Source organism: Devosia sp. BK (assembly GCF_032907385.1).
GTDB lineage: Bacteria > Pseudomonadota > Alphaproteobacteria > Rhizobiales > Devosiaceae > Devosia.
This window is the reverse complement of the sequence record NZ_JAIMBX010000001.1, coordinates 1,938,372-1,992,778: the sequence shown is the minus strand read 5'-3', so window position 1 is coordinate 1,992,778 and position 54,407 is coordinate 1,938,372. Positions and strand designations below refer to the sequence as shown.

Below are 54,407 nucleotides of genomic sequence, written 5' to 3'. Positions count from 1 at the left end.
GCAACTCGACGTGTTCCCAGTTCACGAGATTGTCGAACCAGGCTTCGAGGTATTTCGGGCGGGCGTTGCGGTAGTCGATGTAATAGGAGTGTTCCCAGACGTCGACGCCGAGGATCGGCTTGCCGCCATAAACGAGCGGAGATTCGCCGTTTGCGGTCTTGGAAATTTCGAGCTTGCCGTTCTTGACGGCGATCCAGGCCCAGCCGGAGCCGAACTGGGTTGTGCCGGCCTGAATGAAATCGGCGCGGAGCTTGTCGAAGCCGCCGAGATCGGAATCGACCGCCGCCTGAAGCTTGCCGGGGAGCTTGTTGCCGCCGCCGTTGGGCTTCATCCAGTTCCAGAAGTGGACGTGGTTATAATGCTGGCCGGCATTGTTGAAGAGGCCGGCATTCTTGCCGAAGCTTTCCTTGACGATGTCTTCGAGCGGCAGGATTTCGAGACCCGAACCTTCAAGCAGCTTTTCGCCATTGGTGACGTAGGCCTGATGGTGCTTGTCGTGGTGGAATTCGAGCGTTTCGGCGGACATGTAGGGCCCGAGCGCATCGTAAGCATAGGGCAGGGGCGGCAGGGTGAACTTGGTGGACATGGATAGTCTCCGTTTCTGAAAAAGGATGACGCTGAAGCGAAACAGGAATTACGGATTGGTTATAGGCAGTCTCGATTGGCGCAACAATGACGGGGCGGGAACTAACAGTCCAATCCTACCGACTTTATCGCAAAGGCATAACACTCGGCGGTTTCCTTGAGGCGATCGAAGCGGCCGGAAGCGCCGCCATGGCCCGCGCCCATATTGGTCTTGAGATATAATGGCGCGGTGCCCGTCGCGGTTGCGCGCAGTTTTGCGACCCACTTGGCCGGTTCCCAATAGGTGACGCGCGGATCGGTAAGGCCGGCGAGGGCGAGGATCGGCGGATAGTTTTGAGCCGAGACGGCTTCATATGGCGCATACGCGGCGATGCGGGTGTAGTCCGTTTCCGACGTGATCGGATTGCCCCATTCGGGCCATTCGGGCGGGGTGAGCGGCAATGTGTCGTCGAGCATGGTGTTGAGCACGTCGACAAAGGGGACCTGGGCGATGACGCCGGCCCAGAGATCGGGGCGCATATTGGCGATGGCGCCCATCAGCATGCCGCCGGCAGAGCCGCCCTGGGCGACGATTTTGCCCTTTTGTGTGTAGCCGGCCTCGATCAGCGCTTCGGCGGCGGCGATGAAGTCGGAAAAAGTGTTGGTCTTGTGCTCGTGGCGGCCGTTTTTGTACCAGGCGTAGCCCTTGTCCATGCCGCCGCGGATGTGGGCGATAGCATAGACGAAGCCGCGATCGACGAGGGAGAGGACCGAGACGGAGAAGCTCGCGGGCATGGACATGCCATAGGCGCCGTAGCCGTAAAGGAGCGTTGGGTTGGTGCCGTCGAGCGGCGTGCTTTTTTTGTACAGGAGCGTGACGGGGACTTCGGCACCGTCTGCAGCCTTGGCGAAGATGCGGCGGGTTTCGTATTTCTCCGGGTCGTGGCCGGAGGGGACTTCCTGGGTCTTGAGTAGGGTCCGCGAGCCGGTCGCGAGGTCGACGTCATAGACCTGGTTGGGCGTCGTCGGCGAGGAATAGGAGAGGCGGAAGACGGTGGTGTCGAATTCGTAGCCGACCGACATGCCGAGCGAATAGGCTTCTTCTTCGAAGCGGACGACGTCTTCCTTACCGGAAGTGAGATCGCGCACGACGATGCGCGGCAGGCCGTCGCGGCGTTCGAGGCGGAGGAGATGGTTTTTGAGGACGATGGTGTCGAGGATAAGCGTGCCGGCTTCGTGCGGGACCAAGTCGGTCCAGTTTTCTGAACCAGGATTGTCGAGAGGGGCGGTGACGACTTTATAGTCTTCGGCGCCGTCGGCATTGGTGCGGATATAGAGGAGGCCATCGCGCTCTTCGACATCGTATTCGCGATCGGTGAGGCGGGGGGAGACGAGGCGCGGCTCGCCGCCAGTTTCGGCGTCGATCAGATAGACTTCGGAAGTCTGGTGATCGTGCGCGTCGATGATGATGAACTTGTCGTTTTGCGTCTTGCCGACGCCAACGAAGAAGCCGGGATCTTTTTCTTCGTAGATGATCGGGTCGGCGGATTGCTCCGTGCCGATCGTGTGGCGGCGGATGCGGTAGGGGCGGTGGTTGTCGTCATATTCGGTGTAGTAGATCGCCTTGGAATCGTTGCTCCAGACATAGGAGCCGGCGGTGTCGGCGATGGTTTCCGGGCTATCCGCGCCGGTTTCGAGATCGCGGATGACGATGTCATAATATTCCGAGCCGGCGCGGTCGGCTGCCCAAGCGAGATAGCGGTGCGAGGCGTCATGATCGGCGCCGGCAAAACCAAAATAGCCGTCACCGGCTTCGATGTTGCAATCGAGAAGCACGGTTTCCGGGCCGCCGTCGCGCGGGGTGCGGACGACCTGCGGGTACTGCTTGCCTTCGAGCATGCGCGAATTATAGGCCCAAGGGCCATCGGGCGATGGGATGCCGCTATCGTCTTCTTTGATGCGGCCGCGGATTTCCTTGTAGATATTGTCCTGCAGCTCAGCGGTTGGCTTGCCGAACTGGTCTTCGTAAAAAGAATTCTCGGCCTCGAGATAGGAGCGGATTTCCGGATCGAGTGCTTCCGGGATTTGCATGACCTCATGCCAATTGTCGGCGCGCAGCCACGCCCAGGGATCCTCGCGGGTCACGCCATGATGTGTATGGCTATGGGGCACGCGCTTGGCTTGGGGCGGGGTGGTCTTGGTCATGAAGTTATTCCGCTTTGGAGGCAGGAGTGGTGCCTAGGACATAGGCGGGGCGCGCGGGAATTGCCAGAGGCGCGAAAGCTGGGCGCAATCGTCGCAGCCAGTCCGATTTGGCTTGTTCCCGCTTCGTGAGTGGTTAAGCTTTGATTCACAAAATAAGAACCAAGAACCCTTTGGAGGGGCTGAGTGGGGCTGTCCCTGGATGCGAGCATCGCCCTTGTGGCGATAGCGCCCTTTGTTGCGGCGCTATTGGCGCCGTTCATCCATAGTCTGGCGGGACGCTATTCGGCCTGGATTCTGGCGCTGGTGCCGGCCGGCATTTTCATGCTGCTGATCCGGCTGGGCGAGACAGTTGTTGGTGGCGACACGCTGACGGCCGCGATCGACTGGGCGCCGGCTTATGGGCTGACGCTCGGCTTTTTCGTCGATGGGCTGAGCTTGGTTTTCGCACTCACCATTGCCGGGGTGGGCACGCTGATCCTCCTCTATGCCGGGGCATATCTCCGGGGGCATCCGCATCTCGGGCGCTTCTATGCGTATATTCTCGCTTTCATGGGCGCGATGCTGGGGCTGGTGCTAGCCGATTCCGTGCTGGCGCTGTTTTTGTTCTGGGAAGCGACGTCGGTCACCTCGTTCCTCCTGATCGGCTTCGATCATAGCCGGCAGGCAGCGCGGCGGGCGGCAATCCAGGCGCTGATGATCACCAATATCGGCGGCATGGCGCTGCTCGTCGGCGTGATTTTGCTCCAGCATGTCGGTGGAACGTGGCTTCTGAGCGAGTTGCGCGGCATGGGCGAGGTGGCGCGCGGGTCGGGCTTTTATGGCGTCTTGCTCGCCCTGTTCCTCCTCGCTGCCTTCACCAAATCGGCGCAGTTTCCGTTCCACTTCTGGCTGCCCAATGCCATGGAGGCGCCGACGCCGGTTTCCGCCTTTTTGCACTCGGCGACCATGGTCCAGGCTGGTGTTTACCTCCTGTTGCGCATGACGCCGGTTTTGGGCGGCACACCGGTCTGGACCGGATTATTGCTCGGTTTTGGCGGGGTGACGCTGATCTGGGGCGCGCTGGCGGCGTTGCGCGAGACTGATCTGAAACAAATGCTGGCGCAGACGACGATTGGTTCGCTGGGCCTACTCGTCGTGCTGATCGGGCTTGCGACCGAGGCGGCGATTGCGGGGGCCGTGCTCTATTTCATCGCTCATGCTTGCTACAAGGCGGGGCTCTTCATGGTCGCCGGCGCGGTGGATCATGGCGCGGGGACGCGCGAGATCAATGCGCTTGGCGGGTTGGCCGACAAGATGCCGGTGACCTTTATCGGCGCGGCGCTGGCGGTGCTCTCGATGCTCGGCCTGCCGCTGACCCTCGGATATTTCGCCAAGGAAGAAATGTATCTGGCGGTGACCGGCGGCGACTTCGGCATGCTGGCGGTCTTGCTGGTGCTTGTAATCGGCAATGCGCTGCTGGCGGGCGTGGGCTTGATCGTGATGATCCGGCCATTCCTCGGCGATGTCGTCGAGACGCCGAAGGCCGTGCATGAGGCGCCGATTGCCATGCTGGCGGGGCCGATCCTGCTTGGTGGCGTGGGTGTGGTGCTGGGACTATTGCCCGATTGGCTGGGCCATGACGTGTTGGCGCAAGCCGGCAGCGCGATATTGGGGCAGGGGATTGAGAGCCATCTGTCTCTCGCGCTCGACATCACGAGCCCGTTGCTCTGGCTCTCGGCGATCACATGGCTGGCTGCCATTTTGGTGTTCCAGAAAGGTCACGTCATCCGGGCTGTGCTGCGGCGGTTCAATGCCGTTCTGCCCTCGGCAGATCGGATGTTTGACCTTGTGATGTTCGGGCTCATTCGCTTTGCGGCAGCGGTGACGCGGGCGCTGCATCACGGCAGGCTCGAATATTATTTGGCATTGCTCTTCATGTGCCTGACGCTGGCGCTGTTCCTGCCCATGCTCATGCTAGGTGGGTTCGACTGGATGGTGCCGACGGCCGATCTCGGCGATTGGTCCAAGCGCCTGGTGCTGCCGGCGCTGGAACTGCACGAGTGGGGCGTTGTGCTGCTGGCGATGCTGGGGCTCATTGCGGTCTTGATCGCGCAGAGCCGGCTGGTCGCCATTCTTTCGCTTGGCATTCAGGGCACGGCGCTGGCGCTGATCTTCCTGCTCTTCGGCGCGCCGGATTTGGCCTTCACCCAGTTGATGGTCGAAATTCTTTCGGTCGTGATCCTGACGATCGTCATGACCAATCTCAAACTCGACGCGCGCGATCACCGGCCGTTCGAGGATTGGGCGCGGGACGGGACCATTGCCGTGGTCTGCGGGGCAGGGGTGAGCCTGCTGCTGATGCTGGTTTTGAGCGGCACGCTCGATGATCGATTGGCGGAATTCTTTACCCGGACGAGCGTGCCGATCGCGCATGGCGCCAATATCGTCAATGTCATCCTCGTCGATTATCGCGGCTTCGATACGCTGGGCGAGATTTCGGTGGTGATGGGCGCTGGTATCGCCATCCTGGCACTGTTGCGGCGCCGCAAGCCCGGGAGTGAAGCACGATGAATACGCTGCTTTTCCGGACGGCCGCGCCGCTCATCGTTGCGACCATGCTGGTCTTCTCAGTTTATATCTGCCTCCGAGGCCACAATGAGCCGGGCGGCGGCTTTATCGGCGGGTTGATCGCGGCATCGGCCATCGCCGTCTATGGCATGGCGGCGGGGGTGCCTGCAGTGCGGCGGGCGCTGAAACTCGATCCAATGGCGATTGCCGGGGCTGGCGTTTTGCTGGCCGGATTGTCAGGGCTTTTGAGCCTTTTAATCGAGGCGCCATTCCTCACCAGCATCTGGCTCTACCTCGATCTCGGGGAGACGGTGGTACCGCTGTCGACGCCGCTCTTTTTCGATATCGGCGTCTATCTGACGGTCTTCGGCACGCTTTCGGCAGTGGCGCTGGCGCTCGAAAGCGACAGCGAGGAGGACCTCTGATGGATTATGTTCTGGCTTTGCTGGTCGGGGTCTTCGTGTCGCTTGGGGTCTACCTGCTGCTCTCGCGCTCGGTGATCCGCATGATCCTTGGCATGACCATTCTCGGCAATGGCGTCAATTTGCTGATCTTTACCGCGGGCCGCGTCACGCGCGGGGTGGCGCCGATCGTGCCGGCCGGGCTCGATGCGCCTCTAGGGCCGATCGCCAATCCGCTGCCGCAGGCGCTGATCCTGACCGCCATCGTCATCGGCTTTTCAATGTTCGCCTTCCTGCTGGTGCTGGCCTATCGCGCCTATCAAAGCCTTGACGCCGACAATACCGACCGCATGCGGCTCGCCGAGCCCGACAATGCGCCGCAACCGCCGCTGAGCTACTGACATGGAAGACACGGCGCTATCGGGACTGCCGCCCGCCATGATCGAAACCGCAACGGCGCTTGCCGATTGGCTCATCGTGTTGCCGATCGTGCTGTCGCTGATGGGCGCGGCACTGCTGCTGGTGCTGCGCGGACAAAAAGGCTTGCCAGTCATCGTGGCCGCCTTGGTCGTTTCCGGAATTATCGCGGCCGATGTCGGGCTCTTGCTGCGGATTTTCGAAACCGGGCCGGTGAGCATGACCATGGGGCGCTGGTTGCCGCCCTTTGGCATTGCGCTGACGGCTGACCTCTTTGGCGCCGGTTTTGCGCTGGCGGCAGCGGTGGTGACACTGGCCGTGGTGCTTTATGCCGAAATGGGGCGCGATGCAGGGCAAAGTCGCGATGGTTTCCATGCCATGGTGCTGTTGCTGCTCGGCGGCGTCAGCGGCGCGTTTCTGACCGGGGATCTCTTCAATCTCTATGTCTGGTTCGAGGTGACGCTGATCGCCTCGTTCGGGCTGATCGTTCTGGGCGGAACGCCGCTGCAGATCGATGGAGCGGTCAAATATGGCTTCATCAATTTCCTGGCGACGACGCTTTTTCTTCTCGCGTTGGGGCTGACCTATGGCCTGCTCGGGACGCTCAATATGGCTGATATCATCCGCGTGGCGCCTGGCGCTGACCGCGCGGGGCTGACGGGGATTGCGGCGCTGTTGCTGCTGGCCTTCGGGATCAAGGCGGCGGCGTTTCCGCTCAATGCCTGGCTGCTGGCATCTTACCACACGCCGCGCCTCGCGGTTTCGGCGCTGTTTGCGGCGCTGCTGACCAAGGTGGGCGCCTATGCGCTGCTGCGGACGCTGATTGCGGTTCTGCCGCAGAGCCGGGAGCTGCTGGAACCGGTGCTGGTGATCCTGGCGGTCGCCACGCTGGTGATTGCGCCGCTCGGGGCGATTGCCGAAACCAATCTTCGGCGTGCGGCGGGATTTTTCGTCATTTCGGGGATCGGCGCCATTTTGGCTGGCATCGCCATGCCAAGCGCCGAAGGTGTGGCTGGGGCCGGGATCTACATCTTTCACGCCATGCTGTCGGTGGCAGCGCTTTATCTTATTATCGGGATCATCGAGGTGCGGACGGGCGCGCGCGACACGCGGGCCATGGGCGGGCTCTATGCGACGAGTGCGCCACTTTCGATCCTGTTTTTCGGGACGATTCTGGCGCTGGCCGGCGTGCCGCCATTCCTGGGCTTCTGGCCAAAACTGCTGCTGCTGCAAGCTGGGGTGGCCGAGGGCGGGATAGGCTGGGTGCTGGTCTCGGCGCTCGTGGTTAATGCCGTGCTGGTGTTGATCGCGGGCACGCGGATCTGGGCGCATATTTTTTGGCGGAACGGCCCCGAGGGCGTGGCGGGGGTGAATGACCCGCTGCCTTTGCCGCCGCTGACCGGGTCAGGGCGCCTGGCGATGGGGGCGACGGTGGCATTGACGCTGATCGTCTTTGCCATAGGTCTCTGGCCCAATCCAATGCTGACAGTGGGGCAGGCGGGGGCGGCGGACCTGATCGATACTACGCGCTATTTCCAGGCGGTCGGGTTGGCGGAGGTGACGCCATGAACAGTGCTTTTCTCGTCCTCATCCTGGCGCTGATCTGGGCCGGCATTTCTGGCAATTTTTCCGGGCTCAACCTGCTCTTTGGCGGTGTGATCGGCAGCGTCGCCATTTTCGTGTTGCGATCCTCGGTCAGAGATCGTGGCTCATTGCGCAAGGCGCGACAGCTTTTGGGGCTGGCGCTGCTGTTTCTCGTCGAGCTGCTGATGAGCGCGGTTCGGGTGGCCGGTTTGGTGCTGCGGCCCGATGTGAAATCGGCGATCCGGCCTGCGGTCGTTGCCGTGCCGCTGACGGTGAAGTCGGACGTCGAGATTACGCTCCTCGCCAATATGATTACCCTGACCCCGGGGACGCTGAGCATCGACATCGCCGAGGATCGCTCGGTGCTCTATGTGCATGTGCTGTCGATGACGAGCGAAGCGGCCGTGATCGCCGATATCAAGACCGGGTTCGAAGCGCGGATTGCGGAGATCTTCAAATGAGCGTCGCGCAATTTCTTGATTTGAGCAGTCTTATCGCGCTGGTTTTGCTGAGTGCAGCGCTGTTGCTGTCAATTGTGCGCATTGTTATCGGGCCGACCTTGGCCGATCGCGTCCTGGCGCTCGATCTGCTGACGGTGGTGGCCATGGGATTTATCGGCGCCGTAGCTATTCGCACCGGGCTGACGCTTTACTTGGACATTGCGCTCGCGCTCGCGCTTTTGGGCTTTCTCGCGACTGTGGCCTTTGCGCGATACATCATGCGGCGTGGTCTTAAAGAAGATCACGCAATGGAGGCGCAATCAAAGTGAGAGATATCGTGCTCTGCCTTGGAGGCGGTTTTTTGATTCTGGGGGCGATATTCACGCTCATCGCCGCACTCGGAGTCATTCGCCTGCCTGACCTCTACACGCGGATGCACGCCGCCTCCAAGGCAGGTGCCGTGGGCGGTGGGCTGGTTTTGCTGGCAGTCGGGCTGGTGAGCCTTGATGCCGCAGTGGCGCTCCGGGCTTTTATCGGTATTGTCTTTTTGCTGCTCACAACACCCTTGTCCGCGCATCTCCTTGCCAGAGCGAGTTATCTTGGCAATCAACCGCTTGGGGAAAGTAGCGTAGGGGTTGATCCTAAGACACGATTGGAACAAAATTCCCAAGCATGAATAAACCCGAGTGAATTCGGTTTATATTGCAGTTCAGAGTTGCGTGCTGCAGTAAACAGAATTAGGAATGCAACACGGTCGCCACTGCCCTGTTGCGATTCAATAAATTCGGAAGGTTACAACATGAACGACAACATCGCTCCGGCAGATGTGGGAGAGTTCGATCTGGTCGAACTAAGTGCCGACATCGTCTCGGCTTATGTCAGCCACAACGCCGTGAGCCCGACAGATCTGACCAAGTTGATCGCTGAAGTGCATGGTGCGCTGCGGTCCCTGCGCAGCAATGAAGTGCCTGTGCTTGTGGAAGATCTCAAGCCTGCCGTTCCGGTGCGCAAGTCGGTCGCTGCCGACTACATCATCTGCCTCGAAGACGGGAAGAAGTTCAAGTCGCTCAAGCGCCACCTGCGCACGCACTACAACCTCTCGCCCGAGGAATACCGTGAGAAGTGGGGCCTGCCGGCCGATTATCCCATGGTTGCGCCAAACTATTCGGCAACGCGTTCCAAGCTCGCCAAGGACAATGGCCTCGGCCGTAAGGCTGGCTGAACAATCTAGAGGTCACCTGCGTGAGGCCTTGCCGATATCGGCAAGACCTGCGCAAGACCAAGCAGTTGCGCTGAGCTCTCGATATTTGAGTTGAAGCGCAATTCGATCCAATCGACTTTTCTCTTAGTGGCCGCCCCCGGGTGGCCACTATGCGTTTACCCCTTCATTTCTCGCGATTTTTACCTTCTCGGGGCCAAGTTATCCCCGGGGTGGAAAACCTCTGTCAGGATATAGGAATATTGTCCTATGATGTCGGGGGATGTCTATGCGAATCGAAACTCATTCCGGTGAACCGCCACAACCGAACCCACGCCGCAAACGCGGCGATTTTGGGTTGGCCGATGTACTCGCTCTGATTTCACGGGAGAGAGATATTCCTATCCGGTTGCTGGTTCACGTTTCTCGTTGCCGGGCCGAGACGGCGCGGGCGCGGCAGGTGGCGATGTATCTGGCCCATGTGGTGAAGGGCGTCAGCCTGACGGCGATCGGGTCCGCTTTCGGCCGAGATAGGACTACAGTCTCCTATGCCTGTGGTTTGATCGAGGATATGCGCGACGATCCCGGCTTTGACGCCGAGCTCGACCGGCTTGAGGCGCTGCTCAATGAAACGCGGGAGCACTGAGATGGAAGGGCTTCCAGACGCCGTTTTGCGCCTCGCGAGTGGGCGCGGAGAGCAGGCGGCATTTCTTGATCGGCACCATATCGAGGCGGCATCGCGCCTCGCTCGCCTGTTCGAAAAGGCGCGACTGCGGCAGCGGGTGACCATGTCTTATGACCCGGCGCGGGTAGGTGGGCGTTCGGGGTCGGGATCGGCTGAGACGGACTTGTCCGTGTCGGCAGCCGATGCACGGCGAAAACTATCAGATCTGGCGCGAACGATGCCGGCCGAGTGCTGGTCGCTCCTGTTCGACATTTGCGGGCTTGATCTTGGCCTGCAGGAGATCGAGGCAAGCCGGGATTGGCCTCGACGCGGCGGCAAGCTTGTCCTGCGGATTGCGCTTTCAAGCCTTGCGAGCCAATTCGGGCTGGAGGCCAAGGCCGAGGGCCGCGACGCGACCCCGCAAAGGCATTGGCTGCCAGAGCGGCCGGAGATGTTTCCGCATGCGGGTTCTTAACGATGTAAGGTTCTGTAATGTTTGGTGAATGGTGCGCGTGGTAGATTGCCTTCATCAAGCAGGGCGGGAGCCATGTCCGCAAGAATCGTTGCCATCCAGTATCTGCGCGCCATTGCGGCTCTCATGGTGTTGGTTTCGCACGCCCTGCTTTACCCGCTGACGGTCGAGGACATCACCTATGGCCGGCTGGGCTGGCTGGGTGTGATCCTCTTTTTCGTCATTTCCGGTTTCATCATGGTCAGCGTCACTGAGGGCGGGCGCTTCGATGGCCGCGAATTCATGCAGCGGCGCATTCTCCGTGTCGTGCCGCTCTATTGGGCCTTCACCTTTGTTGCCGCGCTCATGGCGTTCGTCGCGCCGCAATTGTTCAAGACGACGGTGTTCAACGGCGAGCAACTGGCGCTCTCGCTGGCCTTCATCCCGTTTTACAACGCGGCAAGCCAAGGATTGCACCCGCTCTATAAACTCGGCTGGACGCTCAACTATGAGATGTTCTTTTATGCCTGCTTCGCGCTTCTCGCGGTTTTCACCGCGCGCGGGCGGGTCATGGGGTTGACCATCGCCTATATCGGGCTGGCGCTGATCGGGCTTTTTCTCGCGCCGCAGGCCGCCATTCCGCATTTTTACACGAGCTTCCTGCCGCTCGCTTTTGTCGCCGGCTGCTGGATCGGGCTGGGGCACCTCGAAGGGCGGCTGGCGGATATCCCGCTGCCTGTGATGGTGCTGGTGGGCGCGACCGGGTTGTTCGGGCTCTATGAAGGCTTTGGCTGGAACCGCGGCGTCGTCGAAGACGCGAGTGCCTTTGTCGGCCTATTGGCCTTTGCGGCGAGCACAGTCCTATTGGCCGTGCGCTATGAGGCGCGGCTGCCGCGTTTCCGCTGGCTCGAGCATTTGGGCAATGCGTCCTACTCGATCTACCTTGTCCATATCTTTGCCGTCGCCTTGATGGCAGGGATTGGACTCAAGCTGATCGGGCGGAGTTTTCCGGGAATCGTGCCGGTGGTGACGCTCCTTGCGATCGGCACCGGCATCTGGCTTGGGCTTTTGCTCTACCGCTATGTCGAGCGGCCGCTGATGCGCCGGCTTAACCGCAAGAAGCCCTAGACCAACCGTGCCTTCGCTTCGTTCCGGATGCGATTGACCATGGCGACGAGCCCATTGGAGCGCTGCGAGGTCAGGTGTTCGCGGAGGCCCAATTCGTCAAAGAGCGCGATGGCGTCGGTTTCGGCGATTTCTTTCATCGACCGGTCCGAATAGAGCGCGAGCAGCACGGCCACCAGTCCTTGCACGATCATCGCATCGCTTTCGCCCTTGAGGTGCAGCGCGCTGTCCTTGGGTTCGGCGACGAGCCACACTTGGGAAATGCAACCATTGACCTTGTTGGCATCGGTTCGTTCGCCTTCGTCGAGCTTGGGCAGAGCCTGGCCGAGTTCGATGAGATAGCGGTATCGATCTTCCCAATCGTCGAGAAACGAAAGGTTGTCGGCAATGTCCTGAAAGGCTTGGGGCTGGGTCATGGGCCACTATCTACAGCATGTCGCCTGAAAGTGGGTATCGGTTTCAGGAAAAAGACATGCGCAAAAACGCCTCAAAAGAAAAGGCCGCAAGCACGGGGTGCGTGCTTGCGGCAGGAGCCGATGGGTATTGGAGCGACGCTGCCGGGCGGGCAGCAGGCCCATCGGATTAACAGTGCGACACCAAACCTGGCGTCGTTGGAGCAGGGGTGCTCCATTTTCCCTATGCGCATCGGCCTCAAAGCAAGTCCGCCGCGCATTTTGATCTAAAACTCTATCCCGCGCGCTGAGGTCGGGGGCGGGGATAGGGAATCGGATCGGCCTCAGGCGCAACATGCATGGGTGTGACTGAGGGCGGGATAGGCGGGAGGGTGGCGGCAATGATCGCCTTGCCCCCGTAGCATTGCAGGCTATCGCACTCGATCGCCTGGATCTGTTGGGCCACGAACTGGCTACCGCGCGTCATGGCCTCATTGGCCACCGACTCGGCGGATGCACGCATATCGACGCCTGGCCGGATGACCAGGAAGGCGACAGTGAGCCAAAATGCGGAGCGCAATAGGAAAAACATGGCCGAAACTTTTCGAGCGACCCTATGCCGCCCTTCTATCTCGACCCTAACGAGCGCTTCCTAAGGCTGGTTTGGCCCAGTTCTTAAAATTTGAAACAAATGGTTATCGCAGTTTCGGAGGAGGACAACACCTTGTTTACGCTATCGGGCGAAACCCCTCTCGCGCGGCGCGGACTTAAACCTGTTTTAGGGCCTGAGGCGCGAGTGTGGGGCACACAAGATCTGATGGGTAATCAGACAGCAGGCCGGGATCACTGATCGCGGCGACGGTCCCAGGGGCCGGCAAGAGCGGCGTCTTAGTATGAGTAAAATGATGCGTAGCCTCGATATTTTTGGCATTGGCGGAAGGGATGGCGCACGCTTTGCTGCCTCCAGCCCGCGGCCTGACGTGTTGCGCCGCAAGACCATTGCCAACAATGCCCGCCTGATGATCGCCATTGCCGCGCTCGCCATGCCCTTTGCCATGTGGGCCCTGCTTGCCCATGCTGCGCTCGGCTTCGCGCTCGCCTGCCTCGTCTTAACTGGCGGCATGCTCTCGCTCTCGTTCTTTCATCGCGGCCACCACGATGAAGCCGCGCTCGCCCAGATCGGTACGGTCATGGGCGGCGGCGTGTTTTTGACGCTGATCGATTCGCGCTTTGCCGATCTTGGCCTCGCCGTCGTCCTCATGGGTCCGGTGCTGGCCGCGCTTCTGATGGGGCGGCAGGCGCGGATCTTGACCTGGCTCGGCGTTGCCGCGGCAATTCTGGTTGGCGGCGCATTCTCGTTCTTTGGATTTCCGCACGATATCACGCTCGCCAATGAGGCGACGCTCGCTGGTGGCGTGCTCTTTGCCCTGGCGATTGTCGTCGTCGCGCACACGACCCACCACATCAACGCCGGCTATGTCGTCCACGACAAGGCGCAGGTGAACGCCTATCGGCATCTGGTCGAGCATATGCAGGACACGGTCATCTGCTTTTCGCTCGAGGGAGACATTCTGTCGGCCTCGCGGTCGTCCGAGGAGCTTTTCGGCTGCCCGCGCTACCAATTGAGTTCTGCAACGCTTGGCGAGCGGCTCCATGTCATGGATCGCCCTGCCTACCTGACGGCCTATGCCGATGCCAATCAAGGCGGGAAGAACCGGACGATCGAGGTGCGCATGCGCCGCGACGATCCGCGGTCGGGCGCCTCGGCGCCGCAATTTATCTGGGTCGAAGTGCGCTTTGCGCCGATCAGCAGCGAAGCAACCAGCGAGCGCTATGAAGTGACGGCGCTGATGCGCGACGTGACGAAGCGCAAGGACGCGGAAGCCGCCATGGCCGAAGCGACCCGCTCAGCCGAGGAAGCCTCGCAGGCCAAGTCGCGCTTCCTCGCGACGATCGGGCACGAATTGCGCACGCCGCTCAACGCCGTCGTCGGCTTCTCTGAAATGATGACGACGGGCATTGGTGGCGAACTGTCGAACACGCATCGCGAATATGCCGGGCTTATTCACCAGAGCGGCAAGCACCTTCTCGACGTTGTTGGAATGCTGCTCGACATGTCGCGCATCGAGGCCGGTAAATTCGAAATCAGCACCGCGCGGTTCGCGGCGGCGGATATCGTACAGCCCTGCTTTGCCATGGTCGATTCCATGGCCAAGGGCCGCAAGATCACGCTTGATGCCGATATCGAAGCGGGCCTGCCGATGATCGTCGCCGACGAGCGCGCCTGCCGGCAGATCCTGATCAATCTCCTTTCCAATGCCATCAAGTTCAGCCACGAGGGTGACCGCGTGACGCTGGTGGTCAAGCGCCAGGGCACGGCGATCAGCTTTGCTGTGCGCGACCAGGGCATCGGCATGGCGCCAATGGCGCTCGAACGAATCGGCGAACCCTTCTTTCAGGCAGAGGATGGGCTCAACCGGCAATATGAAGGCACCGGCCTCGGACTCTCGATCGTCAAGGGTCTGGCCGAGCTCCACGGCGGCACTTTAAGGGCCATGTCGGAAATTGGAGCGGGGACAACCATGACCGTACTCCTGCCGATAAACGGTCCGGCAACAAAGATGGAAGAGACTGTCGCGGTTATACAATTGCATCGTGAGCCCGCGACGGCGCCCAACACTTCATGGCAAAACGAAAAAAGAAAAGCGCAATGACGGCTTCTACCCTGTCCCAGCTTCCGCTGATGGCCGGTAGCGTGCTCATGGCTCAACTGGGTCGTGGCGCGCGCTGGTCTTTCGAACACTATATGCGGGCGCCGCTCGCCTCGACGGCTATTTTTGCGCTCGTTTCGATGAGTGCCTTTGCCAGCAGCAATGCGCTCTATTTCCAGACGGGCGTGCATCCATCGCCCTTCTTTGCGACCTCGCTCGATGTGCCGCGTGCGGTCAAGGTGAGCCCGGTTGAAGCGCCGATGCCGGCGCCTGCCGCCATGCGCGAACAGGCCGAGGACGACGCCGCAGCCCTTGCGCCAGCCGCGGTTCCGGAGACGACCGGTAGCGTCGTGACCGCGCAGCCGCAGGTGATTCCCGACCAGCCGGTGGGCAATTCCGAAGTTTTTGCCGTGCAGAAAAAGCTCGCCGAACTCAAATTGTTCGAGGGCAAGGTCGACGGCTATTATGGTCCGATGACCGCCCGCGCCATCCGCGCTTTCGAGGAGCGCAACGGCTTTGAGCCGCAGGGCGCGCTGTCCTCGGCAATCGTGCAGTCGATCATCAATTCCGACGCGGCAGGCCGGGCGGCAGCGCCGCAGCCTGTCGTGCAGCCCCAGGCTGCAGTCGCGCCGCAACCGGTCGCAGCGCCACAGCCGGTAGCGGCTGCGCCGGTCGTTGCGCCAGCACCTGCGCCAGTTGCCGAGATTGCGCCGGCTCCCGCGCCGCAGCAGGATCGCGTGGTGGCGCGGCTTCCGGCGCTCTCGCCGGTCGAGACTGCCGTGGATACGGTTGGTACGGCCACAGCCAGCACGATCGATTCCATCGTCGCGGCTGTCGGTGGCGAACGCGGGACGTCGACGCCGGTAAGCAATCCACCCGTACCGACGGCAAGCGTGCCGAACCAGCCTATGCCGGCGCCAGTCCAGGTGCAGGCCGCTGCAGCCCAGCCGGTGGCGCAGATCCAGCCCGTGGCGCAGCCGGTTGCCATTACCCCGACCCAGCCACCGCGCGCCGCACGTCCGGCGACGGACGGCGATCTCGTGGCCGATATTCAGCGTGGATTGGCTAGTCTTGGCTTTTTCCGCGGCCAGATTGACGGCAATCCGGGGCCGGAAACAGCGCGGGCCATCCGCGAATTCGAGAATTTCCACCGCTACAAGATCACCGGCCAGGTCCAGCCCGATCTCGTCGATCTGCTGCGCAAGGCAGGCGCCACGATCTAGTGGCCGGGGCCTTGCGCAGCGATATCTGGTGCATGGCCTTTGTGCGGCGCCACAATGACCTCGGGAATATGTGCGTCGTCGCCAAGCGCGGCGACCCTATTGCCGGGCAGGTGTTTATCGAGGTCGATCATCTCGATGGCGCGCGCTCGCTCTACACGCCGGCGCCGGTGGTCAGCCGGGGAGATACCGCGGGGCTGGTGTTTCAGCGCCGATTCAATCACGTCGAGCCGAACATAGTGCGCCAACGCATTGCGCGGGAAGGCGATTTCGATCCCGATCTTTGGGTGCTGAGCGTGGATCTCAGGGGCGATGATCTCGGGATCGATGTGATCAAAGACCAAACGCCATAAATCGTTGAGTTCGAAACGAGATCCCCGCTTTCGCGGGGATGACGCTGTGGCTCTTAGCCGGCGCGGCGGGCGCCGAGGCGGGAGAGGGCGACCATGGCTTGTTCGACAACGGGGTTGTTCGAGCTTGCCGCAGGAGCGGCAGATGCAGCGGCCGGGGTGCGGCGGCTTGGCATGGCGACGGGGCGGTACTGGGGCTTGGAAAGATCGAGGAGGTTTACCTCGCCACGCCAGGCGCTCATCAGATAGGCCATGGATTCGGGCGAGACGGTCGCAAAGAGCGAGGCGAAATCGGCTAGGGCGCGCGAGCGCTCGTCGTCGTGGCTCGTCGCGTGGATCAGAACTTTCAGGCCATCATAGGCCGAAACGCCGAAGCCGCGGAGGACGACGAAGGTCGAGGCGCCGGTGACGTCATGGGCGATCTGGCCGCAGCGGACTTCATCGAGGCCGGTGATCTGGGCGAGGAGCTTAGTGACTTCCGGACGACGATTTTCCGAGAACAACTTCATCAGCGCCTTGGTCAGTTCCGGTGTTGCGACGGAGAGCTGTTCGATGGTGCGCTGGATCGGGGCGGCCGGGGTTTCGCGATTGGCGAAGGCCTGGATGACCTTGATGCGGTGGATATCGGAGAGATCGAAGAAGGCCGGCGCGAGGAGGGCTGCGTCGAAATCCTTACGGTTTCCAAGGGCTTCGGCGACAAGGTGATCCATCTGGGCCGAGCGGGCGAGCGCGCTGAGATAGGCGCCGCGCGGGCTGATATCGAGATTTTGCGAGAGCGCGCGATAGACCTTGCGCGAGTTCATCTGGAAGAGTTTGGCGAGCACCACATTGGAGAGGTTCTTGCGGGCGCCGATAATGGCCGCAGCGCCAACATCGTAGCGGGCGATGACATCGAGCATGGTGCGATCGGACAGCTCGGGCGCCTGGGTAAGGAAGGCGTTGAGATCATCGCCGATATTGTCGACGACCAATTGCTCGAGCGGCTCGGACAAAAGTTCGCTCCGGCCCAGGATTGCTGCGGCTTTCGCGCGGGCCTGGGGGCTCGCCGCCTGGAAGAGGCGGGTGGCCAGCGTTTCGAACTGTTCCATTTCGGGAGGGGTCGGACGGCCGCGGCGCGCATAGGCGTCGCAGGCGGCGATCAGGAGCGTATTGGTGCGGTCGACGCCGCCGGTCTCGATAAGAAGCTGGAAAGTTTCGTAAGGCTGAAAACCGAGCATTTTTAGCAGAACCATCGACTCTAATGCGCCCCCGGCGCGTTCTGATGCCTAATTTGCCTCCAATTCGTTAGCAGTCCGTTAACCTTGACGATCTCTTAATAGGAATAAGCGCAAAGGGCGTCATTGCGCCGGGAGAATCACTGAACTCGCTGCCTCCACTAGGGACGGGGGAGCGGCTCACATTGGAGGTCAGCTTGGGAAAGCTGCTGAAATTCGAAATGCGGGATCGACCCGCACGGTCGGGAATACGACAGCCCGGAGACGCACAGATTTTGATCTTCACCGGGGTACGTTATGAACGCGGGCCTACGCCGCCACCCACTGACCGGCTCGACCCGTCACGTCGCCGCCGCAAGCGCGGCTGATCGCGTGTCGACAGTTTTGCGTCTTGCCGGAACGGCGCTGCTCGCCGGGCTCGTCGTCGCCTGCGCGTCGCGCCCAGTCGGTGATTTTGGCCGCGCGCAACCGAGCGTGCTGCATGACAATGTTTTGCCTGCGGTAGGGACTTTTATGGCCCGCCAGCGCGAACCTGTGTCCAATTTCAACCAGACCGACCAGGAACGCGAAATGCACGATCGCACCTGGCGCTTTCTCGTTGCCGCACAGGCGGACGACTGGATGTTCGACACCCAGGCGGAAATGCAGCGTACGCGCATCGCCCGGCCCAAGGATTTCACCTTCACGACGGACCGCTATTATTCCTGGCTGAAGCGGACCTATTACCAATCCTCCCGCGTGCGCTATGCGACGCTGAATCGGCATGTGCTGGCCGATCTCGACACCATGCCGACGACATTTGCGAGCATCTGCGCGGTGATCGAAGTCGATCGCAACCGGGCGGTGGCGCTGGCTTCGCTGACCGATCTTGAGCCCGGCGCGGCCGAGGATGTCGCGGCGCGAAAGTATGAGAACGACTTCCATATCGAGTGGTTCGTGCGGGCGGTGAACTATCGCTACGAGAGCTATTCCTATGCGCTCGACAATCTTCTTGTCGAAACCCCGCATGAGCAATCGATCACCGTCGACGCTTCGCTCGAGCAACTGAGCTATTGGGCGGGGCGGGCGACACGGCATGATTTCTGCGGCGATCCTACGGGGCAGCATGCCCGCGGCAGTGTCACCATACCGTCACGCTTCCAGACGATGGTGCCCGATCTTGAAGTGATCGACCAAAAATAGCTGGAGCAGAGTGTTGAGTGCTGGACGGACCGGAAATGTCGCTGAGGTCTTTCTGGTCTTTCTCAAACTCGGGCTGACAAGTTTCGGCGGGCCGATTGCCCATCTCGGCTATTTTCGCGATGAATTCGTCAGCCGGCGCGGATGGTTCGACGATAAGGCCTATGCCGATCTCGTGGCGCTTTGCCAATTCTTGCCGGGACCGGCATCGAGCCAGGTCGGTTTTGCCATTGGGTTGATGCGGGCCGGCGGCCCGGGCGCGCTCGCGGCCTGGGCTGGATTCACCCTGCCATCGGCGCTGTTGATGCTGGCGATTGCGCTTGGGGCAGGGGCGCTAAGCGGCGATCTGGCGCAGGGCGTTTTGCATGGATTGAAGCTTGTTGCCGTAGCCGTCGTCGCGCAGGCGGTGCTGGGCATGGCGAAGAGCCTGTCGCCGGACAAGGTGCGGGCGGGGATCGCGGTGTTGGCCGTGGCGGCTATGGTGATTTTCGGCGGTGTCTGGGGGCAGGTCGGAGCGATCGTGCTCGGAGGCGTGCTGGGGCTTTGGCTTTGCCGGGGCGAGGCGCAGGCGGTCGGCGAGGAGCTCGCCGTGCCGGTGTCGCGCACGGTCGGCGTTGCGGCGCTACTGCTGTTTGCCGGACTGCTACTGGTTCTGCCGCTTGTGGCGGGCTTCGGACAAGGTCTTGCGGTGTTCGACGCGTTTTATCGCGCCGGTGCGCTGGTTTTTGGTGGGGGGCACGTCGTGCTGCCGCTGCTTGAAGCGGGAACGGTGAGACAGGGCTGGCTCGACCAGAACACTTTTCTTGCCGGCTATGGCGCTGCGCAGGCCATGCCCGGGCCGCTCTTTACGTTTGCATCTTATCTCGGCGCGGCGAGCGGAGTGCCGCCAAATGGAGCGATCGGGGCAGCGATTGCGCTCGTCGCGATCTTCTTGCCGGGGATGCTGATCGTGCTGGCGGCGCTGCCGTTCTGGCATGGGCTGCGCGGCAACGCCACGGCGCAAGCGGCAATGCGCGGGGCAAATGCCGCAGTGGTTGGGATTTTGGGTCTGGCGCTTTATAATCCGGTGTTTACGAGCGCGGTGCTGGGGCCGGTGGATTTTGTTCTGGCGCTGGCGGGCTTTGTGGCGCTCGTAAGCTGGAAAGTGCCGCCGCTGGCGGTGGTTGTGGCGCTGGCGGTTATTGGTGGGGTGATGGGGGTTGTGGGGTAGCTCCTCTTCACCTCTCCCTTTGGGGGAGAGGTCGGGTTGCGAAGCAAGCCGGGTGAGGGGGCCTTTGTACGCGTTCGGTGTATCAAGGCCCCCTCACCCGCCGCTGCGCGTCGACCTCTCCCCCGAGGGAGAGGTGGCCCTGCGGGCCTAGGGTACAGCGACAGCCTTCAGTCGTTCCGCGGCCTTAGGCGCGAACTCCCAGAGCATTTCGACGCTTTGCCATTTGGCGGCATTCACCTCGTCTAGCTGCGCGGTCAGCGGCTGATTTGGGTCGGCGAGGAAGAGGTATTGGAGGTCGTGGTGGATGTGGGGCGGCTCGTTGCGGGATTTTTTGCCGGGGACGTCGTGGCTGTCGATGATGAAGGGAAGGTCGCCGTTTTGATGCCAGGGGTGCAGTTTTAGGCCGGTGACGCCGGTTTCTTCCTCCGCTTCGCGTTGGGCGGAGAGATGGAAGAAGGGGCTTGGTTCGTAGTGGCCGCCGGGCTGGAGCCAGCGGCCGATGGTGATGTGGTCGATGACGAGGATCTGGGCGTGATCGGGCGAGAGCACGATGGCGCTGGTGGTGAGATGGCCCGGCATAGTTTCGCGGAGATCGAGGCGATGACCTTCGGCAATTTGCCAGCGGAGCAGCGACAGGTGCTCGGCGGGGGCGGCTACCTGGGCGAGATAGCGGGTGACGGTGGCGGCGAGGGTTTGCGCGAAGGATTCGGGTGACATGAAGAGGTTTTAGACCGTCTGGCGCGTGAACTGAAATCCTGTTCTGCGCCTCGGGCGTCAGATGGTCCACCCGGTCGAGCCGGGTCTTCATGATGGTGGGGGGGGGCTCGGCGGTGATGCGAGAAAGAAATCAGCCGCCGAAACCTGGGGGTGGTTCGGCCAGCGCGATGCGGTTGCCGTCGGGATCGAAGACTTGTGCGACCTTGCCGAAGGGGCCACTCGTGGCGTTGACGGCGGCGATGTCTAGGGCGGCAAGGCGGGCGATTTCGGTGTCGAGATCGGGGGTGACGATGGTCATGACCGAGTGGCCCGCATTGGTCTCGTCTTGCCATAGCTGGAGACCGGCGCCGCCGATATTGCGCCACTGCACCATACCGGGAATGGGCTTGTCGTCGACCGGGCGGCCGATCAGCTTTTCGTACCAGACGAGGGCGATATCGAGATCGGCGACGGACATGCCGGCATAGGCGCCCTGCACGTTGAAGACTTTTGACGACATGAAAACACTCCTCTGTTTTCTGCGCGACGAACGGCTACTTGCCGTTTCGACGCCGGCTTAGCCGCGGGGAGCAAAAAGGATGATTGCGGCGCCGGCAAGGGCGAGCACGCCGCCGGCAATATCCCAGATATCGGGTTGGCGAGATTCGACGGCCCAGAGCCAGATCAGCGACGCGATAATATAGACCCCGCCATAGGCGGCATAGGCGCGGCCGGCATGATCGCTGGGCGCGAGGGTGAGAAGCCAGGCGAAAGCGGCGAGAGCGAGCATGCCAGGGATGAGCCACCAGATGGGCTTGCCCAAACGGAAGACGGCCCAGAAGGCAAAGCAGCCAGCGATTTCAGCGAGCGCGGCCAGCGCATAAACGAGAAGGGCGGAGCCGAACGCGGGCATCAGCCGCGCGGGCCGCAGGAAATGGCGCCGAGGCGTTCGGCGAAACGCGCGCGCATAACCTGGTGCGGCGGGGAGAGGCGGACGAGAGCAAAAAGCTTGTCGCTGGGCGCTTCGACGACGAGGAGGCCCTCTTCGATATCGAGCTGCTGCTGGGCAAGGAGACGGGTCTGGGCGGCGTTGAAAATGCCGAGATCGACCGTCTGGCCGATACCGTCGCGATTGGTGGTCGAATAGATGACGATGCCGGCCTCGTTGAAAAGGGCGAGGGACCAGAAGGCATCGGGCAGGGTGCCGCGGAGATAGGCGGGGCCTTGGGAAAGGTCGAGCTGGCAGAGGCCATAGACGAGATCGGGATCGAGCCCCAGCGGATTGGGCTGGGCGGCTTCGACCGGCGGCAGGATGACCATACGGTTGCTGGCTTCGAAGGCTGAGACCCGCGACCAGGTGGTTTCTTCGGCCAGCATCGGCAGGGTCAGAATGACGACGATGTGGATGATGCCGCCGAGAAGGACGCCGCCGACGAGCCAGAGCAAGAACCGGATCATGCGCAATCTCCGCGCGTGATGGTGGGCATGGTGTCATTGCCCGAACCGAAGCCGGAAAAGGCGGTGGTGTCGTAAAGCGTCAGTTCGAGGCTGAAGGGGCCGGAGCCAGCGAGTTCCAGCCAATTGCCGGGGGATAGGGATTTGCCGACATGGATGGTCATGGCGCCGGAATTGTCGCGGGCGACCTGGCTCGAGCGCATCGCAAGATCGGTGCCGGGGGCGGCAAGGTTCTGGCCGGCGCTATCGACAGCAACGAGCGTCCAGAAGCTCGAGACCGGGACGTGGCCGGAAAGGGTATAGGTGCAGGAGAGGTCGAGCGGTTCGCCGGCGGTGTCGGTGGTGGCGAGGAATTGCAGGCCCTCGGCACGGCCAAGCTGGAGCGCGGCTTCGCGGGTGAGATGGCCGCGGGTATAGGGATTTGGGGCGTCGGAACCGAGATCAGGCCAGGACACCCAGGCGCCGATTTGCGCGGCGCCGAAGAGGCGGCCATCGGTCAGCGCGTAATAGGAGAGGCCAAAGCCGGTCACGAGGGCCACGGCGATGGAAAAGAGGAGAAGCAGGACAAACCGCACTTGAGTTCAGCTTCCTCGATATCTGGGCATGACGTGCTGAACCGGCAGCGCTGCGAACATGCCAAGGCTATAGCAACCAAGCGGCGGGGGCGAAAGCCATGGTGATGCCGCAGACGCAAAATAGCGATAGCCGGATCAGATGAATCAAGACGGGTGAGATGTTTATGCAGGGACGGATTTGGATCGCGCTTGGGCTTTTGGCAGTGGCGGTGAGCCCCGCAATGGCCAAGGACAAGACGACGATCGTGGGCGACCTATCCGGATGGATCGGAACATGGACCGGGGGACCTGAACAGGAGATCACCATCACGTCGGGCGCCAATGGCGGTTTGGCGGTCGAGGGCTATGCGACCTATGGCGCCGAGGATTCTGAAAGTGCCGCGATGGGCGCCATCAATGTGGGTGGATTTGCAGGCAACATTCCGGCCGACTGGATCGAGGACAACAATGTCACCATTGCCTCGACGGGCGACGAGATCATCCCGACAAGCGAAGCCGGGCAATATGATTGCTGGGTGGATATGACGCTGAATGGCGAGGTGCTCGAGGTCGACGACAATGGCCAATGCGGCGGGCTCAATGTGTCGTTTATCGGGACCTACAAGCGGCAGTAGAAGTGAGCGCGGCGGGGGACCGCCGCGCCGAAACTTACATGGCGTCGAGTTCGACGATCAGATCGTCATAGGCCTTGCAGGCGGCTTCGACATCGGTCGGTGGATTGGTCTGGAGACCGGTGAATTTCTGGCTGATTTCGGTGGCCTTGTCAGGATTGGCGGCAACCACTTCCTGCACCTTGGTCGAGAGCTCCATCGCTTTGGTCTGCAGCTCTTCGGGCGTGCAGGCGAAAGCGGTGGCGGTGCCGGCGAAAACGAAAGCAGCGGCGAGAATCGTTGTCTTCATAACTCATCCTTTGATCTGTTGATCGCGAATGGCGCCCGTGCCGGAAACCGGCCGGTGCATCGCAGTTTGACGCTCACGAAACGGTGAGCGCCGGCATCAGATGGGCAAAAGATGCGGTGAAAATAGGGCGGCGACAGGGGTTTAGTGTGGGGCAGCGCTGCCGGGCTCAGAGCCCGGCGCTGGGGGCGGGGGCGCTGGCCTGATCGGAAACCGGCGCCAGATCCTTGATGGCGATGTCAAGACGATCGGCGAGATCGAGGAGTTTGCGCGCGGCCGCCGGGGTCAGGTTGGGCGGCCGCTCGGCCGTTTCTTCCTCGGGGAGCGCGGCGGCATCGGCGACGATGGTCTGCTCGGGCACGAAATCGACGCCGAAGACCGGCTTGATCTCGATATTGGTGTGGGCATAGGCCATGAACTTCTGCCAAGCGACAGTCGGCAGGGTGCCGCCGGTGAGATTGTTGGTCGGGCGATAGTCATCGTTGCCGAACCAGACGGCGGCGACGTAATTGCCGGTGAAGCCGCAGAACCAGGCGTCGCGATAGGACGTGGTGGTGCCGGTTTTGCCCAGCGTCGGGACGCCTTCGATCTTGGCGCGCGAGCCGGTGCCGCTGGTGACGACGGCGCGCATCATCTGGTTCATATAGGCGACGGTTTGCTCGGAGAGGATGCGCTCGCGCGGGGCGTCGGGATCATATTCCCAGACGGGATCGCCGGTGAGCGTCGTCATCCGGGTGATGCCGAAGGCGGGGGTCTTGAGGCCGTCATTGGCAAAGACCGCATAGGACGAGGTCATGTCGAGGACGGAAACCGAGGCAACGCCAAGGGCGAGCGAACGGGTCACCGGATAATCGGCGCGGAGGCCCATGCGATGGCTGAGCGCGGCAATGGTGTCGCGGCCGGTCTTGATCGAGAGGGTGACGGGGACGGTGTTGATCGAAGCGGCAAAGGCTGATTGCAGGGAAATCTGGCCCTTGTAATTGCGGCCATAATTCTGCGGGCACCAATCGCCGATGCAGACCGGACGGTCCGAAATGGTGTCGGAGGGTTTGAGGCCCAATTGCTCGAAGGCTTCGGCATAGACGAAGGGCTTGAAGGAGGAGCCGGGCTGGCGCGTCGAGACGATGGCGCGGTTGAACTGGCTTTTGCCGTAGTCCGTGCCGCCGACCATGGCGCGGATGGCGCCCTGGGTGTCGGTGACGACCATGGCGGCCTGGGAGACCTTATATTGCTCGCCCTGTTCGCGGACGACCGAGGTCACGGCTTCCTCGGCATAGCGCTGGAGCGTCGTATCGATGGTCGTGCGGACGGTGAAATTATTGCCCTGCGCGCCGGTCTCGTCGATGATGCGCTTGGCTTCGTCAAAGGCCCAATCGAGGAAGTAATTGGGCGAATTGACGTCGGCGGTGCGCTCGATGGGCGAGGCGGGGTGGCGACGGGCGGCGGTTACCTGGCCTTCGGTCAGAAAGCCCGAGGCGACGAGATTGGAGAGGACGAGATTGGCGCGGCCGCGGGCAGCGGCGAGATCGACGTGTGGCGCATAGCGCGTCGGGGCCTTGAACATGCCGGCGAGCATGGCGGCTTCGGCGAGGTTGATGTCCTGCACGCGCTTGCCGAAGTAATATTCGGCCGCGGCAGTGACGCCGAAATTGCCGCCGCCCATATAGGCGCGGTCGAAATAGAGTTTTAAAATCTCGTCCTTGGAATAGTGCCATTCGAGCCAGATCGCGAGATAGGCTTCGATGATCTTGCGCTCAAAGGTGCGCTCGGAGGAGAGGAAGAGATTTTTGGCGAGCTGCTGGGTGAGCGAGGAGCCGCCCTGGGTGGAATTGTCGCCCTGGGCATTTGAGGCAAGGGCGCGCAGCGTGCCGACGATGTCGATGCCAAAGTGGTCGTAGAAACGGCGGTCTTCGGTCGCAAGGGTCGCCTTGATCAGATAATCGGGCATCTGGTCGAGCGCGACGCTATCGTCGGAGCGAATGCCGCGGCGGCCGATTTCGGTGCCGAAACGATCGAGGAACACGACAGAATAATCCTCGGCCTTGTTGAAGGCGCCGCGATCGATGATCGAAAAGGCGGGCATGGCGAGCGCCGTCATCAACACCGCGCCGATAGCGCCGAAGGTAAAAGCGTCCGAGAGGATTTCGACGATGAAGCGCTTGAAGCCCGTGACGTGAAACCGGCTCATGAAATCCTGGTAGCGGGTATAACCGCGGCCAAGGGCCTGCCAGAATTCGTAAAGCGAAGAGTCGAGCCAGGCATCGGCGGCCAACATGCCGCCGGCGCGTTTTGGACGTTTTTGCTTGCTATAGAAAGGATCCTGCACGCCCAACCCCTTGGATCACGTCGCTCGAATGTGACTTGAGCCGGGTGCCAATTCAATCGCATCGCTGGAATATGATTGCCTTGCGCCAAAGACAAGCGCAAACGGGCAACAGGATAAACGGAACGAACCCCGCATGGCCTTTTGGGAAGAAAAATCGCTGGCCGAAATGAGCCCGTCGGAGTGGGAAGCGCTCTGCGATGGCTGCGGCCGCTGTTGCCTGATCAAGCTCGAAGACGAGGATACCGGCACGCTGATCACCTCGGACGTGCGCTGCCAATTGCTCGATGGCGATACCTGCGGCTGCACCGACTACCCCAACCGGCAGAAGAAGGTGCCCGACTGCATCAAGCTGACGATCGAGAATGTGGTCGAGATCAAGTGGATCCCAACCACCTGCGCCTATCGCCGGCTTGCCGAAGGCAAGGGGCTGGCCTGGTGGCATCCGCTGGTTTCGGGCGATCCGCAAACGGTGGTCGATGTCGGGGTTTCGGTAAAGGGGCGGACGTTCTTGGAGACCGAAGTCGATCCCGATGAATGGGAAGAGCACGCGGTGGATTGGCCCGAATGGGAACCGCCGGAACATCTTTAGAGTCGAAATTGTCACGCGCCACCTATGTTTCGCGTTTCTTCGATATGTAAGCAAAGCTGCTACTTGCCAAATCAGTTAACTTGGTAACTTCTCATTAACCATGATGTGACCAGATCGGCGGCAATATCCGCGGTGGGGCAGGCATGATGAGCATGACCGAAAGTTTCCAGAAAGAATGGTTCTGGCAGCGTGTGCGGACGATCCTGGGGCGCCATGCGGCGTTGCGCGGGAGCGGCGGGGCTGAGGCGCTCGAGGCCATGCGCAAGCGCTATCCCGCTGGCCGGCCGATTGAAGAAGAATTGCAGCGCGCCTGGCTGATGGCGTCGGAGCGGCGCGTGTCGCTTTGCGTCGTTGCGGTTGAAATCGACTGCTATGTCGAATACCTCTCCGCCTATGGGCGCGATGCGGCCGAAGACTGCATGGAAACGTTGGAGCGGCTGATTGCTTCGCTCCTCGTGCGCGAGGACGATAGCTGCATGCGGCTCGGCCAGAGCGGCTTTGTGCTGGTGCTGCCCGATATGCCGATGCTGATGGGCCGCGAACTGGTGATGAAGATCAACCAGGCTGTGCGTCGGCAGGGTCTGATCAACAAGGAAAGCCACGCCGGAGCGGTGACGCTTGGGTCAGGGCTGGCGGTGGTCAATCCGGAACCGCCCTATGATCGCAATGTGCTCGATATTGCCAAGCAGGCGCTGCGCAAGGCGCAACGGCGCGGACTGGGTCGACTGGATATTGCGGATCTGCGCGGCGGCGAGAAGCGGGACGTGGCGGCTTAGGTTTTTGGGGGCGGACAGTAAGTAGCGCCGCTTTATTGATTCACCATCTTCTATTGCCGGAAGGCCCCCTCACCCGGCCTTTGGCCGACCTCTCCCCCTAAGGGAGAGGTGTCGCTCCGCGACTAAGGCAACCGCCCACCTTTCCCTCTGGGGAAGAGGTCGCCGCTTAGCATCACCAAATTCGCCTGGCGCATTCGGTTGGGGTGAGGGGGCCTTTCTTTGCATAAATGCCGCCTATGCGCCTTTCTCTCCCCCAGCGGTTGCCAAGCCAAGGCTCACCTCCTATAGAGCCCGTCCCCGCGCGGTTGCCGCGCTTTTCCCTTTTCGTGGACGGTTTGCGATGGCGCTGAGTTGTGGCCTCGATTTTGGCACTTCCAATTCGACGCTTGGGCGGATTGGGACGGATGGTCAGCCGGATCTGTTGGCGCTGGAGGGCGAGAGCCGGACGATCCCGAGCGTTTTGTTTTTCGGGTTCGAAGACGACCGGCTGCGGTTTGGGCGCGATGCGGTGGCCGAATATGTGAGCGGGGCCGATGGGCGGTTGATGCGTTCGCTCAAGAGCGTCTTGGGGACGACGCTCTTTAATGACACGACGCGGATCAAGGGGCGACGGCTCGGCTTTGGCGAGATTATCGGCAGCTTTGTTGGGGAACTGAAGCAGCGCGCCGAGGCAAAACTCGGCGATGAACTGACCCAGGTCGTGATGGGGCGGCCGGTGCATTTCGTCGATGACGACCCGGCGGCTGATGCGGCGGCGCAGGGTCAGCTCGAGGCGGCGGTGCGGGCGCAGGGTTTTGAAGAGATCGCCTTTCAGTTCGAGCCGATTGCGGCGGCGCTCGACTATGAGCGGCAGGTCAATGGCGAGCGGCTGGCGCTGATCGTCGACCTCGGTGGCGGCACCTCGGACTTTTCTGTGGTGCGGGTTTCGCCGGAACGCAGCGGGCTGGCGGACCGGAGCGGCGATATTCTGGCGACGGCGGGCGTGCATATTGGCGGGACCGATTTCGACCGGCTGCTGTCGATGGCCAAGGTGATGCCAGAGCTTGGGCTCGGCAGCGAAACGCGGGACGGCAAGCGATTTTTGCCCGTCGCTCCCTATGTGGAGCTTTCGACCTGGCACCGGATCAACCGGCTTTATGACGCACAGGCGCAGCGCGACCTGCGCTCGACCATGCGCGAGGCGAAGGACCCTGATCGGGTCGAGACTATGGTGATGCTGGTGGAAGATCGGTTGGGGCACCGGCTGATCGGGCGGGTGGAAGAGGCCAAGATTGATCTCTCCGATCGGGCCGAGACGCTGTTTGATTTTCCGGTGCGGGACCGGACGATCGAGACGACGATTACGGCGGCTGAATTGGGAGCCGCGCTGGCGGACTCGATTGGCAAGCTGGAAGCGACGATCGGAGAGACGCTGAAGCGGGCAGGGGTTGGGCGCGAGGCGGTGGATAGTCTGATCCTGACGGGTGGCTCGACGCTGGTGCCGGCGGTGGCCGGGCAATTGCAGGGTCTGTTTCCGGACGCCGATGTAGTGCGGACGGATGTGCTGGGGAGCGTGGGGCTAGGCTTGGCGATGGAGGCCAAGCGGGTTTTCGGGTGAGGGTGTTGTCTCCCACCCAACCTCCGCCTGAAGGGGGAGAAGTTGTTCGAGTTTGGGTTGTTTTGCCGATATGGACTGAGGCGCCCCCTCATCCGGCCCTTCGAGCCACCTTCTCCCCGAGGGGGAGAAGAATGGAGCGGTGCTTGCCTCAGCAATGCGCCTTCTTATTCCTCTCCCACTTGGGGAGAGGGTGGATCGGGCGCAGCACGAGACGGGTGAGGGGGCCCTGAGCCGGGTCTCCGTAAGGCGCATCCTATTCCGACCCCGCGCATTCCGAGAGGAAAGGGGGGCTCATGAGTTATATCCGGTTCAAGCTGCGCCAGTTGTTGCAGCGCATGTGGTTTTTGCCGGCGGCGTTTTCGGCGCTGGCGGTGCTGACCGTGATCATCGCCTATATCCTGGCGCGCTTTGCCCCGGACGAGCTGCCTTTCGTCATGCCGGCCAACGCCGTGCAGTCGATCTTGCAGATATTGGCATCGAGCCTTCTCACCGTCGCTGTGTTTGCGCTCTCGACCGTCGTCGGGGCGCTGTCGAGTGCCTCGAGCGCGACGACGCCGCGGGCGGTGCCGCTCGTTGCCGGCGATCTGCGGGCGCAGACCTCGATCTCGGTTTTTATCGGGGCATTTCTGTTTTCCATCGTCGGCATTATCGGGCTTTCGGCGGGGCTTTATAGCGAAGCCGGACGGCTTTTTCTGTTCGTCGTAACGCTCGGCGTGCTCGTCCTTGTCGTGGCGGCACTTATCCGCTGGATCGGTCAGATTTCGGCGATCGGGCGGGTGGGCAATACGATCGATGCAGTGGAAAAAGCGACGCACGATGCGCTCGCCGTGATGGCTGAGCATCCGCTGCTCGATGGGCGCCTATTGGACGGCGAGCCGCAGGGCGAACGGATCACCGCGCAGAAGCCCGGCTATGTGCAGCATTGCGACACGGTCGAACTGCAGCGGCTGGCGGAAGAGCACGACCTGACCCTGGCGGTGCTGGCCCGGCCGGGCGCTTATGCGACGCCGGTGCGGCCGGTGCTCGCGGTCGAGGGGACTTTTGGCGAAGACGTCGCGGAAGAACTGGCGGCCTGTTTCGTGATCGGCGACACGCGCAGCTATGATTCCGATCCGCGCTTCGGCTTTATCGTGCTTGGTGAAATCGCCGATAAAGCGATGTCCGCTGGGATCAACGATCCGGGTACGGCGATCGATGTCATCGACACGGTGACCCGGTTGCTGCTCGAATTCGAGGATGAAAAAGAGGACGCCAAGCATGACCGGGTGTTCGTGGCCCGGCTCGATCCTGCCGATGTGCTCGAGGATGTGTTCCGGCCTTTGGCGCGCGACGGGGCGCATATCGTCGAAGTCATGATCCGGCTGATGAAGTGCCTGGAAACGGTGGCGGCATGCAATCCGAGCTTTGCCGCAGCGGCGCAAGCGCTAGGAGAAGATGCTTTGGAGCGGGCTGGAGGGGCGATGAAATCGCCGCGCGATCTTGCGGCGCTGCGGCGGTCTTCAAGCTGGATCGCCTAAAAACTTATCCATCTTATCCACGCGTCACGGTGACCTGCTATTGTTTGGGTATGGTCGAAGAAGTGGGTGAAACGCGGCGGACGGATTGCCAGCCTTTGTTCGGGTTGGCGGGTTTGGCGACGGGGGCACAATCGAAGCGGCCCTTGATGAAGCGGTTGAAGAACTGGCCCTGACTGTCGGCTTCGCTGAAGGCTTCATAAAGGTGCTGCGGCACGCCGAAATATTTGTAGCGGCGGAAATCGGGGCCGAACCAGACCGACAGCTCCTGGCTGTCGGACTTGTAATGCATATGGCGGATGGCGGTGGACATCGCGGCTCTCCCGTTGGGGCCACAGAAATGAATCCAGCCCGATTCCACGGCGTTCCGCTTTGGCGGATTCACAATCGAGTCAATGACATGGATGACGTGCGCAAGCCCGACTGGGAGACCATTCGGGAAGAGTATGAAGGCCGGCTGTTTTTGCCGTCGGTGATCTGCCAGCGGCATGGGATTTCCGAGATGCAGCTGCGCTATCGGCGGCAGTTGGAAGGCTGGCTGAGTTCGCGGGCTCGGGTGCCCAAGCATGGCGACATCGTCGCGCGGATGCTCAGGGTTTTGGACAAGCAGGTGAGACAGTTGGAGAAGGCGGTGGACGAACCGATCGACAAACAGGTCAAGGCGCTGAGCGAAACGGTGAAAACGCTCGACACGCTGATCAAGCAGGGGGCGACCAAGCCCGATGTGGAACCGGCGAGCCGCAAGGACATGACGGCCATGCGGGCTAAACTCGTCAAGCAGTTGGAGCAGTTTAACAGACGATAGGGGCGGGGCGTGACCGAGACGGATGTTTGGGACAATGCACCTGTCCAGGGACCGCGCCTGACAGAGAAAGAACAGGTCGAACGGCTTGAAGACGTAGATGTCGAGACGATGCTCTTCAACTGGCAGAAATGGGCCTTTCCCAAGCAATTGCCGCCGGCGGGCGACTGGACGACGTGGCTGCTGATGGGCGGGCGCGGGTCGGGCAAGACGCGGGCTGGCGCGGAATGGGTGCGGACGCTGGCGCGGGAGAGGGTCTCTCCGATTGCGCTGGTGGGCGAAACGATGACCGAAGCGCTGAGCATCATGGTGCGCGGCGAAAGCGGCATTATCGCGGTGCACCCCGACGATGAGAGGCCGATCCTGCGCGGGGGCAATCGGCTGGTCTGGCCCAATGGGGTCGAGGCGTCGATCATGACGGCATCGGACCCGGAACGGTTTCGCGGACCGCAATTTGCCGCTGCCTGGTGCGACGAGGCGGGAAAATGGCCAAGGGCGGAAGAGGCGTTCGATCAACTGCAGTTCGGGCTGCGGCTGGGGGATCGGCCGCGGCAATTGGTGACGACGACGCCGCGGCCGACGCGGCTGATCAAGCGGCTGTTGGCTGATCCGCAGACGGTGACGGTGCGGATCACGACGGAAGAAAACAAGGCGCAGCTAGCGCCGACATTTCTGGACGCGGTGGTGGCGCGCTATCGCGGCACGGTGCTTGGGCGGCAAGAGCTTGAGGGCGAGCTGATCGAGGATCTGCCCGATGCGCTCTGGCAGCGCGGGATGTTTCGCGATGGCTGGGCGGTCGACGGCCGTATCGTCGTGGCGGTCGATCCGCCGGTGACGGGGACGGCGCGCTCGGATGCTTGCGGAATCGTGGTCGTGGGGCGGAGCGGCGAGGGCGCGGTGGTGCTCGAGGATGCGACGCTCAAGGGCGTGGCGCCGCTGACCTGGGCGAGGCGGGCCGTGGCGGCTTACGAGGCGCATGAGGCGGACGCGATCGTCGTCGAGGTGAACCAGGGCGGAGACCTGGTGAAGGGGCTGCTTACGCAGGTGAAGGCGACGGTGCCGGTGATCGAGGTGCGGGCGAGCCGGGGCAAGTGGGTGCGGGCGGAGCCGGTGGCGGCGCTTTATGCGCGAGGACTGGTCCAGCATGTGGCGGGGCTGACCGCGCTCGAGGATGAGCTTTGTGCTTTTGGGCCAGACGGCAAGGCGGATGGGCATTCGCCGGACCGGGTGGATGCGCTTGTGTGGGCGCTGACGGAATTGATGTTGAAGGGGCAGGGGCCGCGGGTGCGGGTGTTTTAGCGACCGATCCGCGCTTGCCATACCCCCACCCTTGATCCCTCCCCACAAGGGGGAGGGAGACGATGGAACCGAGGCATTGAGGCGAGCGCCTCCCTCCCCTTGATGGGGAGGGAACGAGGGTGGGGTGGAGCCCCCCACAATAATTGAGGACCAAAAAATGCCGAACTGGATGAACCGCCTTTTCGGCGGACGGATAAATACGCCCAGCGAAACCAAGAATTTTGCCGGGCATTCGGTGATGACGCTGAGCGCGCTGGGGCCGGCGCAGTGGAGTGGGCGGGGCTATGCGAGCCTCGTCAATCAGGGGTTTATGCGCAATCCGGTGGTCTATCGCTGCATCCGCCTGATTGCCGAGACGGCGAACCGGGTGCCGCTGGTGGTCAGAGTCGATGGCCAGGCGGTGAGCGAGCATCCGCTGGTGGCGCTGCTGCAAAGGCCGAATGGGCGGCAATCGGGCGCGGAAATGCTGGAGGCGGTTTATGCCTATCTGCAGACCGCGGGGAATGCCTATCTGCAGGCGGGGATCGTCGATGGCGGGGTGAAGGCGCTGTTCGTGCTGCGGCCCGATCGGATGCGGGTCGTCTCAGGTGGTGACGGTTGGCCGGTGGGCTATGACTATACGGCCGGCGGGCGCACGGTGCGGATTTCGCAGGAGACCATGCCGGTGCCGGGGGTGCTGCATATGACGCTCTTTCACCCCATGGATGACCATTATGGTATGGGGCCGCTCGAGGCGGCGCAGACGAGCCTCGATATTCACAACGCCTCGGCGCAGTGGAACAAGGCGCTGCTCGACAATGCGGCGCGGCCGAGCGGAGCGCTGGTCTATTCGGCGGGCGGTGGCTCGCTGACGGAAGAGCAGTTCCGGCGGCTCAAGGAAGAGCTTGAGGAGAACTTTTCGGGCGCGGCCAATGCGGGACGGCCCATGGTGCTCGATGGCGGGATCGACTGGAAGGCCATCGCTATGAGCCCGCGCGAGATGGATTTTATCGAAGCGCGGCATGCAGCGGCGCGGGATATTGCGCTCGCTTTCGGCGTGCCGCCCATGCTGCTCGGCATCCCTGGCGACAATACCTATGCCAATATGGCCGAGGCCAATCGGGCGCTCTGGCGACAAACGCTGGTGCCGCTGGTGGTGCGAGTGGCGCAGGAACTGAGCCTGTGGTTGGGGCCGGCATTCGATGGTGCGCAGGTCGTGCCGGATTTTGATGAGGTCGAGGCGCTGGCGGAGGACCGTGCGGCACTTTGGGCGAGGGTCGGCGGGGCGGGTTTTCTCAGTGACGCTGAGAAACGCGAGATGGTTGGTGTCTCGCCCACCTGACGGTGCTGACACGGGGACACATCATGGACGATCTGACGAGAACCATCGTCGAGCGCGGGGATCTTGCGCATTTGGCGCTGTTTTTGTGGGCGACGGGGGCGAGTTCGCTTCTGGTTTGGGCGCTGCGGGAGATGGCGGCGGGGAATAAGCGGTTCAATGATTTCGTGAGCGAGATTGCGAGCCTCAACAGGCTTTTTCGCAAGGGGGACGACTGACATGGCGGATAAGCAGGGGCGGGAGGCAGCGGTGCAGACGTTTCGGCAATTTGCCTGGAACCTGGCGGGGACGCTGGCGGACAAGGGGAAGCCAATGGCAAAACCGCCGGGCCGATCGGCTGCTCGGTCGCAGGGGCGGGCGGGGAGCAAGCGCTGATGGCAGGGCCAATTCCTGTCGATGCCGATGGGCGCTTTGCGGGATATGCGAGCGTCTTTGACCGGCTCGATAGCGGCGGCGATATTGTTTTGCCGGGGGCGTTTGCGAAAAGCCTCAAGGAACGCGCGGGGCGCATCCGGCTATTGTTTCAGCATGATCCCAAGGAACCGGTGGGCTTTTGGGAGGAGCTGCGCGAGGATGCGCACGGGCTGTTTGCGCGGGGGCGCCTGGTGCCTGGCGTGCCGCGGGCGGATGCGCTCAAGCGGTTGATCGAGGCCGAGGCGCTCGATGGACTTTCCATTGGCTTTCGCACCTTAAAAGCCAGCCGGCAGGCGGGCAACCGGCTGCTGCATGAGATCGATCTTTATGAGATTTCGATCGTGACCTTTCCGATGATGGAGGCAGCGCGGATCGCTGTTCCCATTTCGGCCGGCGCCGCCATTGCGGCCGCCACGAGGACTATCCGTAACCGATAGAAGGATGCCGACATGGATCGGATTGACGACGGCCTTGAAACCAAGGCCGGCGCGGGGACTGACGTTGCCGCGCTGTTTGGCGAATTTTCCTCTGCGTTCGAGGAATTCAAGCGCACCAATGACCAGCGTTTGAAAGAAATCGAAAAGCGCGGCACGGCGGACGGGCTGCTGGAAGGCAAGCTCGAAAAGCTCAATGCCGTGCTCGACGGGCAGAAAGCGGCGCTCGATCGCGCGACGGCGGAGCGTGGCCGCCCGGCGCTCGAGGGCAAGGGCGCGGTGCCCAATGGCGAATATAAGGAAGCCTTTTCGGCCTATGTGAAGCGCGGCGAGGAAAAGGCGCTGCAGGTCGGCGTCGGCGCCGATGGCGGCTATGTGGTGCCGAGCGAGGTCGAGGTGGAAATCACCCGGCTGATGACGGGCATTTCACCGATCCGCGCTATCGCAGGCGTGCGCCAGGTTTCGGCCTCGATCTATAAGCGCCCGATCACGGTGACCGGACCGCAGACGGGCTGGGTGGGCGAGGCGGCGAGCCGACCGACGACGTCGAGCCAGACGCTGGCGGAACTGACCTATCCGACGACCGAACTCTACGCCATGCCGGCGGCGACTACGGCTTTCCTCGACGATGCCGCGGTCGATGTCGGCCAGTGGATTGCCGACGAGGTGAACGCGGCTTTTGCGGCGCAGGAAACGACGGCTTTTGTGACCGGCAATGGCGTCAACAAGCCGACGGGGTTCCTCGCGGCGACGACGGTGGCGGAGACGAGCTGGAGCTGGGGTAATCTCGGCTATGTCGCGACGGGTGCGGCGGGTGCGCTGCCGACGAGCAATGCCAGCGATGTGCTGATCGATCTCGTCTATGCGCTCAAGGCCGGCTATCGCCAGAACGCGACCTGGGTGATGAACCGCAAGACGCAGGGGTCGCTGCGCAAGCTCAAGGATGCGGACGGCAATTATCTCTGGCAGCCGGCGGCGGCTGCGGATGGCCGTGCCAGCTTCATGGGCTTTCCGCTGGTGGAGGCGGAGGACATGCCGAACGTGGGGGCGAATTCGCTTTCGGTGGCCTTTGGTGACTTCCGGCGCGGGTATTTGATTGTGGATCGCCAGGGGGTGAACGTCTTGCGTGATCCTTATTCGAGCAAGCCTTATGTGCTGTTTTATACGACGAAGCGGGTTGGGGGCGGGATCGCGGATTATGACGCGATCAAGCTGCTCAAGTTTGGTGTCAGCTGACCCCCGCCTAGCCCCCCCTGGTGGGGGGAGGGACCTATCGAGTTAGAGATAACGGCGGAGAGCCACCCCACCCTTCCTCCCCCTATCAGGGGGAGGAAGGGTGGGGTGCCGCGGCGTTCCCAAACAAGGATTAAAAATATGACGTCCTATCTCCTGGCGGGGCCCGCTGAGGAGCCGGTTTCGCTTGTCGAGGCGAAGGGGTTTCTGAAAGTCGAGGATGGTGCGGAAGACGGGCTGATCACGACACTGATCGGGGCGGCGCGGCTGCATGTGGAGGGCATCACTGGCAAGGCGCTGTTGGCGCAGAGTTGGCGGGTGGTGCTCGACGATTGGCCGGAGAATGGTGTCGTCAAGCTGCCGGTGGCGCCGCTTATTGCGGTGACCGAGATTTTGGCGACCGATGGCAATGGTGCGAGCCATGAATTGCCGCTCGATCAGTTTCGGTCCGAGCCCGATCGCTTGATGGTACCGCGCGTCGTGGTTGGCATGCCGGCGCTGCAGGAGCGGCAGGGGATCGAAATCGATTATGTCGCGGGGTTTGGAACCGAACCGGACGAGGTGCCGGCGGATCTCAAACAGGCGATGCTGGGGCTGATCGCGCATTGGCATGAGCATCGCGATGCCGTCATCGTGGCGGGTTCGGGGGCGGTGGTCCCCACGGGGTTTGACCGGCTGGTGGCGGCGCATAAGCGGGTGCGTCTGTGAGTGAGGCGGTGCCGCCGATCGGGACGCTGACCGATCGGGTGCAGCTCAGGCGGCGCGAAAGCGTGGCGGAGCCGGAAGGCGGGCATGCGCGGATATTCGTGCCGTTGGGCAATGCCTGGGCGCGGGTGCGCAGTCTTTCCGGGCGTCAGGGCAGCAATGCCGATGGGCGCATGGTGGCGATTTCGCATGCGGTGGTTTTGCGGTTTCGGCCTGATCTCGGGCCGGGGGACCGGATCATCTATCGCGGGCGCAATCTCGATGTGGTCAGCGCGGCGGATCTTAATGGGCGACGAGCCTATTTGAGCTGTTCGTGCAGCGAAACGCAGGTGACGGGATGAGCCATCCGATCGTTTTGCTGCAGGGGGCGCTGGTGGCGGCGCTTGAGGCGGATGCTGCGCTGACCGCCCTGATTGGGGCGGGCGGGGTGTTCGATGCACCGCCGCAGAATAGGCCAGCGCCTTATGTGGTGATCGACCGGCACGATACGCGCCAGGCCGATGGCGACGGGACGCCGGGGCAGGAGCATCGGGTGATGGTGCATTGCTGGGCCGATCGGGCGAGCCGGAAGGCGGCGTTGGCGATTGCCGAGCGGGTGATGGCGGCGCGGGTTGGGCTGGCGCCGGTGGGGTTGGCCGTGACGCTGGCCGAGCATGTGCGGACCGAGACGGTGATCGATACGGCGACAGGACAGGCGCGGGCGGCGGTTTTGCTGCGGTTTTTGAGCGAGTGACGGCATCCCCCTCACCGACCTCCGCTTCGCTTCGGCCACCTCTCCTCGAGGGGGCGAGGAATAAGAGGTGAACGCCGGTCTGTTCTTCTCCCTCTCGGGAGAAGGTGGCACGGAAGCGCCGGATGAGGGGGACTTTGGTGGGAGACACAAGATGGCAGCGCAGAGCGGCAAGGATATGCTTTTAAAGCTCGACCAGACGGGGTCGGGAAGTTTTCTGACGGTGGCGGGGCTGCGGACGCGGAGCCTGGCGTTCAATGCGGCGAGTGTCGATACGACGGACCAGGAAAGCGCGGGGCGCTGGCGGGAATTGCTGGCGGGCGGCGGGGTCAAGCGGGCTTCGGTTTCGGGGGCCGGGGTGTTCAAGGACCAGGCTTCGGATGGGCTCATCCGGAGCCTTTTCTTTGGCGGCACGATCCGGAATTGGCAGCTTATTCTGCCGCATTTTGGGACGGTGCAGGGGCCGTTCCAGATCGTGGCGCTGGAATTTTCGGCTGACCATGCGGGGGAAGTGACGTTCGACCTGGCGCTAGAAAGTGCCGGGGAAGTGACGTTCGTGGCGGCTTAGACGCGCCCTCCACTCGCCCGACCTCGTGGTTCGAGGCTGCGCTTTGCTGCGCACCTCACCATGAGGTCTCCAAGAATTAGGAGCAAAAATTGCCAAACATTCATCGAGGAGAGATCGCTGCCGAGATCGGGGGCGAGACGCGGACGCTTTGCCTGACGCTGGGGGCGCTGGCGGAGCTGGAGGCGCGGTTGGGGGCGGGGGATCTCGCGGGACTGGCCGAGCGGTTTGCTGGCGGCAAGATTTCGGCGCGGGATTTGACGGCGATTATTGGGGCCGGATTGCGCGGGGGTGGCAATGCCATTTCCGACGATGACCTGGCGCAGATGAGCGTCGAGGGCGGGTTGCGCGGGGCGGCTGATATTGCGGTGCGATTGCTGCAGGCGACATTTGGGGAAGCGGCATGAGGCCGTTTCCCTGGAAGGACGCCATGCAGTTTGGCTTGGGCGTGTTGCGGCTGCCGCCCGAGGTTTTTTGGAAAATGAGCCCGCGTGAACTGGCGGCAGCCTGGGGCGCAGTGGTGGGCGAGCGGGCGGGGTCGATGGACCGGCCGGGGCTCGAAGCGCTGATGGAGAGGTTTCCAGATGGCCGGTGATCTTTTTTCGGACGATTTCAGGACCGAGTTGACCGATGTGTCGGTCGAGATCGAGCGCATCCACGTGCTGGCAAACGGGGTGGCGCGCTCGATCTCCTCGGGATTTCGCAGTGCGCTGACCGATGGAAAATCCCTGCAATCGGTGATCGCCGATATCGGCAAGGCGTTTTCGGACCTAGCACTGAAGGCGGCGTTCAAGCCGCTGGAGATGCTGGCGGGCAAGGCGTTGGAGGGGCTTTTCACGGGCCTCAATCCCGCGATCATTCCGCATGCCAAGGGCGGGGTGATTGCGGCGCCGACCTATTTTCCGATGGGTGGGGCAATCGGGCTGGCGGGCGAGGCGGGGCCGGAGGCGATCATGCCATTGGCGCGCGGGCCGGATGGTCGGCTCGGCGTCGCAGGCGGCGGTGGCGGGGTCAATGTGACGTTCAATGTGACGGCGAGCGATGCCCGAAGCTTTGCGGCGAGCGAGGCGGAGGTGAGCGCGATGCTGTTGAGGGCCGTCAGGCGGGGGTCGAGGGGAAGCTGAGCTTCTTCCTTCTCCCCTTGCGGGAGAAGGTGCCCCGAAGGGGGCACCGAATGCGCAGCTGCGAATTGCGGTTGGGATGAGGGGTATTTCTCAGCGCTATCAGTGCGCTCCTTTGCGGAGGAGAGAACCCCTCACTCTGGATTTTTGCTGAACGCAAAATTCCTGTCCCTCTCCCGCAAGGGGCGAGGGGAGGACCGAGACTGGGGAAGCAAAAGAATGGCATTTCATCATGTGCGGTTTCCGCTCGACATTGCGCTGGGGGCGCGGGGTGGGCCGGAGCGGAAGACGGATGTCGTCACCCTCGCGGGCGGAGGCGAGCAGCGCAATGGCCGGTGGGCGCATTCGCGGCGGAAGTACAATGCCGGTTATGGGGTGAAATCGCGGGCGGATATGCAGGCGGTGCTGGCGTTTTTCGAGGAAAGACGCGGTCGGCTGCATGGGTTTTTGTGGCGGGACGGGATGGATCATTCCTCGGGTGGCATGGTGCCGCTCCCGGGAGACCAGGCGCTCGGGATCGGCGATGGCGCGACGAAGAATTTTCAGCTGATCAAGACCTATGGGGCGAGCTTTGCGCCCTATGCGCGACCGATCCGCAAGCCGGTTTCGGGATCGGTAAGGGTAGCGGTGGCCGGGGTCGAGGCGGTGAGTGGCTGGAGCGTCGATGTGATGACTGGGATCGTCAGTTTTGCTGTGGCGCCGAGTGTGGGGGCGGCGGTGACGGCGGGGTTTCTCTTCGATGTGCCGGTGCGGTTCGATACCGATGGGCTCGATGTCGAATGGTCGGGGTTCGATGCGGCCGAGGCGCCCAATATTCCGCTGGTGGAGATTTTGCCATGAAGACAGTCAGCGCGGGTTTGGCGGCGCATCTGGCGCAGGGCGAGACGACGCTGGCGACGTGTTGGCGGGTGTTGCGATCCGATGGGGTCGTGCTCGGATTTACCGATCATGACCTGGAGCTGGTGGTCGAGGGGACGGCGTGCCGGCCGATGCATGGGCTTGAGGGCGGCGAGGTGCCGGTGCGGCTCGGGGCGCAGGTGGAGACGGGCGAGGTGCTGGGCATTCTCGATGATGCCGCCATTGCCGAGGACGATATACTGCTCGGGCGCTACGATGGCGCGCGGGTAGAGACCTGGCGGGTGAACTGGCAGGCGCCGGAGGAGCGACTGCTGCTGCGGGTCGATACGATCGGCGAGATCGTGCGTGAAGACGGGATTTTTCGTGCGGAACTGCGCTCGGCGGAAGCAGCGCTGAACAAGACCGGTGGGCGGCTCTATCAGGGGCTGTGCGACGCGGTGGTGGGGGATGCGCGCTGTGGCGTCGATCTCGATGCGCCGGGGCGCTGGGCGGTGGCGACGGTGGTTTCCGTGGTCGATGCGTTTCGGGTGGAAGTCAGTGGGCTTGGCAGCTTCGTCGAGGACTGGTTTGCCTTTGGCATGGGGCATTGGAGCTCGGGGAAGAAGAGCGGGCTGGCGGATGCTGTCTTGGCGCATCGCAAGAGTGGCGCTGGCGATCTTATCGGGTTTGGGCAGCGGGTGGGCGACTGGGTCGTGCCGGGCGACACGCTTAAGGTGACGGCGGGGTGTGACCGGCGCTTTGCCACGTGCCGGGACAAATTCGGCAATGGCGCGGGGTTTCGCGGCTTTCCGCATGTGCCGGGCAATGACTTCGTGCTGCGCTATCCACGCGAGGGCGACGCGCTCGATGGACGGGCGGTGGTGCGATGACCGGCGACGCGGTGGTTGCGGCAGCGCGGGCCTGGCTCGGCACGCCCTATCGGCATCGTGCTTCAACGCTAGGCGCAGGGTGCGATTGCCTGGGGCTGCTCCGCGGGGTCTGGCGGGCGCTTTATGGCAAGGAGCCGGTGGTGGTTCCTGCCTATCGAGCGAGTGCGCGAGATCCGGAGCATGCTGGGGCGCTGCGGGAAGCGGCGGAGCGGTTTTTGCTGCCGGCGGAGGGGGCGGTTGAGGCGGGGCAGGTGGTGCTGTTTCGGCTCAATGGGCTCGACGAGGCGCGGCATTGCGGGATTTTAGTGAGTGCCGATCGGTTCATCCATGCGCAGGAAAAGCTCGGCGTGGTCGAGGCGAATTTGACCCCGGGCTGGGCGAGGCGGGTGAGCGGCAGGTTCGTGTTTCCTTAGGTTCGGCCGATCCCACTTTCCAACCACATGCTCCTCTGCGGAGGAGAGAATACCCCTCACCCTGATTTTCTGCTGAACGCAGAAAATCTGTCCCTCTCCCTCAAGGGGCGAGGGAGGATCGTGGCTCTTAGGCAATGGTGAAACATGGCGACTTTGGCTTTATCCCTGGCGGGGCAGTTTGCCGGGGCGCTGGTGGGCGGGCCGATCGGGGCGACGATCGGGCGGGCGCTGGGGGCGCTGGCGGGGAGTGCTGTCGATGGGATGCTGTTTGGCGAAAAGCCGCAGCAGCGCGCCTTTGACGTCCGCATTGGCGGATCGGCGGAGGGCGTGCCGATCCCGCGGCTCTATGGCTGGGGGCGGCTGGCCGGAAATATCATCTGGGCGCGGGAGCTGGAGCGGCTCGGGGGTGAGACGTCGGGCGCCAAGGGGTTTGGGCAGGAGGAAGACGACGAAATCGGCGCGAGCTTTGCCATCGGCTTTTGCGAAGGGACTGCGGCGCGGCTGGGGCGGATTTGGGCGGATGGGCAATTGCTCGATACGCGCGGGCTCAATTTCCGCTTTTATGCGGGGAGCGAGGACCAGGCGCCCGATAGCCTGATCGAAGCGACGCAGGGGACGGGACAGGCGCCGGCGTACCGCGGGCTTTGCTACATCGTGTTCGAAAACCTGCCGCTCTCGCGCTTCGGCAATCGCATTCCGCAGATTTCGGTGGAGCTGTGCCGGCCGGTGGGCGAGCTGGAGCCGGCGATAAGGGCGATCACGGTGATCCCCGGCGCGACCGAGTTTGGTTATGACCCGGTGCCGCGCTTTCGCGTGTTGGGACGGGGGACGGGCGAGGCCGAGAACGCGCATGTTTTGCCTGGTGTCAGCGACTGGACGGTGTCGATCGACGAGTTGCAGGAGCTTTGCCCGAACCTCAAGCATGTGTCGCTGGTGGTGGCCTGGTTTGGGGACGATCTGCGCTGTGGATCATGTGCCATCGGGCCGCGGGTCGAGTCGGCGGAGCGTGTGGTCGAGGGGGTCGAATGGAGCGTCGCGGGGTTTTCGCGCGGGGATGTGCCGGTCGTGTCGAGCCATGCGGGCGGACCGGCTTATGGTGGGACGCCATCGGATGCGGCCGTGCGCGCGGCGATTGCCGACCTTCGGGCGCGCGGGCTTTCGGTGACGCTCTATCCCATGGTGATGATGGATGTGCCGGCGGGCAATGGTCTGCCCGATCCTTATGGCGGGACGATGCAGGCGAGTTATCCTTGGCGCGGGCGGATCACCTGTTTTCCGGCGGCTGGACGGGCGGGGTCTCCCGATGGGACGGTAACGGCTGCGGCGCAGGTGGCAGCATTCGTGCCGGGTTATCGCGCCATGGTGCTGCACTATGCGGGCCTAGCGGCGGAGGCCGGGGCCGAGGCGTTTATCATCGGCTCGGAAATGCGCGGGCTGACGACGGTGCGCGGGGCGGGAAATAGTTTTCCGTTCGTTTCGGCGCTGGTGGCTTTGGCGGACGATGTGCGGGCGCTGGTCGGGCTCGGGGTGAAGCTGACTTATGCGGCGGATTGGAGCGAATATGCCGGAGTGCAGGGCGGGGGCGAGAAGTTTTTTCACCTCGATCCGCTCTGGGCATCGGCTGCCATCGATGCGGTCGGGATCGACTATTACATGCCGGCGGCTGACTGGCGCGAGGGCGAGGGGCATCTCGATGCCGCGGCGGGGGGCATCCATGATCTTGGTTATCTCGGCGGCAATATCGCCGGGGGCGAAGGGTTCGATTGGTTCTATGCGAGCGACACCGATCGGCTGAACCAGGTGCGGACGCCGATTGCGGATGGCGCATATGGCGAGCCGTGGATCTGGCGGTTCAAGGATCTGGTCAGCTTTTGGAGCCAGCAGCATTTCAACCGGCCGGGCGGGGTGCGAGCGGCTGTGCCGACGGCCTGGGTGCCGGGGGCGAAGCCGATCTGGCTCATGGAATTGGGCTGCGCGGCGGTCGACAAGGGCGCGAACCAGCCCAATATTTTTGGCGACGCCAAGAGCGCCGAGGGTGGGCGGCCATACTTCTCCAATGGGGCGCCCGATGCGCTGATGCAGCGGCAATATCTGCGGGCGCACTACCGGCATTGGAGTGATCCCGCGAAAAATCCGGCGGGCATGGTCGATGTCGAGCGGATTTATTGCTGGACCTGGGACGCGCGGCCTTACCCGGCTTTTCCGGCCTTGACCGATTTCTGGGCGGATGGCGCGAACCATCTGACGGGGCATTGGCTGACCGGGCGGCTTGGGGGCATGGCGACGGACGAATTGGCTGCGGCGATCGCGCGGGATCATGGGGTGACGCTGGTTTCGGGGGCAGCGCAGCCGATGGTGACGGGCGTGATGTTGGCATCGCCGGGGACGGCGCGAGAGGCGCTGGAGCCGCTGCTGGAGATTACGGGGCAGCGGCTGCTGGCGCGGCAGGGTGTGCTGACGGCCGTCTCGGCGCGTGGATCGGCGGCGGTGACGTTCGATCACGAGGCGCTGGCGGAGGGCGAGGGGCCGATCTTGGCGCGCCGTCGGGCGGCGGCCGAAGAGCGGCCGGCACGATTGGCGCTAAGTCATATCGATCGTGACCGGGATTATCTGGTGGCGACGGCGACGTCTATCCGGCCGGGGACGGGGCCGTTGGTCAGCGAGAGCCTCTCCATGGTGCTCGATGGGGCAGGGGCAAGGCTGGCGGCGGAACGGTTGCTCGATGATCGAGCGGCGTCGCTTGATACGGTCGAACTGGCCCTGCCGCCGAGCCTCCTTGCCGTGGAGCCGGGGGATCGGGTGGCCGTGGAGGGGCTCGCCGAGGGACCGTTCGAGATCACAGAAATCCGCGACGGGCTTGTACGGCGGGTAACGGCGCGGGCGGTGGCGGCTGGAGTGGCGACGGCGGCGGGGCTGACGCGGCCACCGGCGCCAGCCCCAGTGGCTGGTTTGACGGCAACACCGGTGATTGCGCTGGCGCATTTGCCGCCGGATGCGGGTGATCTTACGCGCAGCCGCCTGGCGGTGGGCGCGTTTGCGCGGCCCTGGCCGGGAATGGTGCGGCTGGTGGATGCGGCGACGGGGGCGGCACTGACGCAAGTGGAGCGGCCGGCGACGCTGGGCGAGGTGGTAGAGGCGATTGGGGCTGGGCCGCGGGCGGTTTGGGACAGGGGCAATGTGCTGACCATCCGGCTTTATGGCGGGCATCTTGCCGATGGGGCCGAGCCAGCGGTCTTGGCGGGTGGCAATCGGATTGCGGTCGAGACGGATGCGGGGGCTTGGGAGGTGATCGGCTTTACCGCGGCTGAACTCATCGAGGCGGGGGTCTATCGGCTGTCCAAACTTTTGCGTGGGCTGATCGGGACGGATGCGGCGGTGGGGCCGGTTTCCTCGGGTCGTCGCGTCATGGTGCTGGATGGTCGCGTTAGTGCTGTGCCGGTGGAGCCGGGCTGGCTGGGCGAAGTGCGGGATGTTCGGGCTTATGCCGGCAGCGCCGATCTTGTGGGGCAGGTGGTTTCGGCCGTGACCCCGGTGGCGGCGGCCTTACCCTTGGCGCCGGTGCATCTGCGGGTCAGGCGGCTGAGTGACGGGGCCATCGCCTTCAGTTGGATCAGAAGAAGCCGGGCCGATGATGATGCCTGGGGCATGGCGGAGCCGGGGCTCGATGTGGTGCCGGAGCACTATCGGCTGTCGATTTTTGATGGGCCTACAGTCAAGCGCGTCATCGATACCGGGACCGCGCAGGCGAGCTATAGCCTCGCCGAGCAGGTGGCCGACTTTGGCGGTGCGGCGACGGGCTTTGTCTACACGGTGGCGCAGGTGAGCCCGGCTTTGGGAGCGGGGCAGGCACGGGAGCAGGGCTATGGCGGATGAGCGGTTTGAGCGGTGCCTCAAGGAGGTGCTGAAGCACGAGGGGGACTTTAGCGACCATCCGAGCGATCCTGGCGGCGCGACGAATATGGGGATCACGCGCAAGACACTGGCGCGGTGGCGAAAAATTTCGCCCTGGACCGACTTGCCGAAAAGCGCGGTGAAGGCGCTGAGCCGGGCCGAGGCGGCGCAGATTTATCGGGCGCAATTTTGGAACCCGTGTAGGGCCGGGGCGATGCCGGCGGGGGTGGACCTCGCGGTGTTCGATTTTGCGGTCAATTCCGGGCCGGACCGGGCGGTGCGGGTCTTGCAGGTGGCGCTCGGCGTGGCGGCGGATGGCGAAGTCGGGCCGAAGACGCTCGCGGCGCTTGGTGCGGCTGACAGTAGGGCGCTGATCAACGCGGTTTGCGACCGGCGGCTCACCTTCCTGCGCGGGCTCGCGACTTTTCCGGCTTTCGGCCGCGGCTGGACCAGCCGTGTGGCCGCCGTGCGCGCGGCTGCGCTGGGCGCCGTCGAAAATTCCACTTCCATGCAAAGGAGACTGCCGATGGGTGTTTTCTCGGGCTATCGCACTTATATCGTCGCGGCGTTCATGCTGCTGGCGGGGTTGGCGCAGGTGCTGGGCGTGGATTTGCCATCGCTCGATGGCGGCGCAGCAGGCAATCTCATTCTCGAAGCGCTGGCTATCATCTTTCTGCGCAAGGGATTGAAGACGGGCGCGGTTTGACGGAGCTTCTGCCTCGAATGATGCCGAGCGATTTCAGTGTGGTTGGGACTGGAATACCTCCAGTCCCAGTTCGGTAAACTGGTGCTATGACAATGTCGGCGTTCCGGAGCGGATGATGAGGTTACTCCTCCTCCCCACCGTCGCCGTCATCCGCGCCATCATCTTCGCCGCCATCATCGGCTTCGTCACCGTCGTCCGCGGCGCCATCATCCGCATCAGCGTCGTCTGACGCCGCTTCCTCGGATTCGTCAGAGGCCTCGTCTTCCTGGCTGTCCTCTTCGAGTTCCGACGAGAACTCTTCTGAGGTCACCGTTTCCTCAATGGTGGTTTCGGACTCTTCGTGAGTTTCAACGATCTCTTCGGAGTATTCGACGGTATATTCCTCGTAGCTGAAGCCCTCGTAACTCCAGGACGTCCAATTGGACACGGCCGCAACATCGAGCGCTGCCTCGTAGAGTTCGAGTGTGATGATCACGTCTGACGAGGACAAGACACCGGCGCGATAATAGTCGACGCTGAAATCTGAAACCTGCTGGGTGAGCCAGAAATAAACCACCTCATCGAGTTCGATCGGCGTGGCAATGTCCTTGCCCTTGACCTGATGGATGATGTCACCCGGTTCGACGCCGTTCTGAGCGGCAACACCGTCATGCGCAACCGCGAGGACCAGGACGCCGCTGTCGGCTGCATTGAGCGCGAAAGCGCTTCGAACGCTCTCGTCGATCGGCAGAACGACGGCATCGAACGCTCGAGATACATATGGCGCGGGCAGGTTGGCCTGCGCCAGCACCACTGGCACGGTCGCGGCAAGTGGAAGAATGGACAGGTGGGCTGCAGCTCCCAGAAGGAGCATGGACCGGATCGGCTTCGACATTATTGTTTCCCCAACGTCAGCTGATGTGACGGAACGGAGGCTAAAGCACCCCTATTACGTGCGTGTCGGGAATTTAAGTGGTGGGGCTAAAATTGATCATTTCAATTCGGTTCCACAGAGCATATTCTCAGGGCCAGAAGACTGTCTGGTGAACTCGGGCGGGGCAGATAATCATGGCGATCGCTATCTTTGGAAGTCGCCGAATAAACCCACCGTTTCAGTGACCACATGGCATGACGGAACAAAATCGGGACAATCAGCTTTGGGATATGACCTGCCTTATTCATGTCCCATTCAGCTAGGTGCCGCTAGTTTCACGCCATGAACACGAAAGCCCCAAAACCATCCGCCGCTGCCGCCGTTGCACTGGCTCTTGCCTTGGCCCTTTCGGGTACGGGAGCGAGCCAGGCACAGGCTTGTCTTGACCGGCAACAGATTCAGGAAGCCGTCACCTCGGGGCAGATCATGTCCCTCGATGCCGTGCTGGCGGCGAATGGCGTCGATGGCAGCGCCGAAATTCTCAACGTCCAGGTTTGCGATCAGGGCGGACAACTGGTCTATATCATCGGTGTGTTGACGGCGGATGGTCAGGCGCAGAACCTGACACTGAGCGCACAATAGGTTTCTGACCGATTGTGCCTTGGTGCGGGAATGGTGGTAGTGGTCACCAGCGGATTTCTCTGAGCGTCGGGGGCAGGCGATGCGTATTCTTGTTGTCGAAGACGATACCAATCTCAACAGGCAGCTCAAGGAAGCCCTGACCGAAGCAGGCTATGTCGTCGACGTGGCATTCGACGGGGAAGAGGGACATTTCCTTGGCGAAACCGAACCCTATGATGCGGTGGTGCTCGATATCGGCCTGCCACAGATGGATGGGCTTTCGGTGCTCGAAGAATGGCGCCGTGCTGGCAAGACCACGCCGGTATTGCTGCTGACGGCGCGCGATCGCTGGAGCGACAAGGTCCAGGGGATCGACGCCGGGGCCGACGACTATGTCGCCAAGCCCTTCCACATGGAAGAAGTTCTGGCACGGTTGCGGGCGCTGGTGCGCCGCGCGGCAGGTCATGCCAGCAACGAAATCACCGCCGGGCCGGTGCGGCTCGATGCGCGTTCGGGCCGGGTGACGGTCAATGGACAGGCTGTGAAGCTGACGAGCCACGAGTTGCGGCTTTTGAGCTACCTGATGCATCACAAGGGCAAGGTCGTCTCGCGCACGGAACTGACCGAGCACCTCTACGACCAGGATTTCGACCGCGACAGCAACACGATCGAAGTGTTCGTGGGGCGCCTGCGCAAGAAACTGCCCGAAGAGTGCATCCAGACGGTGCGCGGACTCGGCTATCAGATCGTCGGGGACTAGGCGGGCTTGTCCAACGAGACCGGACAACCGGCGGCTTCGCCCGATAACGCGCCGCACTGGCTGCGCAAGGGATCGATTGCCGCTTCGCTTTTTTGGCTGACGGCCGGCTGGCTCGTGATCGCGCTGGTCGCGACCGGTTTTTTGCTGACCGACCTTTATTCGCGGACGCTCGATACGACGCTATCCCAGACGCTCGATTTTCACGTCGAGAGCCTCACAGGGATTTTGCTCGAGGCCGGTGATCCGCGCGACCCAGGAATCACACTTGCGGATCCGCGTTTCGATCGTCCGCGCTCGGGCTGGTACTGGATTATTCGCGATGGTAGCGGGCGGCTGGTCAATCTGTCGACGTCGGTTGTGGGTATCGATCTGCCTGGGCTGAGCGGGAATCTCGATGCGCTCGGCCGGCGCACTGGCGTGCTGTCCGATGCCTTCGGAACGCAATTGCGCGTCGTCGAGCGCAGTGTTTCGATGGGTGACCAGACCTATCGGATCGAGGTCGCCGGCAATCTCACTGAAATTCTTGGGCTGGTCGGCGATTTCCGCGGGCAGACATTCATTGTGCTTGGCGCGGTGGGGGCGATGCTCGCCATCATGAGCGTGATCGTGGCGCGCTTTGCCATGCGGCCCGTGGGGCGGCTCAGTGCGGCAATCGAAAGCGTCCGCGAGGGCGAAACGACGGAGATTACAGGACGCTATCCCACCGAGATCGCGCCGTTGGCCGAGGAGGTCAACGAACTCCTGCGCTCCAATGCCCAGATCATCGAGCGCGCGCGCAATCAGGTGGGCAATCTCGCCCATGGGTTGAAGACGCCGATCGCCGTGTTGCGCAATGAGGCCGGGACGCAAAATGGCGCCTTGGCCGATGCCGTAGCGGCCGAGACCGAAAAGATGAGCACAATGGTCTCGACCTATCTCGAACGCGCGCGGCTCGCGGCGCGGACATCAGTCGTCGGCAAGAAAGCCGATGCGGGCATGATCCTGTCGCGGCTGGCGCGGGTGATGGGGAAAATCCATCGCGACGTGGATGTTCATTTCGAGCAATCCGAGGCGGGACTTCCCTGGTTTAGGGGCGATGAAGCCGATCTTGAGGAAATGGCGGGCAATCTGCTCGACAACGCCTGCAAGTGGTCGAGGGGGCAGGTGGACGTTTCGCTTTCGGGCGAGCGCAATGCCAAGGGCAGCCAGCTTTTGATTCGGATCGAGGACAATGGCCCCGGTCTGACTGATGATGACGCCCGCAAAGTGTTGCGCCGCGGTGTCAGGCTCGACGAGAAAACGCCCGGAAGCGGGCTGGGGCTGGATATCGTCAAGGAACTGGTTGATGTCTATGGCGGAAGTCTTGAGCTCAAACGTTCGGCGCTAGGCGGACTATTGGTCGAACTGCGCCTTCCCGCTGCACGGGCGGTGGGCATTGGGCGCCCATCCGCCGCCTGACGCACTTTCGCCGCAATGGCTCAACAAGTACCGATCGAACGCTGATAAGGTCCATAACGATGAATCGCTTTGCCCTGTTTGCCATGCCTATCCTTGCTCTGGCGCTTGCCGGTTGCTCCAGCACTGGAACAAGCCAAGTGGCGCAGGCTCCGGTCGTGGCTACTGCTCCAATGCCGGTCGTGACGCAGCCGATGATGCCGAGCACGGCCCAGACGACGCAGCAGGCTCGCCTGACCACCAGCGTTTCCACCGGTTTTGTCGATAGCGCAGCGCTCGCCGTGATGACGGCAAAGGATTCGGCTGAAGCCAATAGCGCGCAATTCTACGCGCTCCAGTTTGGCCGTCCCGGCGCGCCGCGCCAGTGGGCTGGCGACAAGGGCACGACCGGCTCGGTTTCGGTTGGGCCTTACGTCCGCGTCAACAATCTCGATTGCCGCGATTTCACGCACACGGTTAAGGCCAATGGCCAGGACTACGTGAAAAAGGGCACCGCTTGCCGCGAGCAGACCGGCAATTGGAATGTGGTTCAGGGCGCCGCATAAACTCAAGTCAATCCATGCCTGACATGGATTGTTTACCTGCGCTCGGTACGCTGTCGGTCAAATTTCTTTTTGACTGACAGCCCCATGACACAGCTCGCCAACCGCGTGGATACCGTTGCGCCGGCTTCTGCCCAGCCGAGCGCGGCACCAAAGCCCAAAGGCCCTTTCTGTGGTCTGATCGATTCCGTTCTCGTGCATGACCCAGTGCTCGAGACATTTCAGGGATCGGTGAATGCTCATGCTGCCCAGGCCATCTGGACCTGGGTAACGCGTGACATCTGCAATGATATTTTTCCGGCTGACCGCATCGCCAGCGGTGTTTTGACGCCCGCCGAGGTGGAAGCCGCTCTGCCCGAAATGCTCGGGCGGATGAAGGCCGCGCTCGCTCAGGGCCTCGCTGATGTGGAAGGCGCGCGACGCCTTTCCGCCCAGCTTGGCGGCGACGACACGCGCCAGCATTTGCCCACGGTGATGTTGGCTCTGCGCAATCGGGCGCTCCTCGGCAAAGCCCAGGCCTTCGGCAAGGCGACCAATTCAATCTCCGACGAAAATGCTCTGGCTGCAGCCATCAAGGCCATGCCGCTGCAGGAGCCTGCGCTTGCGGCGCTGGTTTTCCACGCTGCGCTTGGTCAGGCGGGTAACCCCACGATCCTCGTTCTCGCGGCCATCAAGCTTTCGGGTCCGGCCACGGAAGTCTCCGTGCGGCGTGCGGGTCTTGGCCCACTCCTCGATGCCTATATTGCTCATGCGCAGAATCAGTTGCGCTTCTTCGAGGGAAATGGGCCATTCGCCGATGTGGATCTGATCTGCCGGGCGCTCGAACGTTTCCACAAGCTCGTTCGCTCCTTGACGGGATATATCGAGTTTTCGCGCGGCAGCCAGGCGACGGCAACGCTTTCAGCCATAACCAAATATGTTTCGGACCGGCTGGAGCCGCGGCTCAAAGAGGTTGTGACCGACCTCAACCAGGCCATGCGCCGGCGCGAGAATGCCGATCGGCTCGATACCGAAAAGCTCTTTGCGGCTGTTGGCGGGATTTTCCTCCTCGCAACCGTGCGGGATTGCCGGGATTCTTTGGCGCTCAATTCGGTGTTCGAGCAGGCCTGGAACCAGTCAGGCCAGGCATTGGAAATCCACATTCAGCGCACGATGGATACCTATCGGCAGGACCCGGAAGACACCAATACGATCGCGCGTCTCGATGCGGTGATCCAGATGGCGCAGGTGCGATTTTCGGCGGAATATGCCGAGACGCTGAAGCGCGCGCGGCACGCTGCGGAAAAGCGCAGCTAAGCCTTTACCTCGGCCGGGAACGCCTGGCCGAGATCCCGCACGACGAGCCTTACGCCCGGCTGCGCATGGGCTGCGGCCAAGAGCGCTTCGATCCTCTCATTTTGCATTCTGAGGACGACACCCACCGCGTGCTGCGGGTTGGTCGTATCGTGATCGAGGAAGATGAGTGCACCGCTGTCGGTTCGGCGCGCCTCGGGCTGATCGAGCTGCACCACTATGGCGTCGGTGCCAAACCGTCCCTGAAGGTAATCTGGGACAGACTTAGTCTCGGATGGCGCGGAAATGTCTGCCGCATCTTGGTGCGAGAGAGGGATCAGGGCGACCCGCTCCTGCGCGACGACACCGGCAGATTCAGGAGGGATCAGGCCAAGAGCGACGCCCGAGGAAATTGCAGAAATCGAAAGCGGCTGCGGCCATTCGGCGAGAAGGCCCGAAGTGCTTCCTTGCCTGTCGGTGATTTTGGACAACCAATGCTGCGGCTGGGGGGTAGGGCGAACGACTAGACTGGCTTCGGCATCGAGATAGGCAGGGTTCGCGTCTGGCGCTTCAAGAGCGCACATCTGCCGATCGGGCGTCTCGTAAAGGGCGGATATGACGGGGTCGTCGACACCGGGACCAGCCCGGCCGAGCAGATGATTGATCGCGGCAACGCCGCTGGTGACGCAGCCCTGGCGCGTGAGGTAGCCCGCGGCGGCGCCAGCGAGAGCGATTGTGTCGAGCGTGCCGATGGGTTCGAGCCGCTCCGCATTGGCGTTCCAGCGGCTATGCCCGCCAGCCATGTGCCACAGCGTAAGATCGGGCTGCCAGCCGCCGCTGAGGATGAGCCTGTCGACACGAACGGCATCTCCATGCGCCAGATCGATGGCAAGCTGCCCGTCGGCTGTGGCGATGCTCTTTGGTACCGTGCCAGGAAACAAGCGGAACCCATAAGCCTTCGAAAATTCGATATAGCGCGAACTGGCCTGATCGCGCCCATCGGTAATGCGATCGAGTGCGATGCCGGTTTCGGCAAGCAGCGTGGCAAGGCGGTAGGCGGGATTGGCCGAGGTTGCGACCATCACCGAATGACCTGACCAGATGCCGTAGCGCTGAGCGAGCTCATAGGCTTCCTGCGCGCCGATGACGCCGGGCCGTCGATTGCCGGGAATGACGGGGAGGCGCTCGATGGAGCCCGTGGCGAGAATGATGTAGCGGGCGGGTAGGTCGAGCACTTTGCCGGTGACGAGACCGCCGCTGATATCGATCTGATGCACGCGGACAAGACCCGGCACGATCGCGAAGGCTTCGCTATGGGTGCGAACGGTGATTGCGGCGTGGGATTTGATTTCGGTGACCAGTAGCGCGACGTGGTCCTCAGGCGTTGCATCGCCATCTTGAGTGCCGAACAGACCGGAATGGCCACCAAGCATCGGGCTCTCTTCCACAAGCGTGACCGAGAGGCCGGCACGAGCGGCAGTTAAAGCCGCGCTCATCCCGGCGACGCCGCCACCAATGAGGAGCACATCGACGCCGGGTTCAGTACGACCGACGAGACTGCGCCACGGGCGGACGAGGCTCCTGTTATGATCGTCCAGCGTCAGGCCCAGCGTGCGGCCACCTTGGAACAGGCGGGTGATGAGGCCTGATTTCTTGCCGGGAGCGACGAAGACGTAATCGGCGCCGCCCCGCGCAGGTACACGATCCATCGGCAAGGCGAGCTCTGGCGTGGCGGCAGCTCCGGCATAGGCAATTGCCGGGGCTGCGCCGTGGCGCAATCCAATCGGCTGACCGTGATGGGTCCCGATGGTGTCGATGCCCGAAGCGAGAAGCGCGGTCAGCACCGTGTCGCCTTCGAACGCCGAGACCATGCGACCCTGGATACGGAACTCGATGGGCCGGGTGCGATCAATTTGCGAGCCAGCGAGGCCCTTGGCGGTGTTTGCGGGTAGCCGGCTGATTTGCGGTCTCATGCGGCATGATCCGGCAAGCGGAAAAGGAACTCGGCGACGGCGCGGCGGTCGGTGCCTGAGCTCCTTGCGGCGCACCAAGCAGCTTCTTCGTCGCTCGCGGTATTCGTCAGGTAGCGGGCAAAGAGAGGCGCGAGGAACGCGCCGGTCGTGCCAAGGCCGGCAAGGATCACTGGTCCCGTGTCCAAATCGCCGATGATTGGTGCACCGTCAAGCGAGACAAGCGCGTCGAAGCCGGACTGTCCGATTTGTTGGGTGACGCCACGGTCCGACAGTGTTTGCGCGAGCTGTGCCGAAAATTGCGAGAGTGTGCCGGGGCCCGTCGCGGCGACACTGCCGCCATCGAGTTGGATGAGTGTCAGACCGGTATCGAGATTGAGCATCACCTCGCTGCCGAGGCGATGCTTGGCGGAAATGAGAATGCTTGCATGGGGCCGGGTCTGGAGCTCGTCCGGCCACTGCGCGGTGGGCAGATGTCGCATGATGGCGGCTTCGTCGCTCAGGATCGATCGCGCGGCCCGGATCGTGTTCTCGCCGTCCGCCAGTTCGGTCACGCCATCAGCGTGTAGAGCGGCAAATTCCGGGCTGAAACGCCTGACGCCTAGACCCGTGAGCCATTTTTCTGAGCGCGGCAACAGCGTTTGTCGGTCGATTGTCAGCACGTCGCCGAACCGGAACGCACTTCGGTTCGGACCAAGCTTCGAACTGGCAACCCGATCGGCCATCAGCCCGTTGGCGCGGGCCATGTGCGCAATGTGGCCAAGAGCTTCCTGGCCTTCTACGTGATCAGCGTAGAGCAGAGGATCGAGCCGGCGCAAGACACGACGTCCAGCGATCCGCGTCAGCAGCTTCTGCGTTTCGGGAACAAGTTTGCCCAAAATCGCCCAGGTTTCTGGCCGGGTGATCGGCGCGATCGAGAGATCGAGGTGACGCGTCAACCGATAGCGGGCTTCGGGCTCTGCGATCTGCACCACGGTTTTTCCATGCCGCTCGGCAAGGAGGCCCGCGACGAGGCAAGCCAGCGGACTGGCGCCGAAAACAGCGAACTCGACCAAGATGTCAGGCATGCGGCCTGCCTGCGGCGCGCTGACCCTGTGGCAATGAGTCCGGTGCTAACACGTGGGTTTTAGTGGCATTTGCTGCCAATCGGCCTATAGAAGGCGCGGCCTTTCTCAAGGCCGGAAGCAAGCGTCCGGAGCCCATGATTTTCTGGTTGATCGCCATAGCTGTAACCGCAATTGCCTGCGCCGCGTTGTTGTACGCGGGGCGCGGTCGCCCGGTCAACGCAGCGGTGGACGAA

Annotated in this window: 61 protein-coding genes (2 of these 61 cut by a window edge); 45 read left to right on the top strand and 16 right to left on the bottom strand. The window is 62.7% G+C overall.

The window, feature by feature from the left end:
* Both DevBK_RS09670 and DevBK_RS09665 read right to left on the bottom strand, forming a co-directional pair.
* Positions 1-586, bottom strand: partial view of a superoxide dismutase gene (locus tag DevBK_RS09670; protein WP_061907939.1) — the 5' portion only. It extends 23 nt beyond the left edge of the window; the window shows 586 of its 609 coding nt (coding positions 1-586); its start codon is at positions 584-586; its stop codon lies beyond the left edge, outside the window.
* 101 nt (positions 587-687) lie between these two features.
* Positions 688-2,769 carry a S9 family peptidase gene (locus tag DevBK_RS09665; RefSeq protein ID WP_317185271.1) on the bottom strand — a complete coding sequence of 694 codons (2,082 nt, stop codon included), beginning with the start codon at positions 2,767-2,769 and terminating at the stop codon, positions 688-690.
* 183 nt (positions 2,770-2,952) lie between these two features.
* Here DevBK_RS09665 and mbhE point away from each other — a divergent pair, with 183 nt between their 5' ends.
* From mbhE to DevBK_RS09610, 11 genes are all read left to right on the top strand, one after another.
* Positions 2,953-5,319: a hydrogen gas-evolving membrane-bound hydrogenase subunit E gene (mbhE, locus tag DevBK_RS09660; RefSeq protein WP_317185270.1), complete on the top strand. Its 2,367-nt coding sequence runs from the start codon at positions 2,953-2,955 to the stop codon at positions 5,317-5,319.
* Positions 5,316-5,741, top strand: coding sequence for an MnhB domain-containing protein (locus DevBK_RS09655; RefSeq protein WP_317185269.1), 426 nt, complete (start codon positions 5,316-5,318; stop codon positions 5,739-5,741). Before mbhE ends, DevBK_RS09655 begins: the two co-directional genes overlap by 4 nt.
* Positions 5,741-6,118: a Na+/H+ antiporter subunit C gene (locus tag DevBK_RS09650; protein WP_317185268.1), complete on the top strand. Its 378-nt coding sequence runs from the start codon at positions 5,741-5,743 to the stop codon at positions 6,116-6,118. Before DevBK_RS09655 ends, DevBK_RS09650 begins: the two co-directional genes overlap by 1 nt.
* Position 6,119: 1 nt before the next feature.
* Positions 6,120-7,703, top strand: a complete 1,584-nt coding sequence (locus DevBK_RS09645) for a proton-conducting transporter membrane subunit (RefSeq protein WP_317185267.1) — start codon at positions 6,120-6,122, stop codon at positions 7,701-7,703.
* The gene (locus tag DevBK_RS09640) at positions 7,700-8,179 is read left to right on the top strand and encodes a Na+/H+ antiporter subunit E (protein ID WP_317185266.1); all 480 of its coding nucleotides are present in this window, start codon (positions 7,700-7,702) and stop codon (positions 8,177-8,179) included. The genes DevBK_RS09645 and DevBK_RS09640 overlap by 4 nt, the downstream gene beginning before the upstream one ends.
* A complete protein-coding gene (locus tag DevBK_RS09635) occupies positions 8,176-8,487 on the top strand; it encodes a cation:proton antiporter (RefSeq protein ID WP_062630794.1) in 312 nt (103 codons plus the stop codon). Before DevBK_RS09640 ends, DevBK_RS09635 begins: the two co-directional genes overlap by 4 nt.
* On the top strand, positions 8,484-8,834 hold the full coding sequence (mnhG, locus tag DevBK_RS09630; protein WP_317185265.1) for a monovalent cation/H(+) antiporter subunit G: 351 nt from the start codon (positions 8,484-8,486) through the stop codon (positions 8,832-8,834). Before DevBK_RS09635 ends, mnhG begins: the two co-directional genes overlap by 4 nt.
* A gap of 123 nt (positions 8,835-8,957) precedes the next feature.
* Complete coding sequence (locus tag DevBK_RS09625) at positions 8,958-9,380, top strand: MucR family transcriptional regulator (protein WP_061907947.1); 423 nt, start codon at positions 8,958-8,960, stop codon at positions 9,378-9,380.
* Between the two features lie 265 nt (positions 9,381-9,645).
* The gene (locus DevBK_RS09620; RefSeq protein WP_317185264.1) at positions 9,646-10,002 is read left to right on the top strand and encodes a helix-turn-helix domain-containing protein; all 357 of its coding nucleotides are present in this window, start codon (positions 9,646-9,648) and stop codon (positions 10,000-10,002) included.
* Between the two features lies 1 nt (position 10,003).
* A complete protein-coding gene (locus DevBK_RS09615; RefSeq protein ID WP_061907949.1) occupies positions 10,004-10,495 on the top strand; it encodes a DUF6456 domain-containing protein in 492 nt (163 codons plus the stop codon).
* A 72-nt stretch (positions 10,496-10,567) separates the two neighbouring features.
* Entirely contained in the window at positions 10,568-11,599 is a 1,032-nt protein-coding gene (locus DevBK_RS09610; RefSeq protein ID WP_062630797.1) for an acyltransferase family protein, read from the top strand.
* Here DevBK_RS09610 and DevBK_RS09605 read toward each other — a convergent pair.
* Together DevBK_RS09605 and DevBK_RS09600 are read right to left on the bottom strand one after the other, a co-directional pair.
* On the bottom strand, positions 11,596-12,012 hold the full coding sequence (locus DevBK_RS09605; protein WP_317185263.1) for a SufE family protein: 417 nt from the start codon (positions 12,010-12,012) through the stop codon (positions 11,596-11,598). The genes DevBK_RS09610 and DevBK_RS09605 overlap by 4 nt on opposite strands.
* 271 nt (positions 12,013-12,283) lie before the next feature.
* Entirely contained in the window at positions 12,284-12,580 is a 297-nt protein-coding gene (locus DevBK_RS09600) for a hypothetical protein (protein ID WP_061907952.1), read from the bottom strand.
* Positions 12,581-12,881: 301 nt separating this feature from the next.
* On the opposite strand from DevBK_RS09600, the gene DevBK_RS09595 reads away from it, so the two are divergent.
* The 3 genes from DevBK_RS09595 to DevBK_RS09585 are packed head-to-tail and all read left to right on the top strand — an operon-like array spanning position 12,882 to position 16,272.
* Complete coding sequence (locus DevBK_RS09595) at positions 12,882-14,702, top strand: ATP-binding protein (RefSeq protein ID WP_317185262.1); 1,821 nt, start codon at positions 12,882-12,884, stop codon at positions 14,700-14,702.
* Positions 14,699-15,922, top strand: coding sequence for a peptidoglycan-binding domain-containing protein (locus DevBK_RS09590; RefSeq protein WP_317185261.1), 1,224 nt, complete (start codon positions 14,699-14,701; stop codon positions 15,920-15,922). Before DevBK_RS09595 ends, DevBK_RS09590 begins: the two co-directional genes overlap by 4 nt.
* A gap of 11 nt (positions 15,923-15,933) precedes the next feature.
* The gene (locus tag DevBK_RS09585) at positions 15,934-16,272 is read left to right on the top strand and encodes a DUF1491 family protein (protein WP_317185260.1); all 339 of its coding nucleotides are present in this window, start codon (positions 15,934-15,936) and stop codon (positions 16,270-16,272) included.
* A 53-nt stretch (positions 16,273-16,325) separates the two neighbouring features.
* On the opposite strand, the gene DevBK_RS09580 is transcribed toward DevBK_RS09585, so the two are convergent.
* Positions 16,326-17,501: a DUF2336 domain-containing protein gene (locus DevBK_RS09580; RefSeq protein WP_317185259.1), complete on the bottom strand. Its 1,176-nt coding sequence runs from the start codon at positions 17,499-17,501 to the stop codon at positions 16,326-16,328.
* A 279-nt stretch (positions 17,502-17,780) separates the two neighbouring features.
* Here DevBK_RS09580 and DevBK_RS09575 point away from each other — a divergent pair, with 279 nt between their 5' ends.
* Positions 17,781-18,665 carry a hypothetical protein gene (locus DevBK_RS09575; RefSeq protein ID WP_317185258.1) on the top strand — a complete coding sequence of 295 codons (885 nt, stop codon included), beginning with the start codon at positions 17,781-17,783 and terminating at the stop codon, positions 18,663-18,665.
* Positions 18,666-18,678: 13 nt separating this feature from the next.
* Entirely contained in the window at positions 18,679-19,872 is a 1,194-nt protein-coding gene (gene chrA, locus DevBK_RS09570; protein WP_317185257.1) for a chromate efflux transporter, read from the top strand.
* Between the two features lie 147 nt (positions 19,873-20,019).
* Here the strand turns inward: chrA and DevBK_RS09565 are convergent, their stop codons facing one another.
* The 5 genes from DevBK_RS09565 to DevBK_RS09545 form a co-directional block, all read right to left on the bottom strand.
* The gene (locus DevBK_RS09565; protein ID WP_317185256.1) at positions 20,020-20,589 is read right to left on the bottom strand and encodes an NUDIX hydrolase; all 570 of its coding nucleotides are present in this window, start codon (positions 20,587-20,589) and stop codon (positions 20,020-20,022) included.
* Between the two features lie 130 nt (positions 20,590-20,719).
* Positions 20,720-21,088 (bottom strand): VOC family protein, encoded by a 369-nt coding sequence (locus DevBK_RS09560; protein ID WP_317185255.1) that lies wholly within the window; start codon positions 21,086-21,088, stop codon positions 20,720-20,722.
* A gap of 57 nt (positions 21,089-21,145) precedes the next feature.
* Complete coding sequence (locus DevBK_RS09555) at positions 21,146-21,481, bottom strand: YnfA family protein (protein ID WP_317185254.1); 336 nt, start codon at positions 21,479-21,481, stop codon at positions 21,146-21,148.
* A complete protein-coding gene (locus tag DevBK_RS09550) occupies positions 21,481-22,026 on the bottom strand; it encodes a DUF1254 domain-containing protein (RefSeq protein WP_061907961.1) in 546 nt (181 codons plus the stop codon). Before DevBK_RS09550 ends, DevBK_RS09555 begins: the two co-directional genes overlap by 1 nt.
* Positions 22,023-22,598: a DUF1214 domain-containing protein gene (locus tag DevBK_RS09545; protein ID WP_317185253.1), complete on the bottom strand. Its 576-nt coding sequence runs from the start codon at positions 22,596-22,598 to the stop codon at positions 22,023-22,025. The genes DevBK_RS09550 and DevBK_RS09545 overlap by 4 nt, the downstream gene beginning before the upstream one ends.
* A 164-nt stretch (positions 22,599-22,762) precedes the next feature.
* On the opposite strand from DevBK_RS09545, the gene DevBK_RS09540 reads away from it, so the two are divergent.
* The gene (locus DevBK_RS09540) at positions 22,763-23,212 is read left to right on the top strand and encodes a hypothetical protein (protein WP_317185252.1); all 450 of its coding nucleotides are present in this window, start codon (positions 22,763-22,765) and stop codon (positions 23,210-23,212) included.
* A 34-nt stretch (positions 23,213-23,246) separates the two neighbouring features.
* Here DevBK_RS09540 and DevBK_RS09535 read toward each other — a convergent pair whose 3' ends face one another.
* On the bottom strand, positions 23,247-23,498 hold the full coding sequence (locus tag DevBK_RS09535) for a hypothetical protein (RefSeq protein ID WP_061907964.1): 252 nt from the start codon (positions 23,496-23,498) through the stop codon (positions 23,247-23,249).
* A 166-nt stretch (positions 23,499-23,664) separates the two neighbouring features.
* On the bottom strand, positions 23,665-25,821 hold the full coding sequence (locus tag DevBK_RS09530; RefSeq protein WP_317185251.1) for a PBP1A family penicillin-binding protein: 2,157 nt from the start codon (positions 25,819-25,821) through the stop codon (positions 23,665-23,667).
* Between the two features lie 133 nt (positions 25,822-25,954).
* On the opposite strand from DevBK_RS09530, the gene DevBK_RS09525 reads away from it, so the two are divergent.
* The 4 genes from DevBK_RS09525 to DevBK_RS09510 all read left to right on the top strand — a co-directional run bounded on the left by DevBK_RS09525 (position 25,955) and on the right by DevBK_RS09510 (position 30,300).
* Positions 25,955-26,410, top strand: a complete 456-nt coding sequence (locus tag DevBK_RS09525) for a YcgN family cysteine cluster protein (RefSeq protein ID WP_062630812.1) — start codon at positions 25,955-25,957, stop codon at positions 26,408-26,410.
* Positions 26,411-26,562: 152 nt separating this feature from the next.
* Positions 26,563-27,186, top strand: a complete 624-nt coding sequence (locus DevBK_RS09520; protein WP_317185250.1) for a diguanylate cyclase domain-containing protein — start codon at positions 26,563-26,565, stop codon at positions 27,184-27,186.
* Positions 27,187-27,526: 340 nt separating this feature from the next.
* Positions 27,527-28,783 carry an Hsp70 family protein gene (locus DevBK_RS09515; protein WP_317185249.1) on the top strand — a complete coding sequence of 419 codons (1,257 nt, stop codon included), beginning with the start codon at positions 27,527-27,529 and terminating at the stop codon, positions 28,781-28,783.
* Positions 28,784-29,076: 293 nt separating this feature from the next.
* Positions 29,077-30,300, top strand: a complete 1,224-nt coding sequence (locus tag DevBK_RS09510) for a DUF2254 domain-containing protein (protein ID WP_317185248.1) — start codon at positions 29,077-29,079, stop codon at positions 30,298-30,300.
* 37 nt (positions 30,301-30,337) lie between these two features.
* Here DevBK_RS09510 and DevBK_RS09505 read toward each other — a convergent pair whose 3' ends face one another.
* Positions 30,338-30,610, bottom strand: coding sequence for a KTSC domain-containing protein (locus DevBK_RS09505; protein WP_317185247.1), 273 nt, complete (start codon positions 30,608-30,610; stop codon positions 30,338-30,340).
* An 87-nt stretch (positions 30,611-30,697) separates the two neighbouring features.
* On the opposite strand from DevBK_RS09505, the gene DevBK_RS09500 reads away from it, so the two are divergent.
* From DevBK_RS09500 to DevBK_RS09415, 18 genes are all read left to right on the top strand, one after another.
* Positions 30,698-31,102 carry a hypothetical protein gene (locus DevBK_RS09500; RefSeq protein ID WP_317185246.1) on the top strand — a complete coding sequence of 135 codons (405 nt, stop codon included), beginning with the start codon at positions 30,698-30,700 and terminating at the stop codon, positions 31,100-31,102.
* A gap of 108 nt (positions 31,103-31,210) precedes the next feature.
* Positions 31,211-32,398 carry a DNA-packaging protein gene (locus DevBK_RS09495; protein WP_410494066.1) on the top strand — a complete coding sequence of 396 codons (1,188 nt, stop codon included), beginning with the start codon at positions 31,211-31,213 and terminating at the stop codon, positions 32,396-32,398.
* Between the two features lie 157 nt (positions 32,399-32,555).
* Positions 32,556-33,719: a phage portal protein gene (locus DevBK_RS09490; protein ID WP_317185244.1), complete on the top strand. Its 1,164-nt coding sequence runs from the start codon at positions 32,556-32,558 to the stop codon at positions 33,717-33,719.
* 23 nt (positions 33,720-33,742) lie between these two features.
* Entirely contained in the window at positions 33,743-33,934 is a 192-nt protein-coding gene (locus DevBK_RS09485; RefSeq protein WP_061907972.1) for a hypothetical protein, read from the top strand.
* Between the two features lie 156 nt (positions 33,935-34,090).
* Positions 34,091-34,567, top strand: a complete 477-nt coding sequence (locus DevBK_RS09480) for an HK97 family phage prohead protease (protein ID WP_317185243.1) — start codon at positions 34,091-34,093, stop codon at positions 34,565-34,567.
* 12 nt (positions 34,568-34,579) lie between these two features.
* Entirely contained in the window at positions 34,580-35,800 is a 1,221-nt protein-coding gene (locus DevBK_RS09475) for a phage major capsid protein (RefSeq protein WP_062630820.1), read from the top strand.
* Between the two features lie 138 nt (positions 35,801-35,938).
* Positions 35,939-36,505 carry a phage head-tail connector protein gene (locus DevBK_RS09470; protein WP_062630821.1) on the top strand — a complete coding sequence of 189 codons (567 nt, stop codon included), beginning with the start codon at positions 35,939-35,941 and terminating at the stop codon, positions 36,503-36,505.
* A complete protein-coding gene (locus tag DevBK_RS09465) occupies positions 36,502-36,843 on the top strand; it encodes a phage head closure protein (RefSeq protein ID WP_062630822.1) in 342 nt (113 codons plus the stop codon). Before DevBK_RS09470 ends, DevBK_RS09465 begins: the two co-directional genes overlap by 4 nt.
* Complete coding sequence (locus DevBK_RS09460) at positions 36,840-37,235, top strand: DUF3168 domain-containing protein (RefSeq protein WP_062630823.1); 396 nt, start codon at positions 36,840-36,842, stop codon at positions 37,233-37,235. Before DevBK_RS09465 ends, DevBK_RS09460 begins: the two co-directional genes overlap by 4 nt.
* Positions 37,236-37,386: 151 nt before the next feature.
* Positions 37,387-37,800 (top strand): phage major tail protein, TP901-1 family, encoded by a 414-nt coding sequence (locus DevBK_RS09455; RefSeq protein WP_062630824.1) that lies wholly within the window; start codon positions 37,387-37,389, stop codon positions 37,798-37,800.
* Between the two features lie 89 nt (positions 37,801-37,889).
* Complete coding sequence (locus DevBK_RS09450) at positions 37,890-38,204, top strand: gene transfer agent family protein (protein ID WP_062630825.1); 315 nt, start codon at positions 37,890-37,892, stop codon at positions 38,202-38,204.
* A complete protein-coding gene (locus DevBK_RS09445) occupies positions 38,201-38,392 on the top strand; it encodes a rcc01693 family protein (RefSeq protein ID WP_061907980.1) in 192 nt (63 codons plus the stop codon). Before DevBK_RS09450 ends, DevBK_RS09445 begins: the two co-directional genes overlap by 4 nt.
* Positions 38,382-38,921, top strand: coding sequence for a phage tail tape measure protein (locus DevBK_RS09440; protein WP_317185242.1), 540 nt, complete (start codon positions 38,382-38,384; stop codon positions 38,919-38,921). Before DevBK_RS09445 ends, DevBK_RS09440 begins: the two co-directional genes overlap by 11 nt.
* A 216-nt stretch (positions 38,922-39,137) precedes the next feature.
* Positions 39,138-39,758 carry a DUF2460 domain-containing protein gene (locus tag DevBK_RS09435; protein WP_317185241.1) on the top strand — a complete coding sequence of 207 codons (621 nt, stop codon included), beginning with the start codon at positions 39,138-39,140 and terminating at the stop codon, positions 39,756-39,758.
* Positions 39,755-40,645 (top strand): DUF2163 domain-containing protein, encoded by an 891-nt coding sequence (locus tag DevBK_RS09430; RefSeq protein WP_317185240.1) that lies wholly within the window; start codon positions 39,755-39,757, stop codon positions 40,643-40,645. The genes DevBK_RS09435 and DevBK_RS09430 overlap by 4 nt, the downstream gene beginning before the upstream one ends.
* A complete protein-coding gene (locus tag DevBK_RS09425; RefSeq protein ID WP_317185239.1) occupies positions 40,642-41,058 on the top strand; it encodes an NlpC/P60 family protein in 417 nt (138 codons plus the stop codon). The genes DevBK_RS09430 and DevBK_RS09425 overlap by 4 nt, the downstream gene beginning before the upstream one ends.
* Positions 41,059-41,202: 144 nt before the next feature.
* Positions 41,203-44,931 carry a glycoside hydrolase/phage tail family protein gene (locus DevBK_RS09420; RefSeq protein ID WP_317185238.1) on the top strand — a complete coding sequence of 1,243 codons (3,729 nt, stop codon included), beginning with the start codon at positions 41,203-41,205 and terminating at the stop codon, positions 44,929-44,931.
* Positions 44,921-45,655: a glycoside hydrolase family 108 protein gene (locus DevBK_RS09415; protein ID WP_317185237.1), complete on the top strand. Its 735-nt coding sequence runs from the start codon at positions 44,921-44,923 to the stop codon at positions 45,653-45,655. The genes DevBK_RS09420 and DevBK_RS09415 overlap by 11 nt, the downstream gene beginning before the upstream one ends.
* 121 nt (positions 45,656-45,776) lie before the next feature.
* Here DevBK_RS09415 and DevBK_RS09410 read toward each other — a convergent pair whose 3' ends face one another.
* Positions 45,777-46,529 carry a PDZ domain-containing protein gene (locus DevBK_RS09410; protein WP_317185236.1) on the bottom strand — a complete coding sequence of 251 codons (753 nt, stop codon included), beginning with the start codon at positions 46,527-46,529 and terminating at the stop codon, positions 45,777-45,779.
* Positions 46,530-46,850: 321 nt separating this feature from the next.
* On the opposite strand from DevBK_RS09410, the gene DevBK_RS09405 reads away from it, so the two are divergent.
* The 5 genes from DevBK_RS09405 to DevBK_RS09385 all read left to right on the top strand — a co-directional run bounded on the left by DevBK_RS09405 (position 46,851) and on the right by DevBK_RS09385 (position 51,161).
* Positions 46,851-47,150: a hypothetical protein gene (locus tag DevBK_RS09405; protein ID WP_317185235.1), complete on the top strand. Its 300-nt coding sequence runs from the start codon at positions 46,851-46,853 to the stop codon at positions 47,148-47,150.
* Positions 47,151-47,229: 79 nt separating this feature from the next.
* Entirely contained in the window at positions 47,230-47,889 is a 660-nt protein-coding gene (locus DevBK_RS09400; protein WP_061907988.1) for a response regulator transcription factor, read from the top strand.
* Between the two features lie 6 nt (positions 47,890-47,895).
* Entirely contained in the window at positions 47,896-49,326 is a 1,431-nt protein-coding gene (locus DevBK_RS09395) for a HAMP domain-containing sensor histidine kinase (protein ID WP_317185234.1), read from the top strand.
* Between the two features lie 59 nt (positions 49,327-49,385).
* The gene (locus DevBK_RS09390; RefSeq protein ID WP_061907990.1) at positions 49,386-49,868 is read left to right on the top strand and encodes an RT0821/Lpp0805 family surface protein; all 483 of its coding nucleotides are present in this window, start codon (positions 49,386-49,388) and stop codon (positions 49,866-49,868) included.
* An 84-nt stretch (positions 49,869-49,952) separates the two neighbouring features.
* Positions 49,953-51,161, top strand: a complete 1,209-nt coding sequence (locus tag DevBK_RS09385; protein WP_317185233.1) for a hypothetical protein — start codon at positions 49,953-49,955, stop codon at positions 51,159-51,161.
* On the opposite strand, the gene DevBK_RS09380 is transcribed toward DevBK_RS09385, so the two are convergent.
* Positions 51,158-53,110, bottom strand: a complete 1,953-nt coding sequence (locus tag DevBK_RS09380) for an FAD-dependent oxidoreductase (protein ID WP_317185232.1) — start codon at positions 53,108-53,110, stop codon at positions 51,158-51,160. The genes DevBK_RS09385 and DevBK_RS09380 overlap by 4 nt on opposite strands.
* A complete protein-coding gene (locus DevBK_RS09375) occupies positions 53,107-54,174 on the bottom strand; it encodes a hypothetical protein (protein ID WP_317185231.1) in 1,068 nt (355 codons plus the stop codon). The genes DevBK_RS09380 and DevBK_RS09375 overlap by 4 nt, the downstream gene beginning before the upstream one ends.
* Positions 54,175-54,308: 134 nt before the next feature.
* Here DevBK_RS09375 and ccmI point away from each other — a divergent pair, with 134 nt between their 5' ends.
* Positions 54,309-54,407 carry the 5' portion of a c-type cytochrome biogenesis protein CcmI gene (ccmI, locus tag DevBK_RS09370; RefSeq protein ID WP_317185230.1) on the top strand. The gene runs 978 nt beyond the window's last position, so the window shows 99 of its 1,077 coding nt (coding positions 1-99); the start codon lies at positions 54,309-54,311; its stop codon lies off the right edge, out of view.

What these genes read in the sequence shown, in the direction of transcription:
- DevBK_RS09665 (WP_317185271.1), bottom strand. Translation starts at nt 2,769, where the DNA reads ATGACCAAGACCACCCCGCCCCAAGCCAAGCGCGTGCCCCATAGCCAT.
- DevBK_RS09655 (WP_317185269.1), top strand. Translation starts at nt 5,316, where the DNA reads ATGAATACGCTGCTTTTCCGGACGGCCGCGCCGCTCATCGTTGCGACC.
- DevBK_RS09650 (WP_317185268.1), top strand. Translation starts at nt 5,741, where the DNA reads ATGGATTATGTTCTGGCTTTGCTGGTCGGGGTCTTCGTGTCGCTTGGG.
- DevBK_RS09645 (WP_317185267.1), top strand. Translation starts at nt 6,120, where the DNA reads ATGGAAGACACGGCGCTATCGGGACTGCCGCCCGCCATGATCGAAACC.
- DevBK_RS09640 (WP_317185266.1), top strand. Translation starts at nt 7,700, where the DNA reads ATGAACAGTGCTTTTCTCGTCCTCATCCTGGCGCTGATCTGGGCCGGC.
- DevBK_RS09635 (WP_062630794.1), top strand. Translation starts at nt 8,176, where the DNA reads ATGAGCGTCGCGCAATTTCTTGATTTGAGCAGTCTTATCGCGCTGGTT.
- DevBK_RS09625 (WP_061907947.1), top strand. Translation starts at nt 8,958, where the DNA reads ATGAACGACAACATCGCTCCGGCAGATGTGGGAGAGTTCGATCTGGTC.
- DevBK_RS09620 (WP_317185264.1), top strand. Translation starts at nt 9,646, where the DNA reads ATGCGAATCGAAACTCATTCCGGTGAACCGCCACAACCGAACCCACGC.
- DevBK_RS09615 (WP_061907949.1), top strand. Translation starts at nt 10,004, where the DNA reads ATGGAAGGGCTTCCAGACGCCGTTTTGCGCCTCGCGAGTGGGCGCGGA.
- DevBK_RS09610 (WP_062630797.1), top strand. Translation starts at nt 10,568, where the DNA reads ATGTCCGCAAGAATCGTTGCCATCCAGTATCTGCGCGCCATTGCGGCT.
- DevBK_RS09605 (WP_317185263.1), bottom strand. Translation starts at nt 12,012, where the DNA reads ATGACCCAGCCCCAAGCCTTTCAGGACATTGCCGACAACCTTTCGTTT.
- DevBK_RS09600 (WP_061907952.1), bottom strand. Translation starts at nt 12,580, where the DNA reads ATGTTTTTCCTATTGCGCTCCGCATTTTGGCTCACTGTCGCCTTCCTG.
- DevBK_RS09595 (WP_317185262.1), top strand. Translation starts at nt 12,882, where the DNA reads ATGAGTAAAATGATGCGTAGCCTCGATATTTTTGGCATTGGCGGAAGG.
- DevBK_RS09590 (WP_317185261.1), top strand. Translation starts at nt 14,699, where the DNA reads ATGACGGCTTCTACCCTGTCCCAGCTTCCGCTGATGGCCGGTAGCGTG.
- DevBK_RS09580 (WP_317185259.1), bottom strand. Translation starts at nt 17,501, where the DNA reads ATGGTTCTGCTAAAAATGCTCGGTTTTCAGCCTTACGAAACTTTCCAG.
- DevBK_RS09575 (WP_317185258.1), top strand. Translation starts at nt 17,781, where the DNA reads ATGAACGCGGGCCTACGCCGCCACCCACTGACCGGCTCGACCCGTCAC.
- DevBK_RS09565 (WP_317185256.1), bottom strand. Translation starts at nt 20,589, where the DNA reads ATGTCACCCGAATCCTTCGCGCAAACCCTCGCCGCCACCGTCACCCGC.
- DevBK_RS09560 (WP_317185255.1), bottom strand. Translation starts at nt 21,088, where the DNA reads ATGTCGTCAAAAGTCTTCAACGTGCAGGGCGCCTATGCCGGCATGTCC.
- DevBK_RS09555 (WP_317185254.1), bottom strand. Translation starts at nt 21,481, where the DNA reads ATGCCCGCGTTCGGCTCCGCCCTTCTCGTTTATGCGCTGGCCGCGCTC.
- DevBK_RS09550 (WP_061907961.1), bottom strand. Translation starts at nt 22,026, where the DNA reads ATGATCCGGTTCTTGCTCTGGCTCGTCGGCGGCGTCCTTCTCGGCGGC.
- DevBK_RS09540 (WP_317185252.1), top strand. Translation starts at nt 22,763, where the DNA reads ATGCAGGGACGGATTTGGATCGCGCTTGGGCTTTTGGCAGTGGCGGTG.
- DevBK_RS09535 (WP_061907964.1), bottom strand. Translation starts at nt 23,498, where the DNA reads ATGAAGACAACGATTCTCGCCGCTGCTTTCGTTTTCGCCGGCACCGCC.
- DevBK_RS09525 (WP_062630812.1), top strand. Translation starts at nt 25,955, where the DNA reads ATGGCCTTTTGGGAAGAAAAATCGCTGGCCGAAATGAGCCCGTCGGAG.
- DevBK_RS09520 (WP_317185250.1), top strand. Translation starts at nt 26,563, where the DNA reads ATGACCGAAAGTTTCCAGAAAGAATGGTTCTGGCAGCGTGTGCGGACG.
- DevBK_RS09515 (WP_317185249.1), top strand. Translation starts at nt 27,527, where the DNA reads ATGGCGCTGAGTTGTGGCCTCGATTTTGGCACTTCCAATTCGACGCTT.
- DevBK_RS09510 (WP_317185248.1), top strand. Translation starts at nt 29,077, where the DNA reads ATGAGTTATATCCGGTTCAAGCTGCGCCAGTTGTTGCAGCGCATGTGG.
- DevBK_RS09505 (WP_317185247.1), bottom strand. Translation starts at nt 30,610, where the DNA reads ATGTCCACCGCCATCCGCCATATGCATTACAAGTCCGACAGCCAGGAG.
- DevBK_RS09500 (WP_317185246.1), top strand. Translation starts at nt 30,698, where the DNA reads ATGGATGACGTGCGCAAGCCCGACTGGGAGACCATTCGGGAAGAGTAT.
- DevBK_RS09495 (WP_410494066.1), top strand. Translation starts at nt 31,211, where the DNA reads ATGCTCTTCAACTGGCAGAAATGGGCCTTTCCCAAGCAATTGCCGCCG.
- DevBK_RS09490 (WP_317185244.1), top strand. Translation starts at nt 32,556, where the DNA reads ATGCCGAACTGGATGAACCGCCTTTTCGGCGGACGGATAAATACGCCC.
- DevBK_RS09485 (WP_061907972.1), top strand. Translation starts at nt 33,743, where the DNA reads ATGGACGATCTGACGAGAACCATCGTCGAGCGCGGGGATCTTGCGCAT.
- DevBK_RS09480 (WP_317185243.1), top strand. Translation starts at nt 34,091, where the DNA reads ATGGCAGGGCCAATTCCTGTCGATGCCGATGGGCGCTTTGCGGGATAT.
- DevBK_RS09475 (WP_062630820.1), top strand. Translation starts at nt 34,580, where the DNA reads ATGGATCGGATTGACGACGGCCTTGAAACCAAGGCCGGCGCGGGGACT.
- DevBK_RS09470 (WP_062630821.1), top strand. Translation starts at nt 35,939, where the DNA reads ATGACGTCCTATCTCCTGGCGGGGCCCGCTGAGGAGCCGGTTTCGCTT.
- DevBK_RS09460 (WP_062630823.1), top strand. Translation starts at nt 36,840, where the DNA reads ATGAGCCATCCGATCGTTTTGCTGCAGGGGGCGCTGGTGGCGGCGCTT.
- DevBK_RS09455 (WP_062630824.1), top strand. Translation starts at nt 37,387, where the DNA reads ATGGCAGCGCAGAGCGGCAAGGATATGCTTTTAAAGCTCGACCAGACG.
- DevBK_RS09445 (WP_061907980.1), top strand. Translation starts at nt 38,201, where the DNA reads ATGAGGCCGTTTCCCTGGAAGGACGCCATGCAGTTTGGCTTGGGCGTG.
- DevBK_RS09440 (WP_317185242.1), top strand. Translation starts at nt 38,382, where the DNA reads ATGGCCGGTGATCTTTTTTCGGACGATTTCAGGACCGAGTTGACCGAT.
- DevBK_RS09435 (WP_317185241.1), top strand. Translation starts at nt 39,138, where the DNA reads ATGGCATTTCATCATGTGCGGTTTCCGCTCGACATTGCGCTGGGGGCG.
- DevBK_RS09430 (WP_317185240.1), top strand. Translation starts at nt 39,755, where the DNA reads ATGAAGACAGTCAGCGCGGGTTTGGCGGCGCATCTGGCGCAGGGCGAG.
- DevBK_RS09425 (WP_317185239.1), top strand. Translation starts at nt 40,642, where the DNA reads ATGACCGGCGACGCGGTGGTTGCGGCAGCGCGGGCCTGGCTCGGCACG.
- DevBK_RS09420 (WP_317185238.1), top strand. Translation starts at nt 41,203, where the DNA reads ATGGCGACTTTGGCTTTATCCCTGGCGGGGCAGTTTGCCGGGGCGCTG.
- DevBK_RS09415 (WP_317185237.1), top strand. Translation starts at nt 44,921, where the DNA reads ATGGCGGATGAGCGGTTTGAGCGGTGCCTCAAGGAGGTGCTGAAGCAC.
- DevBK_RS09410 (WP_317185236.1), bottom strand. Translation starts at nt 46,529, where the DNA reads ATGTCGAAGCCGATCCGGTCCATGCTCCTTCTGGGAGCTGCAGCCCAC.
- DevBK_RS09405 (WP_317185235.1), top strand. Translation starts at nt 46,851, where the DNA reads ATGAACACGAAAGCCCCAAAACCATCCGCCGCTGCCGCCGTTGCACTG.
- DevBK_RS09400 (WP_061907988.1), top strand. Translation starts at nt 47,230, where the DNA reads ATGCGTATTCTTGTTGTCGAAGACGATACCAATCTCAACAGGCAGCTC.
- DevBK_RS09390 (WP_061907990.1), top strand. Translation starts at nt 49,386, where the DNA reads ATGAATCGCTTTGCCCTGTTTGCCATGCCTATCCTTGCTCTGGCGCTT.
- DevBK_RS09385 (WP_317185233.1), top strand. Translation starts at nt 49,953, where the DNA reads ATGACACAGCTCGCCAACCGCGTGGATACCGTTGCGCCGGCTTCTGCC.
- DevBK_RS09380 (WP_317185232.1), bottom strand. Translation starts at nt 53,110, where the DNA reads ATGAGACCGCAAATCAGCCGGCTACCCGCAAACACCGCCAAGGGCCTC.
- DevBK_RS09375 (WP_317185231.1), bottom strand. Translation starts at nt 54,174, where the DNA reads ATGCCTGACATCTTGGTCGAGTTCGCTGTTTTCGGCGCCAGTCCGCTG.